50 protein-coding genes and 2 pseudogenes (1 of these 52 cut by a window edge) are annotated in these 57,007 nt (G+C 72.8%); 27 read left to right on the forward strand and 25 right to left on the reverse strand.

Annotation, left to right across the window (positions count from 1 at the left end; genetic code table 11):
• Positions 1-96: 96 nt before the first annotated feature.
• Together pepN and ACZ56V_RS25700 are read right to left on the reverse strand one after the other, a co-directional pair.
• Complete coding sequence (gene pepN / locus ACZ56V_RS25695; protein WP_468945512.1) at positions 97-2,595, reverse strand: aminopeptidase N; 2,499 nt, start codon at positions 2,593-2,595, stop codon at positions 97-99.
• Positions 2,596-2,725: 130 nt separating this feature from the next.
• Positions 2,726-3,073, reverse strand: a complete 348-nt coding sequence (locus tag ACZ56V_RS25700) for a chorismate mutase (RefSeq protein WP_468945514.1) — start codon at positions 3,071-3,073, stop codon at positions 2,726-2,728.
• A 126-nt stretch (positions 3,074-3,199) separates the two neighbouring features.
• Between ACZ56V_RS25700 and ACZ56V_RS25705 the strand changes: the two genes are divergently transcribed.
• The gene (locus tag ACZ56V_RS25705) at positions 3,200-4,099 is read left to right on the forward strand and encodes a hypothetical protein (RefSeq protein WP_398912674.1); all 900 of its coding nucleotides are present in this window, start codon (positions 3,200-3,202) and stop codon (positions 4,097-4,099) included.
• A gap of 40 nt (positions 4,100-4,139) precedes the next feature.
• Complete coding sequence (locus ACZ56V_RS25710; RefSeq protein WP_468945516.1) at positions 4,140-4,769, forward strand: SIMPL domain-containing protein; 630 nt, start codon at positions 4,140-4,142, stop codon at positions 4,767-4,769.
• Positions 4,770-4,776: 7 nt separating this feature from the next.
• Here the strand turns inward: ACZ56V_RS25710 and ACZ56V_RS25715 are convergent, their stop codons facing one another.
• Positions 4,777-5,502 carry a vWA domain-containing protein gene (locus tag ACZ56V_RS25715; protein ID WP_398912678.1) on the reverse strand — a complete coding sequence of 242 codons (726 nt, stop codon included), beginning with the start codon at positions 5,500-5,502 and terminating at the stop codon, positions 4,777-4,779.
• Between the two features lie 152 nt (positions 5,503-5,654).
• Here ACZ56V_RS25715 and ACZ56V_RS25720 point away from each other — a divergent pair, with 152 nt between their 5' ends.
• The gene (locus ACZ56V_RS25720) at positions 5,655-6,590 is read left to right on the forward strand and encodes a rhomboid family intramembrane serine protease (protein WP_468945518.1); all 936 of its coding nucleotides are present in this window, start codon (positions 5,655-5,657) and stop codon (positions 6,588-6,590) included.
• Positions 6,591-6,636: 46 nt separating this feature from the next.
• Positions 6,637-7,557 (forward strand): chitosanase, encoded by a 921-nt coding sequence (locus ACZ56V_RS25725; RefSeq protein WP_398912682.1) that lies wholly within the window; start codon positions 6,637-6,639, stop codon positions 7,555-7,557.
• 100 nt (positions 7,558-7,657) lie between these two features.
• On the opposite strand, the gene ACZ56V_RS25730 is transcribed toward ACZ56V_RS25725, so the two are convergent.
• The 3 genes from ACZ56V_RS25730 to ACZ56V_RS25740 form a co-directional block, all read right to left on the reverse strand.
• Positions 7,658-9,121 (reverse strand): glutamate synthase subunit beta, encoded by a 1,464-nt coding sequence (locus ACZ56V_RS25730; RefSeq protein WP_356362962.1) that lies wholly within the window; start codon positions 9,119-9,121, stop codon positions 7,658-7,660.
• Complete coding sequence (gltB, locus tag ACZ56V_RS25735; RefSeq protein ID WP_467383100.1) at positions 9,114-13,652, reverse strand: glutamate synthase large subunit; 4,539 nt, start codon at positions 13,650-13,652, stop codon at positions 9,114-9,116. Before gltB ends, ACZ56V_RS25730 begins: the two co-directional genes overlap by 8 nt.
• A gap of 428 nt (positions 13,653-14,080) precedes the next feature.
• On the reverse strand, positions 14,081-14,812 hold the full coding sequence (locus ACZ56V_RS25740; RefSeq protein ID WP_468945521.1) for a VIT1/CCC1 transporter family protein: 732 nt from the start codon (positions 14,810-14,812) through the stop codon (positions 14,081-14,083).
• Between the two features lie 235 nt (positions 14,813-15,047).
• Between ACZ56V_RS25740 and ACZ56V_RS25745 the strand changes: the two genes are divergently transcribed.
• Genes ACZ56V_RS25745 through ACZ56V_RS25770 form a run of 6 tightly spaced genes read left to right on the forward strand, consistent with a single transcriptional unit; the run spans position 15,048 to position 22,248 of the window.
• Positions 15,048-16,409, forward strand: coding sequence for an ADP-ribosylglycohydrolase family protein (locus ACZ56V_RS25745; protein ID WP_468945524.1), 1,362 nt, complete (start codon positions 15,048-15,050; stop codon positions 16,407-16,409).
• Positions 16,406-17,683 carry an ADP-ribosylglycohydrolase family protein gene (locus ACZ56V_RS25750; protein WP_468945527.1) on the forward strand — a complete coding sequence of 426 codons (1,278 nt, stop codon included), beginning with the start codon at positions 16,406-16,408 and terminating at the stop codon, positions 17,681-17,683. Before ACZ56V_RS25745 ends, ACZ56V_RS25750 begins: the two co-directional genes overlap by 4 nt.
• Positions 17,680-18,858, forward strand: a complete 1,179-nt coding sequence (locus tag ACZ56V_RS25755; protein WP_398912688.1) for an ADP-ribosylglycohydrolase family protein — start codon at positions 17,680-17,682, stop codon at positions 18,856-18,858. Before ACZ56V_RS25750 ends, ACZ56V_RS25755 begins: the two co-directional genes overlap by 4 nt.
• Positions 18,846-20,222 carry an ADP-ribosylglycohydrolase family protein gene (locus ACZ56V_RS25760; protein WP_468945530.1) on the forward strand — a complete coding sequence of 459 codons (1,377 nt, stop codon included), beginning with the start codon at positions 18,846-18,848 and terminating at the stop codon, positions 20,220-20,222. The genes ACZ56V_RS25755 and ACZ56V_RS25760 overlap by 13 nt, the downstream gene beginning before the upstream one ends.
• Positions 20,204-21,427 (forward strand): CaiB/BaiF CoA transferase family protein, encoded by a 1,224-nt coding sequence (locus ACZ56V_RS25765; protein ID WP_468945532.1) that lies wholly within the window; start codon positions 20,204-20,206, stop codon positions 21,425-21,427. Before ACZ56V_RS25760 ends, ACZ56V_RS25765 begins: the two co-directional genes overlap by 19 nt.
• Positions 21,424-22,248: an HpcH/HpaI aldolase/citrate lyase family protein gene (locus ACZ56V_RS25770; protein ID WP_468945534.1), complete on the forward strand. Its 825-nt coding sequence runs from the start codon at positions 21,424-21,426 to the stop codon at positions 22,246-22,248. Before ACZ56V_RS25765 ends, ACZ56V_RS25770 begins: the two co-directional genes overlap by 4 nt.
• Positions 22,249-22,320: 72 nt before the next feature.
• On the opposite strand, the gene lgt is transcribed toward ACZ56V_RS25770, so the two are convergent.
• The 11 genes from lgt to hisI form a co-directional block, all read right to left on the reverse strand.
• Entirely contained in the window at positions 22,321-23,361 is a 1,041-nt protein-coding gene (lgt, locus tag ACZ56V_RS25775) for a prolipoprotein diacylglyceryl transferase (protein WP_468945537.1), read from the reverse strand.
• 76 nt (positions 23,362-23,437) lie between these two features.
• Positions 23,438-24,211 carry a DsbA family protein gene (locus ACZ56V_RS25780; protein WP_468945540.1) on the reverse strand — a complete coding sequence of 258 codons (774 nt, stop codon included), beginning with the start codon at positions 24,209-24,211 and terminating at the stop codon, positions 23,438-23,440.
• 101 nt (positions 24,212-24,312) lie between these two features.
• Positions 24,313-25,128 (reverse strand): tryptophan synthase subunit alpha, encoded by an 816-nt coding sequence (trpA, locus tag ACZ56V_RS25785; RefSeq protein ID WP_104635841.1) that lies wholly within the window; start codon positions 25,126-25,128, stop codon positions 24,313-24,315.
• The gene (gene trpB, locus ACZ56V_RS25790) at positions 25,125-26,408 is read right to left on the reverse strand and encodes a tryptophan synthase subunit beta (RefSeq protein ID WP_356362983.1); all 1,284 of its coding nucleotides are present in this window, start codon (positions 26,406-26,408) and stop codon (positions 25,125-25,127) included. Before trpB ends, trpA begins: the two co-directional genes overlap by 4 nt.
• Positions 26,409-26,541: 133 nt before the next feature.
• The gene (gene trpM / locus ACZ56V_RS25795; RefSeq protein ID WP_356362986.1) at positions 26,542-26,715 is read right to left on the reverse strand and encodes a tryptophan biosynthesis modulator TrpM; all 174 of its coding nucleotides are present in this window, start codon (positions 26,713-26,715) and stop codon (positions 26,542-26,544) included.
• Positions 26,716-26,735: 20 nt separating this feature from the next.
• Entirely contained in the window at positions 26,736-27,545 is an 810-nt protein-coding gene (gene trpC, locus ACZ56V_RS25800; RefSeq protein WP_356362988.1) for an indole-3-glycerol phosphate synthase TrpC, read from the reverse strand.
• Positions 27,546-27,662: 117 nt separating this feature from the next.
• A complete protein-coding gene (locus tag ACZ56V_RS25805; RefSeq protein ID WP_398912890.1) occupies positions 27,663-28,085 on the reverse strand; it encodes a DUF2752 domain-containing protein in 423 nt (140 codons plus the stop codon).
• Between the two features lie 130 nt (positions 28,086-28,215).
• Positions 28,216-28,467, reverse strand: a complete 252-nt coding sequence (locus ACZ56V_RS25810; protein WP_356362990.1) for an HGxxPAAW family protein — start codon at positions 28,465-28,467, stop codon at positions 28,216-28,218.
• A gap of 119 nt (positions 28,468-28,586) precedes the next feature.
• Positions 28,587-29,228 carry a TIGR02234 family membrane protein gene (locus ACZ56V_RS25815; RefSeq protein ID WP_356362993.1) on the reverse strand — a complete coding sequence of 214 codons (642 nt, stop codon included), beginning with the start codon at positions 29,226-29,228 and terminating at the stop codon, positions 28,587-28,589.
• Between the two features lie 83 nt (positions 29,229-29,311).
• Entirely contained in the window at positions 29,312-30,811 is a 1,500-nt protein-coding gene (locus tag ACZ56V_RS25820; RefSeq protein WP_468945673.1) for an anthranilate synthase component I, read from the reverse strand.
• 20 nt (positions 30,812-30,831) lie between these two features.
• A complete protein-coding gene (hisI, locus tag ACZ56V_RS25825; RefSeq protein ID WP_398912700.1) occupies positions 30,832-31,257 on the reverse strand; it encodes a phosphoribosyl-AMP cyclohydrolase in 426 nt (141 codons plus the stop codon).
• A gap of 81 nt (positions 31,258-31,338) precedes the next feature.
• Between hisI and ACZ56V_RS25830 the strand changes: the two genes are divergently transcribed.
• Positions 31,339-31,974 (forward strand): TIGR03085 family metal-binding protein, encoded by a 636-nt coding sequence (locus ACZ56V_RS25830; RefSeq protein ID WP_356362997.1) that lies wholly within the window; start codon positions 31,339-31,341, stop codon positions 31,972-31,974.
• An 11-nt stretch (positions 31,975-31,985) separates the two neighbouring features.
• Here the strand turns inward: ACZ56V_RS25830 and ACZ56V_RS25835 are convergent, their stop codons facing one another.
• The 3 genes and pseudogenes from ACZ56V_RS25835 to ACZ56V_RS25845 all read right to left on the reverse strand — a co-directional run bounded on the left by ACZ56V_RS25835 (position 31,986) and on the right by ACZ56V_RS25845 (position 35,709).
• Positions 31,986-32,849 (reverse strand): MFS transporter, encoded by an 864-nt coding sequence (locus ACZ56V_RS25835; RefSeq protein ID WP_468945546.1) that lies wholly within the window; start codon positions 32,847-32,849, stop codon positions 31,986-31,988.
• Positions 32,831-33,748: pseudogene (locus ACZ56V_RS25840) on the reverse strand (hypothetical protein); the annotation flags it as partial. The gene ACZ56V_RS25835 and the pseudogene ACZ56V_RS25840, both read right to left, overlap by 19 nt.
• Positions 33,749-34,131: 383 nt before the next feature.
• On the reverse strand, positions 34,132-35,709 hold the full coding sequence (locus tag ACZ56V_RS25845) for an oxidoreductase (RefSeq protein ID WP_468945549.1): 1,578 nt from the start codon (positions 35,707-35,709) through the stop codon (positions 34,132-34,134).
• A 199-nt stretch (positions 35,710-35,908) separates the two neighbouring features.
• On the opposite strand from ACZ56V_RS25845, the gene hisD reads away from it, so the two are divergent.
• The 11 genes from hisD to ybaK all read left to right on the forward strand — a co-directional run bounded on the left by hisD (position 35,909) and on the right by ybaK (position 44,108).
• Positions 35,909-37,234 carry a histidinol dehydrogenase gene (hisD, locus tag ACZ56V_RS25850; RefSeq protein WP_468945551.1) on the forward strand — a complete coding sequence of 442 codons (1,326 nt, stop codon included), beginning with the start codon at positions 35,909-35,911 and terminating at the stop codon, positions 37,232-37,234.
• Positions 37,231-38,340 carry a histidinol-phosphate transaminase gene (locus ACZ56V_RS25855; protein WP_468945554.1) on the forward strand — a complete coding sequence of 370 codons (1,110 nt, stop codon included), beginning with the start codon at positions 37,231-37,233 and terminating at the stop codon, positions 38,338-38,340. Before hisD ends, ACZ56V_RS25855 begins: the two co-directional genes overlap by 4 nt.
• Positions 38,337-38,930, forward strand: coding sequence for an imidazoleglycerol-phosphate dehydratase HisB (gene hisB / locus ACZ56V_RS25860; RefSeq protein WP_030186039.1), 594 nt, complete (start codon positions 38,337-38,339; stop codon positions 38,928-38,930). Before ACZ56V_RS25855 ends, hisB begins: the two co-directional genes overlap by 4 nt.
• A gap of 3 nt (positions 38,931-38,933) precedes the next feature.
• Positions 38,934-39,098 carry a hypothetical protein gene (locus ACZ56V_RS25865; RefSeq protein WP_198601857.1) on the forward strand — a complete coding sequence of 55 codons (165 nt, stop codon included), beginning with the start codon at positions 38,934-38,936 and terminating at the stop codon, positions 39,096-39,098.
• Entirely contained in the window at positions 39,095-39,742 is a 648-nt protein-coding gene (gene hisH / locus ACZ56V_RS25870; protein ID WP_398912708.1) for an imidazole glycerol phosphate synthase subunit HisH, read from the forward strand. The genes ACZ56V_RS25865 and hisH overlap by 4 nt, the downstream gene beginning before the upstream one ends.
• 17 nt (positions 39,743-39,759) lie before the next feature.
• Positions 39,760-40,485, forward strand: a complete 726-nt coding sequence (gene priA, locus ACZ56V_RS25875; RefSeq protein WP_059299098.1) for a bifunctional 1-(5-phosphoribosyl)-5-((5-phosphoribosylamino)methylideneamino)imidazole-4-carboxamide isomerase/phosphoribosylanthranilate isomerase PriA — start codon at positions 39,760-39,762, stop codon at positions 40,483-40,485.
• Positions 40,482-40,886 carry a RidA family protein gene (locus ACZ56V_RS25880; protein ID WP_356363007.1) on the forward strand — a complete coding sequence of 135 codons (405 nt, stop codon included), beginning with the start codon at positions 40,482-40,484 and terminating at the stop codon, positions 40,884-40,886. The genes priA and ACZ56V_RS25880 overlap by 4 nt, the downstream gene beginning before the upstream one ends.
• The gene (hisF, locus tag ACZ56V_RS25885) at positions 40,883-41,638 is read left to right on the forward strand and encodes an imidazole glycerol phosphate synthase subunit HisF (protein ID WP_398912706.1); all 756 of its coding nucleotides are present in this window, start codon (positions 40,883-40,885) and stop codon (positions 41,636-41,638) included. Before ACZ56V_RS25880 ends, hisF begins: the two co-directional genes overlap by 4 nt.
• 74 nt (positions 41,639-41,712) lie before the next feature.
• Positions 41,713-42,300: an ArsR/SmtB family transcription factor gene (locus ACZ56V_RS25890; RefSeq protein WP_468945559.1), complete on the forward strand. Its 588-nt coding sequence runs from the start codon at positions 41,713-41,715 to the stop codon at positions 42,298-42,300.
• A 535-nt stretch (positions 42,301-42,835) separates the two neighbouring features.
• Positions 42,836-43,576 (forward strand): LON peptidase substrate-binding domain-containing protein, encoded by a 741-nt coding sequence (locus tag ACZ56V_RS25895; protein ID WP_356363019.1) that lies wholly within the window; start codon positions 42,836-42,838, stop codon positions 43,574-43,576.
• 13 nt (positions 43,577-43,589) lie between these two features.
• Positions 43,590-44,108: a Cys-tRNA(Pro) deacylase gene (gene ybaK, locus ACZ56V_RS25900; RefSeq protein ID WP_398912715.1), complete on the forward strand. Its 519-nt coding sequence runs from the start codon at positions 43,590-43,592 to the stop codon at positions 44,106-44,108.
• 100 nt (positions 44,109-44,208) lie between these two features.
• Here ybaK and ACZ56V_RS25905 read toward each other — a convergent pair whose 3' ends face one another.
• The 4 genes from ACZ56V_RS25905 to ACZ56V_RS25920 all read right to left on the reverse strand — a co-directional run bounded on the left by ACZ56V_RS25905 (position 44,209) and on the right by ACZ56V_RS25920 (position 48,244).
• A complete protein-coding gene (locus ACZ56V_RS25905) occupies positions 44,209-44,925 on the reverse strand; it encodes an AAA family ATPase (RefSeq protein ID WP_468945563.1) in 717 nt (238 codons plus the stop codon).
• 34 nt (positions 44,926-44,959) lie between these two features.
• The gene (locus ACZ56V_RS25910) at positions 44,960-45,784 is read right to left on the reverse strand and encodes an ABC transporter permease (protein WP_104636037.1); all 825 of its coding nucleotides are present in this window, start codon (positions 45,782-45,784) and stop codon (positions 44,960-44,962) included.
• A gap of 107 nt (positions 45,785-45,891) precedes the next feature.
• Positions 45,892-46,866 carry an ABC transporter ATP-binding protein gene (locus ACZ56V_RS25915; RefSeq protein WP_467383105.1) on the reverse strand — a complete coding sequence of 325 codons (975 nt, stop codon included), beginning with the start codon at positions 46,864-46,866 and terminating at the stop codon, positions 45,892-45,894.
• 157 nt (positions 46,867-47,023) lie between these two features.
• Positions 47,024-48,244, reverse strand: coding sequence for an NYN domain-containing protein (locus tag ACZ56V_RS25920; RefSeq protein WP_356363030.1), 1,221 nt, complete (start codon positions 48,242-48,244; stop codon positions 47,024-47,026).
• 224 nt (positions 48,245-48,468) lie between these two features.
• Here ACZ56V_RS25920 and ACZ56V_RS25925 point away from each other — a divergent pair, with 224 nt between their 5' ends.
• Positions 48,469-48,636 (forward strand): hypothetical protein, encoded by a 168-nt coding sequence (locus ACZ56V_RS25925; protein WP_052841490.1) that lies wholly within the window; start codon positions 48,469-48,471, stop codon positions 48,634-48,636.
• 83 nt (positions 48,637-48,719) lie between these two features.
• Here the strand turns inward: ACZ56V_RS25925 and dnaE are convergent, their stop codons facing one another.
• Positions 48,720-52,259: a DNA polymerase III subunit alpha gene (gene dnaE / locus ACZ56V_RS25930; RefSeq protein ID WP_398912722.1), complete on the reverse strand. Its 3,540-nt coding sequence runs from the start codon at positions 52,257-52,259 to the stop codon at positions 48,720-48,722.
• 202 nt (positions 52,260-52,461) lie between these two features.
• Here dnaE and ACZ56V_RS25935 point away from each other — a divergent pair, with 202 nt between their 5' ends.
• From ACZ56V_RS25935 to ACZ56V_RS25950, 4 genes and pseudogenes are all read left to right on the forward strand, one after another.
• Positions 52,462-53,802 carry a DUF2252 domain-containing protein gene (locus tag ACZ56V_RS25935; RefSeq protein WP_398912724.1) on the forward strand — a complete coding sequence of 447 codons (1,341 nt, stop codon included), beginning with the start codon at positions 52,462-52,464 and terminating at the stop codon, positions 53,800-53,802.
• An 80-nt stretch (positions 53,803-53,882) separates the two neighbouring features.
• On the forward strand, positions 53,883-54,593 hold the full coding sequence (locus ACZ56V_RS25940; RefSeq protein ID WP_398912726.1) for a hypothetical protein: 711 nt from the start codon (positions 53,883-53,885) through the stop codon (positions 54,591-54,593).
• 96 nt (positions 54,594-54,689) lie between these two features.
• Positions 54,690-55,490: a DsbA family protein gene (locus ACZ56V_RS25945; protein WP_467383018.1), complete on the forward strand. Its 801-nt coding sequence runs from the start codon at positions 54,690-54,692 to the stop codon at positions 55,488-55,490.
• Between the two features lie 83 nt (positions 55,491-55,573).
• Positions 55,574-57,007: pseudogene (locus ACZ56V_RS25950) on the forward strand (alkaline phosphatase D family protein); its annotated part runs 255 nt beyond the window's last position; the annotation flags it as partial.

Genomic DNA, 57,007 nt, shown 5'->3' on the forward strand with positions numbered 1-57,007 from the left:
GTGTTTAGCCAGGACAACCGAGAAGGCCAAGAACCCCCCACGCCCATCACCAACCCCCCCTACGGGGGGGGTCGCTTGCCGCCCGCGGCCGGTGCGTCAGTCCGTGTTCGCCTCCCGCACCCGCAGTGCGCGCGCCAGGTCGTCGAGCTGGTCGGTGAGCTTGCGGCGCAGGGCGGGGATCGGGTCGGCGTCGGCGAGGCACTCCCGGCCGAGTCGGAGGGTGTCGGCGTCGACGGCGTGGGCGGGGAAGGCCCAGCGGCCGGCGGCGTCGGCGATGGCGGGGCCGCGGCGGGCGGCGAGCGCGACGGCCTCGGTGTAGTAGCGCGGTACGTACTCCCGTACGAGGTCGGCCTGTTCGGCCTGCCAGAAGCCCTGGGCGGTGGCGGTGAACAGGTAGTTGGAGAGGTCGTCGGAGGCGAACATGGCCTCCCAGGAACGGGCCTTGGCCTCGGCGTCGGGCAGCGCGGCGCGGCAGCGGGCGGCGCCCTCCTGGCCGGTGGCGCTCGGGTCGCCGGCCAGCTCGGCGGCGATGGCGGCCTCGTCGGTGGCGCCGAGGACGGCGAGCCGGGTGAGGATGCGCCAGCGCAGCTCGGGGTCGAGTTCGGGGCCGCCGGGGACGATGCCGTCGGCGAGCCAGGCGGCGATGGTGTCGGGGTGGGCGGCCGTCGCGATGCGGTGGCGCACGGCGATCAGGCGCAGTCCGGGGTGGTCGCCGTCCTCGGTGCGGCGGATGAGGTCGCGGCACAGCTCGGCGAGGGTGTGCAGGGCGGCGGGCCGCTGCTCGGGGACGACGTAGCGGTCGGCGACCTGTCCGGCGGCGAAGGCGAGGACGCCGTCGACGAGCGCGAGGTCCGTCTCGTGCGGGAGGTGGGCCCGCGCGATGTCCAGGTAGGTGGCGGCGGGGAGTTCGCCGTCGCGGACGGCGTCCCTGAGGGCGTTCCAGACGACGGCCCGGGTGAGCGGGTCGGGCAGTCCGGACAGGCTCTCGCGGACGGTCCGGAAGGAGTCGGCGTCGAAGCGGATCTTGGCGTAGCTCAGGTCGCCGTCGTTGAGCACGACCAGGGCGGGGAGCTTGCCGATGGGCCGGGGCTCCGCCTGGGGGACGTCGATGTCGAGGCGTTCGCGCGGGGTGAGGCGGCCCTCGTCGCCCGGGTCCTGGTCGTAGAGGCCGACGGCGATGCGGTGGGGGCGCTCGCCGGTGCGCCGGACGGCGAGGGTGCGGCTGCCGTTGTCGCCGGTGACGCTCGGGACGAGGGTGTCGACGCCGGTGGTGCGCAGCCAGGCGTCGGCCCAGGCGTGGACGTCGCGGTCGGTGGCGGCGGCCAGCGAGTCGATGAAGTCGGCGAGGGAGGCGTTGGCGAACTTGTGCCGCTCGAAGTGGGTGTTGATGCCGGCCAGGAAGTCCTTCTCGCCGAGCCAGGCGACGAGCTGGCGCAGGGCGGAGGCGCCCTTGGCGTAGGAGATGCCGTCGAAGTTGAGCAGCGCGGAGGCGGTGTCCTGGACGTCCTCGGGGGCGACGGGGTGGGTGGAGGGGCGCTGGTCCGCGTCGTAGCCCCAGGCCTTGCGGGTGACGCCGAAGTCGGTCCAGGTGTCGGTGAAGCGGGTGGCCTCGGCGGTGGTCTGGTAGCCCATGTACTCGGCGAAGGACTCGTTCAGCCAGATGTCGTCCCACCAGCGCAGGGTGACGAGGTCGCCGAACCACATGTGGGCCATCTCGTGGGCGATGACCATGGCGCGGGTCTGCCGCTGGGTGTCGGTGACGGCGGACCGGAAGACGAACTCGTCGCGGAAGGTGACAAGGCCGGGGTTCTCCATCGCGCCGGCGTTGAACTCGGGGACGAACGCCTGGTCGTAGGAGTCGAAGGGGTAGGGCTCGTCGAACTTCTCGTGGTAGCGGTCGAAGCAGGCCCGGGTGACCTCGAAGAGTTCGTCTGCGTCCGCGTCCAGGTGCGGGGCGAGCGAGCGGCGGCAGTGGATGCCGAAGGGCAGGCCGCGGTGTTCGGTGCGCACGGAGTGCCAGGGGCCGGCGGCGACGGCGACGAGGTAGGTGGAGATCAGCGGGGTGGTGGCCGCCTTCCAGCGGCCGTCGCCGGTGTGCTCGGTGACGCCGTTGGCGAGGACGGTCCAGCCCTCGGGGGCGGTCACGGTGAGGTCGAAGACGGCCTTGAGGTCGGGCTGGTCGAAGGCGGCGTAGACCCGCTGGACGTCGTCGAGGAAGAGCTGGGTGTAGACGTAGGTCTCGCCGTCGGCGGGGTCGGTGAAGCGGTGCATGCCCTCGCCGGTGCGGGAATAGCGCATGGCGGCCTCGACGCGCAGCTCGTGCTCGCCGGGCGCGAGGTTCTCCAGCGCCAGCCGGTTCTCGTCCAGGGCGGCCGGGTCCAGGGGGTGTCCGTCCAGGGTGGCGGTGCGCAGCTCCGCGGGCTTGACCTCGACGAACGTGTCCGTGCTGTCCGTGTCGCCGCGGACGGTGAACCGGATGACGGTCCGGGAGCCGAAGGTCTCGTCCCCACGGGTCAGATCGAGGTCGATCGCGTAGTGGTGGACGTCGAGGAGCCGGGCACGGGTCTGCGCTTCGTCGCGCGTCAGTACGGACATGCACGACATGCTGCCTGATGCGGTGGGCAGGGCACAGAGGCGGTTCGGTACGCGCCGTATGTCCGGCCCGTCGCGGCGACCGTCGCGCTCCCCGGGTGTGCGCCCCCATCGCCGGGGGCGCACACCCGTCTCAGTCGGAGGCCCGCGCGCCGCCGCCGTTGCTCTCCGCGATGCGCTCGTGGTGGTGGATCACCTCGGCGACGATGAAGTTCAGGAACTTCTCGGCGAACGCCGGGTCCAGCTTGGCGCTTTCGGCGAGGGTGCGCAGCCGGGCGATCTGCTGGGCCTCACGGGCCGGGTCGGCGGGCGGCAGCCGGTGGCGGGCCTTGAGGTGGCCGACCTGCTGGGTGCACTTGAAGCGCTCGGCGAGCATGTGGACGACGGCCGCGTCGATGTTGTCGATGCTGTCCCGCAGCCGGGCCAGCTCCTCGCGGACGGCGGATTCGACGGCACCGGTACCGGTGTTGCTGGTGGTCATGGGCGCACACCCTACGGGCGCCGGCCCGGCTGTCGCAGACCGTCTCAGGCGCTGAACGCCGTACGGTCCTCGTACAGTGGGAGCAGGGTTTCCGGAGGCAGGGTTCAGGCGTCTTGGGGGTCGGGCGTGGCGAACGGCGGACCGGTCGAGCACGGGTTCCCGCACCTGGAGACGGTGCGGGAGGCGGTCACGGCGCTGTACCGGCGGCTGTCGTACGACACCGTCCGGACGTTCTCGGCCAGTGTGGCCCCGGTGGACGTGGCGTTCTGCGACACGGACGACCTGTACCTGGGCACGCAGCGGGTGGCGCACGAGCTGGTGCGGCACTACCGGCTGCCCGACGCCCGCATGATCGTCTCGTTCCGCGAGATGACCCACGCGGCCCACGTGGAGCTGACGGCGGGCCCGGAGTACTTCATCGAGCTGAACGACCGCTTCCGCACCCATCGCCGGGACATCGGCGCGGCCCTCGCGCACGAGGTGATGCACGTGTACCTGCACCGCCTCGACCTGTCCTTCCCCTCCACCCGGGACAACGAGATCCTCACCGACACGGCGACGACGTACCTCGGCGCCGGCTGGCTGCTGCTCGACGCCTACCGGGAGGACGCGGCGACCTCGCAGAAGCTGGGGTACCTGACGCCGGAGGAGTTCGGTTACGTGCTGGCCAAGCGGGCGCTGCTGTTCGGCGAGGACCCGTCGGTGTGGTTCACGAGTCCGCAGGCCTACACGGCGTACGGCAAGGGCCTGGCCCGGGCGCGCCGGGACGAGCAGCAGCCGCCGCTGACCGCGGCCGGCTGGGCGGGCCGCCGCCGCTACGCCCGGGACCGCCGGCACGCGCAGGACCCGCACGCCGCCGGGTCGGCGGCGGACGGCGACCCCTACTCCTTCACCGCCGAGCCGCCCGGCCGGCTCCGGGTGTCGTTCCCCTGCCCGACCTGCCACCAGCGGATCAGGGTGCCGGTGCGCGGGCGGGTCCGGGCACGCTGCGGGCTGTGCCGGACGGTGCTGGAGTGCGACACGTGATCCGACGCGCGGGGAGGGGGCGCGCTGCTTCAATGCCCCTATGACACAGGCCATCGAAGAACCCTGGGGCATCAGCGTGTTCGGCTCGGGCACGGTGCGGGCCGAGCCGTCACTCGCGCGGGTCCGGCCGGCGGTGGACGTGCTGGAACCGTCGCCGGAGCAGGCCTTCCAGCGGGCCGGGGAGGCCGTGGCCCGGCTGCGGGAGGTACTGCGCCGGCACGGCGTGCCGGACGCCTCGGTCTCGGGCTCCCGGCTGGGCCTCAGCTCGGAGTACGACGGTCACGGCGGTGGCCGGACGCTGCTCGGATACCGGTGCCAGGCCTCGTACGCGGTGGAGACCGGGGCGCTGGACGATCTCGAGCGGCTGATCGCGGACGTGGTCGAGGCGGGCGCGCACCGGATCGACGGCGTGGAGTTCGCGGTGCGCGACAGGCAGGCGCTGCTCGACGAGGCACGGCGGCGGGCCGTGGCCGCGGCCCGCCGCAAGGCCCAGGTGTACGCGGAGGCGGCGGACGCGCGGCTGGGCCCGGTGCTGCACATCCAGGACGCGGAGTCGGAGCCCGTCGCCGCGTTCCGTGCCTCCGCGGGCGGCGGCCCGCCCGGCACGCTGGCCCCGGGGGCGGTGGAGGTGTCGGCCCGGGTGGTGCTGGGCTTCTCCCTGCGGCACTGACCGCCGCTCAGGAGGGCCGGACGATTCCCTGGGCGCGTGCGGCCGCCAGCCACTGGGGGAACTCGCCCACGAGCCGGTCGTACAGGTCGGCGTCGGTCACCTTGCGCGGGTCGCGGCCCGCGTGGAAGAACCCGGCGTTGTCGATCACCCGCTTGCCGGGCACCGCCAGTTCGTCGAGCTTGCGCAGGTACTCGAACTGGCGGCTGTCGGGATCGCCGAAGCCGACGAACTGCCAGAACAGCGGCAGCGGCGCCGCCTTGCACAGGTAGCGCTCGGCGGCGAGCCGGTTGATCGGGCCGCCGTCGGTCTGGAAGACGACCAGGGCGGGGTGGCGGGCGCCGCTGTCCAGGTAGTGGTCGATGACGGCGTCCATGGCCAGGTGGTAGCTGGTCTTGCCCATGTGTCCGAGGCCGGCCACGATCCGCTCGATGCGGCCCCGGTGGTCGGCGAGCGCGATCTCGGTGACGGCGTCGACGTCGGTGGAGAAGAACACCACGGGCACGGTGCCGTCGTCGTCGAGGTGGGCGGACAGACTCAGCACCCGGTCGGCGAGCGCCTGCACGCTGCCGTCCTTGTAGTACGGCTTCATGGAACCGGAGTAGTCGACGACGAGGTAGACCGCCGCCCGGGTCCCCTCCATGCCGTGCTTGGTGAGCGACACCCCGGCGGTCTGGTACAGATCGACCAGCGCGGGCGCCGTCTCCCGCACCTTGGTGAGACTGATCGCGGCCATGCGGACTCCCCCGTCACCCCTGCCCTGCGGCATCCGGGTGCCGAGGTTACGGCACGGCGCACCCCGCCGCTGCGCCGGTCCCCGGGCATTCGCTATTTTGTTCGCCGCCGTCCCCACCGGCTCACCGTCCGCCCGTCCCGAGGAGCCGGCCCGTGGATTCCGAGTCCACCGCCACCACCTGCTACCGCCATCCCGCGGTGGAGTGCCAGGTCCGTTGCACCCGCTGCGAGCGGTACATCTGCCCCGACTGCATGCGTGCGGCGCCCGTCGGCCACCAGTGCCCCGCGTGCGTGAAGGAGGGGGCGCGGTCGGTCCGGCAGGCCCGGACCATCGCCGGCGGCCGGGTGTCGACGACGCCGGTGGTGACGTACGGGCTGTTCGCGCTCACCGTGCTCGCGTACCTGGCGGAGGTGGTGCGGCCGGAGATCGTGGACCGGTTCGCCATGCTCGGCTCGCGGCTGGTCGCTCCGGACGGCACCCCCCTTGTCGGCGACGGCCTGGTCCTGAGCTCCGGGCCCCTGCGGGTGGAAGGGGTCGCCGGGGGCGAGTGGGAGCGGATGCTCACCAGCGCCTTCCTCCACCAGTCGCCCTTCGAGGGCACGTTCGGCATCCTGCACGTCACGCTGAACATGGTCGCGCTGTGGCAGTTGGGGCGGGTGGTGGAGCTGATGCTCGGCCGGGTCCGGTTCGCCGCCCTGTACCTGCTGTCGGCGCTCGGCGGTTCCGTCCTGGAGCTGGTCCTCACCGACCCCGGTCAGGCCACGGTCGGCGCGTCCGGCGCCGTCTTCGGCGTGGGGGCCGCGTACTACGTGCTGCACCGCCGGCTGGGCGCCGACATGGCCCGGGTCAACCGCTTCATGGCCGGGCTGCTGCTGTGGCTGGTGGTCTCCGCCTGGTTCACCTCGTGGCAGGGGCACCTCGGCGGCCTGCTGGTGGGCGGCGCGCTGGCCCTGGCGTTCGCGTACGCGCCCCGGGACGGGCGCCGGGTGGCGGTGCAGGCCGGTACGGGTGCCGCGCTGGTGGTGCTGCTGGCGGTGACGGCGGCGGTCAAGGTGTCCGAGCTGACGGGCGGGGGGCTTTCCCTGTGAGAGTCCCCCGCTGTGCGAGCTGTCCCCCCATGAGAGGTGTCCCCCTGTGAAACGTGCCGGAGTGCTGCTCCTCGGGGCCCTGCCCGTGATCGCCGCGGGCGTGTACCTCGCCGTGCCGGACGGCTCGGCGGAGCCGGCGGACACCGCGGCCGCCGCGTCCTCGTCGTCCCCGGCCACCGCCGGGTCGGCCCGCGACGACGCCAAGGACCGGGCGGAGGAGGAGCGGGAGGCGGACGACGCGCTCATCGCCGACCTGCCGCCGGGCCTCGCCGCACCGGCGAAGAAGGAGCTGGCCCAGCAGCTCGTGTCCAGCGCCGAGAACTCGACCACGAAGTGGCGCACGGCCTACGGCGGCATCGAGGACCTCGGGGACGGCGACGGGTACACCGCGGGCATCATCGGCTTCTGCACCGGCACCCACGACCTGCTCACCCTGGTCGAGCGCTACACCGAGGCCCACCCCGGCAACGGCCTGGCCGCGTACCTTCCCGCCCTGCGCGAGGTCGACGGCAGCGACTCCCACGAGGGCCTGGACCCGGGCTTCACCGCGGCCTGGAAGGCGGAGGCGGAGGTCCCGGCGTTCCGCGCGGCCCAGGAGGAGGAGCGCGACCGGGTCTACTTCGAACCGGCGGTGCGCCTGGCCAAGCTGGACGGCCTGGGCACGCTCGGCCAGTTCGTCTACTACGACGCGATGGTCTTCCACGGCCCCGACACGGACGCCGAGGGCTTCTACGGGCTGCGCGAGCGGGCCATGGCCGAGGCGAGGACGCCGGGGCAGGGCGGCGACGAGAAGACCTACCTGGGCACCTTCCTGGACGTCCGCGAGCAGGCCATGCGGGCCAAGCGCCCGGGCATCGACACCTCCCGCGTCGGCACGGCCCAGCGCCGGTTCCTCGCCGCCGGGAACATGAAGCTGGCGACGCCGCTGGAGTGGGAGATGTACGGGGACGCCTACCGGGTGCCCTGAGCATGCGACAGCGCCTGCCCTTGGTCCGGTCGGGGACGGGGCAGGCGCCATCAGTGTTCCGCACGCCTTTGTGCGGGACGTTCTTCGGTTGTTCCGTCCGTCAGACCGCGAGGGCGCGGTCGGTCGGGCGGATCGGGGCCGGCAGGTCGCTGGCCCCGGTCAGGAAGCGGTCGGCGCCGCGCGCGGCCGAGCGGCCCTCGGCGATCGCCCAGACGATGAGTGACTGGCCGCGGCCGGCGTCACCGGCGACGAACACACCCGGCACATTGGTCTGGAAGTCGGCGTCCCGGGCGATGTTACCCCGTTCGTCGAGCGCCAGGCCGAACTGGTCGACGAGACCGTTGTCCTTGTCGGTGCCGGTGAAGCCCATGGCGAGGGTGACCAGCTGGGCCGGGATCTTGCGCTCGGTGCCCGGCTTCGGGGTCAGCCTGCCCTCGATGAACTCGACCTCGCTCATGTGCAGCCACTGGACGTTGCCGTCCTCGTCGCCCTCGAAGTGGGTGGTGGAGACGGCGTAGACCCGCTCGCCGCCCTCCTCGTGGGCGCTGGTGACCTTGTAGAGCATGGGGAAGGTGGGCCACGGCTGGCGCACCGCGTCCCGCTCCTCGCCCGGCCGGGGCATGATCTCCAGCTGGGTGACGGAGGCCGCGCCCTGGCGGTGGGCGGTGCCCACGCAGTCGGCGCCGGTGTCGCCGCCGCCGATGACGACGACGTGCTTGCCCTCGGCCGTGATCGGGGGCGCCACGTAGTCGCCCTCCTGGACCTTGTTGGCCAGCGGCAGGTACTCCATCGCCTGGTGGATGCCGTTCAGCTCGCGGCCGGGGACCGGCAGGTCGCGGGCGGTGGTGGAACCGGCGGCGATGACGACGGCGTCGTAGCGCTTCTTCAGGTCGGTCGCCTTGAGGTCGCGGCCGATCTCGACGCCGGTGCGGAAGCGGGTGCCTTCGGCGCGCATCTGCTCTATGCGGCGGTTGATGTGCCGCTTCTCCATCTTGAACTCGGGGATGCCGTAGCGGAGGAGACCTCCGATGCGGTCCGCGCGCTCGTAGACGGCGACGGTGTGGCCGGCCCGGGTGAGCTGCTGGGCGGCGGCCAGGCCCGCCGGGCCCGAGCCGATGACGGCGACGGTCTTGCCGGACAGGCGCTCCGGGACCTGCGGGGCGACGTCCCCGGTCTCCCACGCCTTGTCGATGATCGAGACCTCGACGTTCTTGATGGTGACCGGCGGCTGGTTGATGCCGAGCACGCACGCCGACTCGCACGGGGCCGGGCACAGACGGCCGGTGAACTCCGGGAAGTTGTTGGTGGCGTGCAGGCGCTCGGACGCCGCCGACCAGTCCTCGCGGTAGGCGTAGTCGTTCCACTCGGGGATCAGGTTCCCGAGGGGGCAGCCGTTGTGGCAGAACGGGATGCCGCAGTCCATGCAGCGGCTGGCCTGCTTGCTGATGATCGGCAGCAGGGAGCCGGGGACGTAGACCTCGTTCCAGTCCTTGACGCGCTCCTCGACGGGGCGGGTCCTGGCGACCTCGCGTCCGTGGTTCAGGAAGCCCTTGGGATCAGCCATTGGTCGCCGCCTCCATCATCTTCTCGGTGGTCTCGGTCTCGGAGAGACCGGCTCGCTCGGCGGCGTCCTTGGCGGCGAGCACTGCCTGGTACGTGCTGGGGATGATCTTGCTGAAGCGCTCCACGGCGACGGTCCAGTCGGCGAGCAGCTTCTGGGCGACCGTGGACCCGGTCTCCTCGGCGTGGCGGCGCACCACGTCGTGCAGCCAGTCCTTGTCGGCGTCGTCCAGGGCCTGGATCGCGTCGACGTTGCCGACGTTGACGTTGTCGCGGTCGAGGTCGACGACGTAGGCGATGCCGCCGGACATGCCGGCCGCGAAGTTGCGCCCGGTCTCGCCGAGGACGACCGCGTGGCCGCCGGTCATGTACTCGCAGCCGTGGTCGCCGACGCCCTCGGAGACGACCAGCGCGCCGGAGTTGCGGACGCAGAAGCGCTCGCCGACCTTGCCGCGCAGGAACATCTCGCCGCCGGTGGCGCCGTATCCGATGGTGTTGCCGGCGATGGTGGAGTACTCGGCGAGGTGGTCGGCGCCCCGGTCGGGGCGGACGACGATCCGGCCGCCGGACAGGCCCTTGCCGACGTAGTCGTTGGCGTCGCCCTCCAGGCGCAGCGTGATGCCGCGCGGGACGAAGGCGCCGAAGGACTGGCCGGCGGAGCCGGTGAAGGTGATGTCGACGGTGTCGTCGGGCAGACCGCCGCCGCCGAACTTCTTGGTCACCTCGTGGCCGAGCATGGTGCCGACGGTGCGGTTGATGTTGCGGATCGCGACCTGGGCGCGCACCGGGGCGGCCTGGGTGGCGTCCGGGGCGGCCAGCGCGTCCGAGGCGAGCTTGATCAGCTGGTTGTCGAGCGCCTTCTCCAGGCCGTGGTCCTGGCCGACGGCCTGGTGGCGCACCGCGCCCTCGGCCAGCGCGGGCACGTGGAACAGCGGCTCCAGGTTCAGGCCCTGCGCCTTCCAGTGGTCGACCGCGCGGGTCACGTCGAGGGTCTCGGCGTGGCCGACGGCCTCCTCGATGGAGCGGAAGCCCAGCTCGGCGAGGATCTCGCGGACCTCCTCGGCGATGAACTTGAAGAAGTTCACGATGTACTCGGCCTTGCCGGAGAACCGCTCGCGCAGCACCGGGTTCTGGGTGGCGATGCCGACCGGGCAGGTGTCCAGGTGGCAGACGCGCATCATGACGCAGCCGGAGACGACGAGCGGCGCGGTCGCGAAACCGAACTCCTCGGCGCCCAGCAGCGCGGCGATGACGACGTCGCGGCCGGTCTTGAGCTGGCCGTCGGTCTGTACGACGATCCGGTCGCGCAGCCCGTTGAGCAGCAGGGTCTGCTGGGTCTCGGCGAGGCCGAGTTCCCAGGGGCCGCCCGCGTGCTTGAGGCTCGTCAGGGGCGAAGCACCCGTGCCGCCGTCGTGACCGGAGATGAGCACGACGTCCGCGTGCGCCTTGGACACACCCGCCGCGACCGTGCCGACGCCGACCTCGGAGACCAGCTTGACGTGAATCCGCGCCTGCGGGTTCGCGTTCTTCAGGTCGTGGATCAGCTGGGCCAGGTCCTCGATGGAGTAGATGTCGTGGTGCGGCGGCGGGGAGATCAGGCCGACGCCCGGGGTGGAGTGCCGGGTCTTGGCGACCCAGGGGTAGACCTTGTGGCCGGGCAGCTGGCCGCCCTCGCCGGGCTTGGCGCCCTGGGCCATCTTGATCTGGATGTCGTCGGCGTTGACCAGGTACTCGGAGGTGACGCCGAACCGGCCGGAGGCGACCTGCTTGATGCTGGACCGGCGCGCCGGGTCGTACAGGCGCTCCGGGTCCTCGCCGCCCTCACCGGTGTTGGACTTGCCGCCCAGCTGGTTCATGGCGATGGCGAGGGTCTCGTGCGCCTCCTGGGAGATGGAGCCGTACGACATGGCGCCGGTGGAGAAGCGCTTGACGATCTCGGAGACGGGCTCGACCTCGTCGACGGGGATCGGCTGCCGGTCCGACTTGAAGCCGAACAGGCCGCGCAGCGTCATCAGCCGCTCGGACTGCTCGTTCACGCGCTCGGTGTACTTCTTGAAGATCTCGTACGTGCCGGAACGCGTGGAGTGCTGGAGGCGGAAGACCGTCTCCGGGTCGAACAGGTGCGGCTCGCCCTCGCGGCGCCACTGGTACTCGCCGCCGATGTCCAGGGCGCGGTGGGCCGGCGCGATGCCGCTGGCCGGGTACGCCTTGGCGTGGCGGGCGGCGACCTCCTTGGCGACGACGTCGATGCCGACGCCGCCGATCTTGGTGGTGGTGCCGTTGAAGTACTTGGCGACGAAGGCCTCGTCCAGGCCGACGGCCTCGAAGACCTGGGCGCCGCGGTAGGAGGCGACGGTGGAGATGCCCATCTTGGACATGACCTTGAGGACGCCCTTGCCGAGGGCGTAGATCAGGTTGCGGATGGCCTGCTCGGCCTCGATGCCGGGCAGGAAGGTGCCCGCGCGGACCAGGTCCTCGACGGACTCCATCGCGAGGTACGGGTTGACCGCGGCGGCGCCGAAGCCGATGAGCAGGGCGACGTGGTGGACCTCGCGGACGTCGCCGGCCTCGACCAGCAGGCCCACCTGGGTGCGCTGCTTGGTGCCGATGAGGTGGTGGTGGACGGCCGCGGTGAGCAGCAGCGAGGGGATCGGCGCGTGCTCGGCGTCCGAGTGGCGGTCGGACAGGACGATCAGCCGGGCGCCGTTCTCGATGGCGGCGTCGGCCTCGGCACAGATCTCCTCTATGCGCGCGGCCAGCGCGTCGCCGCCGCCGTGCACCCGGTAGAGACCGGAGAGGGTCGCGGCCTTGAAGCCGGGCATGTCGCCGTCGGCGTTGACGTGGATGAGCTTGGCCAGCTCGTCGTTGTCGATCACCGGGAAGGGCAGCAGGACGCTGCGGCACGAGGCGGCCGTCGGGTCCAGCAGGTTGCCCTGGGGGCCGAGCGAGGAGCGCAGGGAGGTGACCAGTTCCTCGCGGATGGCGTCCAGCGGCGGGTTGGTGACCTGGGCGAAGAGCTGGGTGAAGTAGTCGAAGAGCAGCCGGGGACGCTCGGAGAGCGCGGCGATCGGCGAGTCGGTGCCCATGGAGCCGATCGGCTCGGCACCGGCCTTGGCCATCGGCGCGAGGATGACGCGCAGCTCCTCCTCGGTGTACCCGAAGGTCTGCTGGCGACGGGTGACCGAGGCGTGGGTGTGCACGATGTGCTCGCGCTCGGGCAGGTCGGACAGCTCGATCTCGCCGGCTTCCATCCACTCGCCGTACGGCTGCTCGGCGGCGAGCTGGGCCTTGATCTCGTCGTCCTCGATGATGCGGTGCTCGGCGGTGTCCACGAGGAACATCCGGCCGGGCTGGAGGCGGCCCTTGCGGACGACCTTGGCGGGGTCGATGTCGAGGACACCGACCTCGGAGCCGAGGACGACGAGGCCGTCGTCGGTGACCCAGTAGCGGCCGGGGCGCAGACCGTTGCGGTCGAGCACGGCGCCGACCTGGGTGCCGTCGGTGAAGGTGACGCAGGCCGGGCCGTCCCAGGGCTCCATCATCGTGGAGTGGAACTGGTAGAAGGCGCGCCGGTCCGGCTGCATGGAGTCGTGGTTCTCCCACGCCTCCGGGATCATCATCAGCACGGAGTGCGGCAGCGAGCGCCCGCCCAGGTGGAGCAGCTCCAGGACCTCGTCGAAGGAGGCGGAGTCCGAGGCGTCCGGCGTACAGATCGGGAAGATCCGCTCCAGGTCCGCGGAGGAACCGAAGAGGTCCGAGGCCAGCTGGGACTCGCGGGCGCGCATCCAGTTGCGGTTGCCCTTGACCGTGTTGATCTCGCCGTTGTGCGCGACGAAGCGGTACGGGTGGGCGAGCGGCCAGCTCGGGAAGGTGTTGGTGGAGAACCGGGAGTGCACGAGCGCGATCGCGGAGGCGAAGCGGCGGTCGGACAGGTCCGGGAAGAACGGCTCCAGCTGGCCGGTGGTCAGCATGCCCTTGTAGACGATGGTCCGCGCGGACAGCGACGGGAAGTAGACGCCGGCCTCGCGCTCGGCGCGCTTGCGCAGCGCGAAGGCGTTGCGGTCCAGGGCGATGCCCTGCGAGGCGCCATCGCTCACGAAGATCTGGCGGAAGACCGGCATGGTGGAGCGGGCGGTGGCACCCAGCATCTGCGGGGCGACCGGGACCTCGCGCCAGCCGAGGACGGTGAGGCCCTCCTCCTCGGCGATCGTCTCGATGCGCGAGACGGCGTCCTGGGTGCCGTCGACCGGCAGGAAGGCGATGCCGACGGCGTACGCCCCGGCCTCGGGCAGCTCGAATCCGGCCACCTCGCGGAAGAACGCGTCGGGCACCTGGGAGAGGATGCCCGCGCCGTCGCCCGAGTCGGGCTCGGAGCCGGTGGCGCCGCGGTGTTCCAGGTTGCGCAGCACGGTGAGTGCCTGGTCGACCAGGGTGTGGGATGCCTCGCCGGTCAGGGTGGCGACGAAACCGACGCCGCACGCGTCGTGTTCGTTGCGGGGGTCGTACATACCCTGGGCAGCAGGGCGAGCATCCATGAAGGACCAGTTCTGGCCACTCTCGGAGTGCTGGGACGGCTGGCGCGGCGTACGCATCGGCTCTCCCGTCGTCGTCATCTGGCATGTGCAGGTGCCGAGGGACGACGTTGGCCCTCTGCGGTGGGTGCAAAATTTGGTGCAGGTTACATGATGGATTGGTTCTCGGTAAACGGGACAATCCGTTCCATCATGCGGACACCGAAGGGTGGCGGTGGGGGTGCCGCACCCGCGGTGGAAGTATGGAGACCGAGGCGAACAGATCGATGTCCGTCGGTCCGAGGGGGCCGAGGGGGCGTCGTCGCCCACTCCACGAGGTGCACGGCAGGCTTCATTGCCCACAGCGCTTACGGCTCATGCCCGGAGATTACGTACTCGAAACCAGCGAGTAACGGCCATTTATACGGCCCGCCGCATAAGTTCGAGCCGGGCTATCCTACGGCCGTTCCGAACAGGCTGCCCAGGAGATACGTCACACCGGCCGCCGCGCCACCGAGGGCGAGCTGCCGCAGGCCGCTGTACCACCAGCTGCGGGCCGTGACCTTGGCGACCACCGCGCCGCACAGGAACAGTCCGGCCAGCGCGAGCAGCACGGCGGGCCACAGCGCACTGGCGCCGAGCAGGAACGGCAGGACGGGGAGCAGGGCGCCCAGCGCGAAGGACCCGAACGAGGACACGGCCGCGACCGTCGGCGAGGGCAGGTCGGAGGGGTCGATGCCCAGCTCCTCGCGGGCGTGGATCTCCAGCGCCTGCTCGGGGTCGCTGGACAGCTGGCGGGCCACCTCGCGCGCCAGCTCCGCCTCGACGCCGCGCGCCTCGTAGAGCGCGGCCAGCTCGGCCTCCTCGTCCGCCGGGTGCTTGCGCAGCTCGCGGCGCTCCACGTCCAGCTCGGCCTCGACCAGCTCGCGCTGGGAGGCGACGGAGGTGTACTCGCCGGCGGCCATGGAGAAGGCGCCGGCGGCCAGACCGGCGAGGCCGCTGATCACCACGGTCTGCTGACTCGCCGTACCGCCGGCGACACCGGTCATCAGGGCGAGGTTGGAGACCAGTCCGTCCATCGCGCCGAAGACGGCGGGGCGCAGCCAGCCGCCGTTCACGTCACGGTGGGTGTGGTTGTCGCGGTGCGCCTCGTGCAGTGGCGCCTCGGTTTCGATGATGGCCATCAGGGTTCCCCCGGGAAAGCTAGTTTGGACTCATTCCACTTTTTAACAACACACAATCTACGCCGATCATTTCCGTCCCGCCAGCAAGGAAAGGCTGCGCTTACCTGCGGCTTTGCTGCTTCGCACTCATTCGTGATCTTGCCCGCTCATATGTCGACCGGGTGACGCTGCGCCCGGTTCGGCTGCGGTGCGCACCGCACCGGGGACAGATACGCGGAGGGAGAGGAGAGGCCGCATGGCATCCACCGCCTGCATTCCCCCGGTCCCCGCGCCGCAGGACGCCGTGGGGCTCCACGACCGGGCCCGGGGCGCGCTGCTCGGACTGGCCGTCGGGGACGCCCTCGGGGCGCCGGCCGAGAACATGAAGCCCTCGGAGATCCGCGCCCGCTGGGGCCGCATCACGGGGTACGTGGCCGACCGGCCCGCCGGCACGGACGACACGGAGTACGCGATCTTCTCGGGCCTGCTGCTGGCCCGCCACGGCGCCGGGCTCACCCAGGCCCATGTGGAGGCGGCCTGGCACGAGTGGATCGCGGACCGGGAGGAGGGTCCGTTCCGGGGCGCGGGCTTCAGCGAACGCGGCACTCTGGAGAACCTGCGCCGGGGACTCGCCGCCCCGATCTCCGCCCAGCACCGGCACGCCTGGAGCGACGGACTGGCCATGCGGGCCGCGCCGCACGGCGTGTTCGCGGCCGGGAGACCCGCCGAGGCGGCCCGGCTGGCGGCGATCGACGGCTCGGTCAGCCACGAGGGCGAGGGCATCTACGGCGGCCAGGCGGTGGCGGCGGGCGTCGCGGCGGCGATGGCCGGGGCGTCGACCGTCGCGGTGGTGGCCTCCGCGCTGGCCGTCGTCCCGGACGACTCCTGGACGGCGCGGTGTCTGCGCCGCGCGCTGACTGCGGCCCACCGGGGCGAGCGCGCGGTGCGCTCCGCGGTGGTCATCGGCGGCTACCCGTGGACCGACTTGGCCCCCGAGGCCGTCGCCCTCGCCTTCGGCGCGTACGCGGCGGCCGACGGCGACTTCACGGACTCCGTGCTGACGGCGGTCAACATGGGCCGGGACGCCGACACCACGGCCGCGGTGGCCGGCGCCCTGGCCGGCGCGACCCGCGGCGTCCACGCCATCCCGGTCGACTGGGCCACCGCCATCGCCCCGGCCCGCGGCACCTGCCTCCCGACGATGGCCGGCCACCACGTACTGGAGGTGGCGGACCTGCTGATCCGGGCGGCGCGGGGTGCCCCACCGGGCCGGGGGGCACCACCGGACGCGGAGCACGTGCCGGGGGCCACGGAACGCGTGCCGGAAGTCGCGGACCGAGCACCCGGGTGCTCGGAGCAGGTACCGCCGAGCATCGCACGCGTACCTCGCGGCACGGGGCGGGTGTCCCTGGATGCCGGGCGAGTGATGCGGGAAGGGGCGCTGCCCGAGGAGTCGGAGGGGGTGACGCGCGGACTCGGGGCGGCTTCCGCTCCCCCGTGGGGCGAACCGCCCGACGGCACGTTCCCGTCCGGCGACGCCGACACCCGGCCCGTGCCCGGCCCCGGGACGCATACCCCGGTGCCGGACGCCGCCGCCGCGGCGGAGGCGGGGTCGTGAGCAGGGCGCGGGCCGGTGTGGGCGCGACGGGCGTCACGGCCTACGTCGAAGGGCCCGGCGTGCCCGAGGGGGCCGTGACCAGTGGGAGCGGGCACCGGTCGGGAGCCGAGGCGGCGGCGGCCGTGGCGTCCCACGGGGTGCCGCTCTGCGACCGCATCGAGGGGCTGCTGCTCGGGCTCGCCGCGGGAGACGCCGCCGGCTGGCCGGCCGCCCGGCACCGGGCCGCCCGGATGCCGGAGTGGACGCGCCGGCTCACCCGCGAGCTGGACACCTTCGCCGAGCAGAACGCGACCACCACCCTCCCCGTCCCCATCGCCCTGAACCAGCCCCCGGAACCGCTGCGCCTCGGCCCCTCGGACGACGCCGAGTGGGCGGCGTTCGCGGCGGAGGCCGTGCTGCGGGCGGGGGACGACAGCGTGCTCGGTGACCTGAGCCGGGACCGCCGGATGCGGGCCGCGATCGACCTGACCTGGAACGCCGTCGCCAGCGAGGTCGCCGCGGCGGCCGACCGCGCCCCCGAGGTGGAGTCCGCGGTGCTCCCGCTGCGCGCCCGCATCTCGGTGCGGGCCGGGCTCGGCAACCTCGCCACCGGCCTGCGTCCCCCCGCCACCGGCCACGACAACCCGCACTACTTCGACGACGCCGCCTGCGTACGGGCCTGCGTCCTCGCCGTCGCCCACCCCGGCGCCCCGCGCCCCGCCGCCGACCTCGCCGAGTTCGACGCCCGTTACACCCAGGACGGCGACGGCGTGCACGGCGCGCGGGCCATGGCGGCGGCGCTGGCGTGCGCCCTCGACGGCACCGACGTGGACGCCTGCGTGACGGCCGCGCTCGCCGAACTCCCCGAGGCGACGGAGATCGGCCGCAACGCCCGCCACGCCCTGGCCCTCGCGGCGGACGCCGGAAGCACCTTCGCCCTCGTCCCGCTCCTGGAGCACCGCATCGTCGACCACGTCTACAGCTACGGCATCGCCGCCGCCGAGACCGTCCCGGTCGCCCTCGCCCTGGCCACCGCCGCCCGGGGCCGCATCGCGGAGGCGGTACCGGCGGCGGCCTGTCTGTCCAGGGTCGCGGACTCCGCCCCCGCGCTGGCCGGCGCCCTCACCGGCGCGCTCGGCGGCGGCTCGTCGCTCCCCGCGTCCTGGCGGGACGCCTGCCGCACCCTGCCCGGCTGCGTACTGCCCCGGCTCACCGGCACCGACCTGGTCGAACTCGCCGGTCTCCTGCACGCCACGCGACCCTCCCCACCGGAAGGACGAGGCACCACCCCATGACCTCCCTGACCCCGGACCACAGCACCACCGCACCCCTCGACGAGCGGATCACCGGCGCCCTCGTGGGCGCGGCCGTCGGCGACGCGCTCGGCGGCCCGGTCGAGGGCTACTCCCCCGAGCAGATCCTCGAACGCCACGGCGGCCGCGTCCACGGCGTCGTCGGCCCCTGGAACGGCGACGCCTGGCGCACCGCCCGCCCCCTCGCCCCGTACCACAAGGGCGACGGCCACGTCACCGACGACACCCTGATGACCCATGCGCTGGTCCGGGTCTACGGCACGGTCCGCGACCACCTGGACGCGTACGCGATCGCCGAGCACCTGGTCCCGGACCTGATCACGCAGCCGCGCTGGATCCCGGAACTGGAGGCCGAGGCGCTCCCGCTCCAGCGGGTCTTCCTCGCCGAGAAGTGGCTGGTCGCCCGGATCCACTACGGCCACGTGGACCCGCGCGAGGCCGGTACCGGCAACATCGTCAACTGCGGTGCCGCGATGTACATGGCCCCGGTCGGCCTGGTCAACGCGGCGAACCCGGCGGCCGCCTACGCCGAGGCCCTGGACGTCGCGGGCGCGCACCAGTCGTCGTACGGCCGGGAGGCGGCCGGTGTCTTCGCGGCGGCGGTGGCCGCGGCCTGCGTGCCGGGCGCGACCCCTCGGTCGGTGGTGGCGGCCGCGCTGTCCCTGGCCAAGGACGGCACCCGGGCGGCCATCGAAGCCGTGTGCGACGTGGCGTCACGCCACTCGGAGTTCGAGTCGGCGCTCGCGCCGCTGCGCGCGGCGGTGGCCCCGTACGACACGGTGGGCCCCGACTACCGCGCGCCCTCGCTCGGCGCCCGCCGCCCCTCCCGCCTGCACGCCATCGAGGAACTGCCGGTCGCCCTCGGCATGCTGCTCGTCTCCGGCGGCGACTTCCGGCACGCGGTGCTCGGCGCGGTCAACTACGGCCGCGACTGCGACTCCATCGCCACGATGGCGGGCGCCCTGGCCGGGGCGCTGGGATCACCGGTGCCGGAGGACTGGGCGAAGACCGTCGCGGAGGCGAGCCGCCTGGACCTGTGGGAGCCGGCGGCGACGCTCACCGCGGTCGCGCGGGAGGTCTTCGAGCGTGACGTACGGCGCCGCCGCGCCCACGAGGAGGCGTTCGCCGCGATCGGGGGCGCGGGATGCTCCGGCTGACCTGGGTCCAGCCCGAGGACCTGGTCGGCCACGAGCTGCGCCAGGCACGGCTGGACGGCCGCGACGCGTCGGCGGTGGCGGCCCGCTGGCGCGCGGCGGGCGGCGGCGCGGCCCCGCCCCGGGCGGGCGCCTCGGAACGGCCGGCCTCCCCCGGCCTCCGTGTCCTGGCCGAAGAGCTCCTGGACGAGCTGGCCCGCCTGCCCGCTCCCCGGGCGGACGCCGAGCCGACGGACCTCGACCGGATCAGGGCGCTGTGCCCCGACTGGCCGTCCCCGCGTCCCGCCGCATCGGTGTCGCCCTCGCGTCTGGAGGCCGCCTGGCTCGGCCGCGCCGTCGGGTGCCTCCTGGGCAAGCCCGTCGAGAAGCTGCCCCTGACCGGCATCCGCCTCCTCGGCCGGGCCGCCGGCAACTGGCCCCCGACCGCGTACTTCACCGCCCGGGGCGTCCCCCGCGACCTGCTCGCCGCGTATCCCTGGAACCGCCGCTCCGCGCCCACCTCCCTCGCCGAGAACATCGACGGCATGCCGGAGGACGACGACCTCAACTACCCGCTCCTGGGCCTGCAGCTCCTCCGGCGCCACGGCCGGGGCTTCGAGACGGCCGACGTGGCCCGGGTCTGGCTCGACGAACTCCCGGCCGGCCGTACCTTCACCGCCGAGCGCCTCGCCCTGCGCAACCTCCTCACCGGCCTCGAACCCTCGGACACCGCCCGTCACCGCAACCCGTTCCGCGAGTGGATCGGCGCCCTGATCCGCGCCGACGTGCACGGCTGGACCAACCCCGGCGACCCGGCCGCCGCCGCCGAGCAGGCGCACCGGGACGCGACCCTCACCCACACCGCGGCCGGCGTCCACGCGGCGATGTTCGCGGCGGCCGTCATCGCCACCGCCGCCGGCGGCACGCAGGACGTCCACGCCTGTCTGCGCTCCGGCCTCGCGGTCGTGCCGCCCGGCTCCCGCCTCGCCGGGGCCGTCCGCCACGCCGTACGGCTCGCGGGCGCGCACACCGACTTCGACACGGTCGTGGACGAGCTGCACGCCGTCCACTCCCCCGCCCACCACTGGGTGCACGCCGTGCCCAACACCGCCCTGATCGCCGCCGCGCTCACCCACGCGGACGGCGACTTCACCGGCTCGGTCTCGCGCGTCGTGTCGGGCGGCTGGGACACCGACTCCAACGGCGCCACCGTCGGGAGCGTCGCCGGACTGCTCGCCGGTTCCCCCGCCGCGCTGCCCGGGCACTGGACGGCCCCGCTGAAGAACCGCCTGGCCACCTCCGTCGGCGACTTCGACGGCACCGGCTTCGACACCCTCGCCCACCTCACCCACCGGGAGGCCACCCGCCCATGCCCGAGCCCGCCGTGACCTCTGCGCTCTCCGCCCCCGCCGCCCCGCTCACCGGCCTGCGCGTCCTCGACCTCGCCACCCTCTTCGCGGGACCGCTCGCCGCCACCATGCTCGGTGACTTCGGCGCCGAGGTGATCAAGGTCGAGCACCCCACCCGGCCCGACCCCTCCCGGGGGCACGGCCCGTCGAAGGACGGCGTGGGTCTGTGGTGGAAGCTGCTGGGCCGCAACAAGCACACGATCACCCTGGACCTGTCGAAGCCCGCCGGGCGCACCACCCTGCTCCGGCTCGCCGCCACCGCGGACGTCGTCGTCGAGAACTTCCGGCCGGGCACCCTGGAGAAGTGGGACCTGGGCTGGGACGAGCTGTCCGCCGTCAACCCGCGCCTGGTCCTGACCCGGGTCACCGGCTTCGGCCAGTTCGGCCCCTACGCGCGCCGCCCCGGCTTCGGCACCCTGGCCGAGGCCATGAGCGGCTTCGCCGCGATGACCGGCGAGCCCGACGCGCCGCCGACGCTGCCGCCGTTCGGGCTCGCGGACTCCATCGCGGCGCTGGCGACGGCGTACGCCGTGATGACGGCGCTGGCCGCCCGGGAGCGCACCGGGGAGGGCCAGGTCGTCGACATGGCGATCATCGAGCCGATCCTGACCGTGCTGGGCCCGCAGCCCCTCTGGTACGACCAGCTCGGCCACGTCCAGCCGCGCACCGGCAACCGCTCGCAGAACAACGCCCCGCGCAACACCTACCGCACCGCCGACGGCACCTGGGTCGCCGTCTCCACCTCGGCGCAGTCGGTCGCCGAGCGGGTGATGCGGCTGGTGGGCCGCCCGGAGCTGATCGACGAGCCCTGGTTCGCGACGGGCGCCGAGCGGGCCCGGCACGCCGACGTGCTGGACGCCGCGGTCGGCGACTGGATCGCCCGGCACTCCCGCGCGGACGTGCTCGCCGCGTTCGAGAAGGCCGAGGCGGCCGTCGCGCCGGTCCAGGACGTGCGGGACGTGATGACCGACCCGCAGTACCAGGCCCTCGACACCCTCACCACGGTCGACGATCCCGAACTGGGCCCGCTGCGCATGCAGAACGTCCTCTTCCGGCTCTCCGCCACCCCGGGCGCGATCCGCTGGGCGGGCCGCCCGCACGGCGCCGACACCGAGGAGGTGCTGACCGGGCTGGGGCTCACCCCGGCGGACGTGAAGGAGCTGCGTGAGGAGGGCGTCGTATGACCGCACCCCCGCTGACCTGGCTGTACGCCCCCGGGGACCGGCCCCGGGTGGTGGCCAAGGCGCTGGCCGCCGGTGCCGACGTGGTGGTGGTCGACCTGGAGGACGCGGTCGCCGCCGACCGCAAGGAGTACGCCCGTGACGCCACCGCCGAGCTGCTCGGCGAGCCGCAGCCGGTGCCGGTGCACGTCCGCGTCAACGCCCTGGACGGTCCGCTGGCCGCCGGCGACCTGGCGGCGCTGGCCGCGCTGCCGGGCCTGTCCGGGCTGCGGCTGCCCAAGGTGACGACGCCCGGGCAGGTCAGCGAGGTCGCCGAGGCCACCGGCGGCCCGCCGCTGTACGCCCTGCTGGAGACGGCCCTGGGGGTGGAGCGGGCGTACCGGATCGCCACCGCCCACCCGGCGCTGCGCGGCATCGCGCTCGGGGAGGCGGACCTGAGGGCCGACCTGGGGGTGCGCGGGGACGCCGGCCTGGACTGGTCGCGCTCGCGCGTGGTGGTGGCCGCGCGGGCGGCGGGTCTGGCGCCGCCGTCCCAGACGGTGCATCCGGACACCCGGGACCTGGAGGGTCTGGCGGCGTCCTGCGCCCACGGCCGCGCCCTGGGCTTCCTGGGGCGGGCCGCGATCCACCCCCGCCAGCTGCCGATCATCGAGCGGGCGTACCTGCCGACCGAGCGGGAGCTGGAGGAGGCGGAGACGATCGTCAAGGCGGCCACGGTCCAGCCGGGCGCGCAGGCGCTGCCGGACGGCCGGTTCATCGACGCCGCGGTGGTGGCGACGGCCCGGCGCACCCTGTCGCTGGCCCGGCGGCCGACCCTGTCCTGAGCCCGGCCCGGCATACGCCGAGGGCGCCCGGAGAGTCCCGGGCGCCCTCGGCGGCGTACGTGGTGGGCGGGGTCAGCCCTTCTTCGCGGAGTCGGCGCCGTCCTTCACGGCCTCGGCGTCCTTCGCGTCGTCCGTGTCCTCGGCGGTCCCGGTGGCCTTGGTGAGGTCGGGGGCACCGGCCTTCCCGGCGGTGTCCGCGTCGTCCGCGTCGTCGGTTCCGGCGTCCGCGGAGGCGGCCCCCGTGTCCTGCTTCGCGTCCTTCTCCCCGTCGGGCCCGGCGTCACCGGCGGCGGTCTCCGCGCCCGGCTCCACCACGGCCTCGCGGCCCGGCCGCTTCCGCGCCGAGAGCACCATGTACAGCACGGCGAGCAGGAACACGAAGAGCGCGGTCCAGTTGTTCAGGCGCAGGCCGAGGATGTGGTGGGCGTCGTCGACGCGCATGTACTCGATCCAGAACCGGCCCGCGCAGTACGCGGCGACGTACAGGGCGAAGGCGCGCCCGTGACCGAGCGTGAAGCGGCGGTCGGCCCAGATGACGAGCAGCGCGACACCGATGCACCACAGCGACTCGTACAGGAAGGTCGGGTGGTAGGTGCCCGGCAGCCGTCCGTCGGCCGTCGAGGTGATCTCCACGGCCCACGGCAGGTCGGTCGCCTTGCCGTACAGCTCCTGGTTGAACCAGTTGCCCCAGCGGCCGATGGCCTGCGCGAGGGCGATGCCGGGGGCGACGGCGTCGGCATACGCGGGCATCGGGACGCCCCGGCGCCGGGCACCGATCCAGGCGCCCACCGCGCCGAACGCGATCGCGCCCCAGATGCCGAGTCCGCCCTCCCAGATCTTGAAGGCGTCGACCCAGTCACGGCCCTCGCTGAAGTACAGCTGGTAGTCCGTGATCACGTGGTAGAGGCGTCCGCCGATCAGGCCGAAGGGAACGGCCCAGACCGCGATGTCGGCCACCGTGCCGGGCCGCCCGCCCCGGGCGATCCAGCGCTTGTTGCCGAGCCAGACGGCAACGAAGACGCCGATGATGATGCAGAACGCGTAGCCGCGCAGCGGGATGGGACCGAGGTGCAGCACCCCGCGCGACGGGCTGGGAATGAAGGCAAGTTCCATGGCAGGGTCGACGCTACCGTGTCGGACGGGGGGCGCGGTGGGCAGCCCGGCTACGGGTCCGTAACGAGCGGGCGCGCTACTTGTTGGCGTCCTCCACCATCTGCTTGAGCTTGGCGGGGGTCATGGAGCGGTCCTGGTAGATGTTCTTGCCGTCCAGGAGGACCGTCGGGGTGCCGCTGAAGCCGCCGTTCTGGAAGGCCTTGTTGGACTTCTCCACCCAGCTGTTGTGCTTGCCGTTCTTCACGCACTCCTGGAACAGGGTGGTGTCGAGGCCGTCGACCTTGCCGGCCAGGTCGAGCAGCTTGTCCTCGTCGGCGAAGGCGTCGTCGGTCTCCGGCGGCTGGTTGTCGTACAGCACGTCGTGGTACAGGGGGAACTTTCCGGCGTCCTGGGCGCAGGCCGCTGCGTTGGCCGCCTTGCGCGAGCCGGTGCCGCCCATGTTGCCGTCGATGATGGTCGCGAGGTGGTACTCGACCTTGAGCTGTCCGGCGTCGGTCAGCTCGTGGATGGTGTTGCGGTACGCCAGCTCGAAGGCCTTGCAGGCCGGGCAGCGGAAGTCCTCCCAGACGGTGAGCGTCGACTTGGCGCTCTCCTTGCCGACGGGGATCGCCAGGCCGTCCTTGCCCTGTGCTCCCGAGGGTGCCACGACCGGGCCGGCCGACTCGCTGCCGTCGTCCTTGCCCGCGTTCGCGGCGACCACGCCGATCACCGCCGCGAGTCCCAGCACGCAGACCACGCTCGCGCCGACGATCAGCGCACGGCGGCGCTTGTCCCTGGACTTCTGCTTCTCGCGCTCGGCCGCCAGCTTCTCGCGGGCGCCGCGCTTTCCCTGTCGGTTCTTCTCGCTCACACCCCGCAGAACGAACCGGGGAGGCGCAGCGCGCCTCCCCGGTCCCAGGTCCACTCGTACGAGGGACCTCTGTCCTGTGCCCGTCCGTCACGGGCCCGTGGTCACGCTTGTCCGCGCACGCCCTTCGCCAGGTCGGCGGCGAGCGCGCGGACGCCCTCGAGACCGGCCGCGTCGTCGGGCGCGTCCAGCATCCGCTTGACGAACGCCGAGCCGACGATCACGCCGTCGGCGAACCGCGCGACCTCGGCGGCCTGCACGGCGTTGGAGACGCCGAGGCCGACGCAGACCGGGGTGTCGGTGGTGGTGCGGGTGCGCCGCACCAGGTCCTCGGCCTGCGCCCCGACCGACTCGCGGGTGCCGGTGACACCCATGAGGGAGGCCGCGTAGACGAAGCCGCTGCCGGCCGCGGTGATCTCGGCGAGGCGCGCGTCCCTGCTGCTGGGCGCGACCACGAAGACCGTGGCCAGACCGTGCTTGTCGGCGTGCTCCCGCCACAGCGCGGACTCCTGGACGGGCAGGTCGGGCAGGATGCACCCGGCGCCGCCCGCCTCGGCCAGCTCGGCGGTGAAGCGCTCCACGCCGTAGCGGTCGATCGGGTTCCAGTACGTCATGACGAGGATCGGCTTGCCGGTGGCCTCGTGCGCCTCGCGGACCGTGCGCATCACGTCGGCGATCTTGACGCCGCCGCGCAGGGCGATGTCGTCGGCGGTCTGGATCACCGGGCCGTCGAGCACCGGGTCGCTGTGCGGCAGGCCCACCTCGACGATGTCGGCGCCGCCGTCGAGCGCGGCCTTGACCGCCTCGATGCCGCCCGTGACGGTCGGGAACCCGGCCGGGAGGTAGGCGATCAGGGCGGCGCGGCCCTCGGACCTGGCGGCCGCGAGGGTGTCGTCCAGCAGCTGTACGTTCCCGCTCACTTGGCGTCTCCCTCGATCTCCGCGGCGCCGGTCTCGTCGGCGGCGACCTCGGCGTCGGTGTCGTACAGCCCGAAGTAGCGGGCGGCGGTGTCCATGTCCTTGTCGCCGCGGCCGGACAGGTTGACCACGATCAGCCCGTCCTTGCCCAGTTCCTTGCCGACCTCCAGGGCACCGGCCAGCGCGTGGGCGCTCTCGATGGCCGGGATGATGCCCTCGGTGCGCGACAGCAGGCGCAGGGCCTGCATGGCGGCGTCGTCGGTGACCGCGCGGTACTCGCCGCGGCCGGAGTCCTTGAGGTAGGAGTGCTCCGGGCCGATGCCCGGGTAGTCCAGGCCGGCCGAGATCGAGTACGGCTCGGTGATCTGGCCCTCGTCGTCCTGGAGGACGTAGGACCGGGAGCCGTGCAGGATGCCGGGCTCGCCCGCGGTCAGGGTGGCCGCGTGCTCGCCGGTCTCGACGCCGTGCCCGGCGGGCTCGCAGCCGATGAGGCGGACGTCCGCGTCGGGGATGAAGGCGTGGAAGAGGCCGATGGCGTTGGAGCCGCCGCCGACGCAGGCGATCGCGGCGTCGGGGAGGCGTCCGGCCTGCTCCAGGAGCTGGCGGCGGGCCTCGACGCCGATGACCCGGTGGAAGTCGCGGACCATCGCCGGGAAGGGGTGGGGCCCGGCGACGGTGCCGAACAGGTAGTGGGTGCGGTCGACGTTGGCGACCCAGTCGCGGAACGCCTCGTTGATCGCGTCCTTCAGCGTGCGGCTGCCGGACTTCACGGCGACGACCTCGGCGCCGAGCATGCGCATGCGGGCCACGTTGAGGGCCTGGCGCCGGGTGTCGATCTCGCCCATGTAGATGGTGCAGTCGAGGCCGAAGAGGGCGCAGGCGGTGGCCGTGGCCACGCCGTGCTGGCCGGCGCCGGTCTCGGCGATGACGCGGGTCTTGCCCATGCGCTTGGTGAGCAGGGCCTGGCCGAGCACGTTGTTGATCTTGTGCGAACCGGTGTGGTTCAGATCCTCGCGCTTGAGGAAGACCCGGGCGCCGCCGGCGTGCTCGGCGAAGCGCGGGACCTCGGTGAGGGAGGACGGGCGGCCCGTGTAGTGGGCGAGCAGGTCGTCCAGTTCGCGGGCGAACTCCGGGTCGGACTTGGCCTTGTCGTACTCGACGGCGACCTCGTCGACCGCCGCGACGAGGGCCTCGGGGATGAACTTGCCCCCGAAGGCGCCGAAGTAGCCCTCGGCGGAGGGGACTTGACCCTCCGGGTCGGGGATGAAGAAGGTGCTGGGCATGCGGGTACCTCACGGTGAGTGTCTGGTAGGGACTAATCGCCGTGGGGGCGCGGACTGTGTTGTCGGCCGCGGACCGGCGGTGGCCGGTCGCGCCCGCGCGACGGAGTCGCACATTCGGTACAGCCCCGCGCCCCTACGCGGGCTGGTGCCATCGCATGCCGTTGACCTGGCCCGGTTCGTCGCCGATGACGTACCGCACCCGGCGGCCGTGGACCCGGCGGGCGGGCGCTCGGCAGCCGCGGGGGCGGCAGCCGCGCGCCAGGCGCGCGTAGGGGTCCCGGGGCACCGGGACGAGCGGGAGCGTCATGGGGGTCAGCCTACCGGGGGTCAGCCCCGGCCGTGGCGAAGTGCGGGATGTTCGCCCGCCGCCACCAGGTCGGAGACCGCCGTCTTGGGGTCGCGGCCGGTGACCAGGGACTCGCCGACCAGGACGGCGTCGGCGCCCTCGTTGGCGTAGGCGATGAGGTCGTGCGGGCCGCGGACGCCGGACTCGGCGACCTTGACGATGTGCGCGGGGATCTCCGGGGCGACCCGTTCGAAGGTGCCGCGGTCGACCTCGAGCGTCTTCAGGTTGCGCGCGTTGACGCCGATGACCTTGGCGCCCGCGTCCACCGCGCGCTCGACCTCGTCCTCGTCGTGCACCTCGACCAGCGGGGTGAGTCCGATGGACTCGGCGCGCTCGATCAGCGACTCCAGGGCCGGCTGTTCGAGGGCCGCGACGATCAGCAGCACGAGGTCGGCACCGTGGGCGCGGGCCTCCCACAGCTGGTACGAGGTGACGACGAAGTCCTTGCGCAGCACGGGGATGTCCACGCGCGCGCGGACCGAGTCCAGGTCGGCCAGCGAGCCGCCGAAGCGGCGCTCCTCGGTGAGGACGGAGATGACGGCGGCGCCGCCCGCCTCGTAGTCGGCGGCGAGCCCGGCCGGGTCGGCGATGGCCGCGAGCGCGCCCTTGGAGGGGCTGGAGCGCTTGACCTCGCAGATGACCTTGACGCCGTCGCCGCGCAGCGCGGACACGCCGTCCTTGGCGGGGCGAGCCTTGGCCGCGCGCTCCTTGAGCTCGTCGAGGCCGACGCGCGCCTGCCGCTCCGCGAGGTCGGCACGGACTCCGTCGATGATCTCGTCGAGCACACTCACGCGAGCGGCCCCCTTTCAGACGGCGAAACGTGTGGTCACTGTGATGGTATCCGGAGCCGGGCACCGCCCCCGCATCCGGCCGTTCCGGGTCCCACTACGTGGACGTTCCGTGGATGATCAAGGGAGGAGCCAGCCACCGAACGGCAGGTTCCGGACAACGGTGAAGACCAGCAGCAACGTCCCCAGCGTCCACAGGTGGACCGGTCCGAGGTCGATGCGCACCGGACGGCCCCGGGCCGCGCGGATCACCCAGACGGTCCACAGGACGGCGAACCCCAGGTAGGCGAGGACGGCGGGGGCGTTGGCGTGCAGCGCGGCGGTCAGGTCGCCGTGGACGAAGGCGTGGGCGCTGCGCAGACCTCCGCAGCCGGGGCAGTAGAGGCCCGTGAGACGCAGCAGGGGGCAGACGGGGTAGTGGCCGGGCTCATAGGGGTCCACGCGGCCCACGTAGGCGAAGGCCCCGGCGACGGCCGCGAGCACTCCGGCCGGGACGGCCAGGCGCAGGGCCGCGGCGCGGGGCTGGAGGGTGCCGGTGCGCATGGGTTTCCCGCTCTCGACGTCCACGCCCGCATTCTGCCCCCGGCGGCCCCCGCGCGCACGTGAGGGGCGGTCCCCGGCACCCTTGTGCCGGTCCGCCCCTCAGGAGGTCCGTGACCGTCGTGCCCGGTGGTCAGCCCTTGGCGCCGGCCTGCGCGCGCTCGCCGCTGACCTGGTGCACGGGGTGGTTCTGCTTCGGCTGGCCGAGGCCCATCATCTTCATGATGTAGCCGACGACACCACCGAGGAGCACGACCGCCAGGCCGGCCCAGAAGCCCCACGGCTGGGCGGCCACCATGAACATGCCCGCGATGCAGAAACCGATGAAGGAGATGATGACACCGGTCCAGGCGGCCGGGGTGTGACCGTGGCTGCTGCCCGCCATTGCTTGCTCCTCGTTGCTGTGTGCCATGTCTGAGCAGGACGCTCGCACCCATTGTCCCGCACGGGGGCACGCGCCGTGAGCGGGGGTGCTCCGGCGGGTGAACCCGGGTCCGGAGGCGGTCAGGCGCTGGTGGGGTCCTCGCCGCGGTCGATGGCCTTCCACAGGTCCTCGGGGCGGTCCGGGTCGACGGTCTGCGGCCTGCGGCTCGGGCGCGGGGTGCCGTCGCGCTCGTAGCGGCCGGACATCGCGGGCCACTGGCGGCCGTAGCGCAGCGCGAGCAGTCCGGCCAGCAGGAGCAGCGCGCCGCCCACGGCCGCGACGTACGGCCACGCGGTGTGGGAGAGCGCGTCGACGGTGGCCGAGGTGTCACCGGCCGCCTTCGCGGCCTGGTCGTCCAGGGCCGAGCTGTCGGAGGCGCCCGTCAGGGCGGCGGCGACGGTGCCCGCGCCGCTGAGCGCGAGCACGGCGGCGACGGCGAAGCGGCCGGCGCGGCGGACGGCGAAGACGGCGACCAGCGCGGCGAGGCCGACTATGGCGAGCGCCGCGGGTACGCCCGTGACGTCGCTGCCCTTGGCGGTCAGCGAGAACGCGCCGCCGGCCACCGTCGCGGTGCCCTCCGCCCACTCCTGCCGGGTGGCGAGCAGGGCGACGGCGGCGCCGAGCGCGCCGCACATCAGGGCGACGGCGAGGCTCCGGCGGCCGGCCCGGGCGGGTCCTGCGGCTGGGGTGCGGGGGTGAGGAACGGCTGTCACGTACCCCACTATCACCCGAACCCCGGGCGAACCGTCACCCGGGGTTCGGATTGGGGGCGTGAGAATCGCCCCACCGGTCCGGCCGGTTGGCCCTATTGCGCCAGCCGGTTGGCCGTGTGTACGGCCCGCAGCACGGCCGCCGCCTTGTTGCGGCACTCGGTGTCCTCGGCGACCGGGTCGGAGTCCGCGACGACGCCGGCGCCCGCCTGGACGTAGGCGGTGCCGTCGCGCAGCAGCGCCGTGCGGATGGCGATGGCGGTGTCGGAGTCGCCCGCGAAGTCGAGATAGCCGACGCAGCCGCCGTACAGGCCGCGCCGGGAGGGTTCGAGTTCGTCGATGATCTGCAGGGCGCGCGGCTTGGGCGCGCCGGAGAGGGTGCCGGCCGGGAAGCAGGCGGTGAGGACGTCGAAGGCGGTGCGGCCGGGGGCGACCCGTCCGGTGACCGTCGAGACGATGTGCATGACGTGCGAGTACCGCTCGACGGACATGAAGTCGACGACCTCGACCGAGCCGGGCTCGCAGACCCGCCCGAGGTCGTTGCGGCCGAGGTCGACGAGCATCAGGTGCTCGGCGCGCTCCTTGGGGTCGGCGAGCAGTTCGTCGGCGAGGGCCTGGTCCTCCTGCGGGGTGGCGCCGCGCGGGCGGGTGCCGGCGATGGGGTGCACCATGGCGCGCCCGTCCTCGACCTTGACCAGGGCCTCGGGGGACGAGCCGACGACGTCGAAGCCGTCGAGGCGGAGCAGGTACATGTACGGGGAGGGGTTGGTGGCCCGCAGGACCCGGTACACGTCGAGCGCGCTCGCCGTGCAGGGCGTCTCGAAGCGCTGGGAGGGGACGACCTGGAAGGCCTCGCCCGCGCGGATGCGCTCCTTGATGTCCTCGACGGCGTCCTGGAAGTCGGGGCCGCCCCACAGCGCGGTGTACTCGGGCAGCTTGGAGGGCGGCAGCGCGGCCGGGGGCTGGGCCACCGCGCGCGTGAGGTCGGCCTCCATGGCGTCCAGGCGGGCGATCGCGTCGGCGTAGGCCTCGTCGACGCCGGTCTCCAGGTCGTTGTGGTTGATCGCGTTGGCGATCAGCAGGACCGAGCCCTCCCAGTGGTCCATGACGGCGAGGTCGCTGGTGAGCAGCATGGTCAGCTCGGGCAGCCTCAGGTCGTCGCGCTCCCCCGGGCCGACCTTCTCCAGGCGGCGCACGATGTCGTAGCCGAGGTAGCCGACCAGGCCGCCGGTGAAGGGCGGCAGGCCCAGGTCGTGGGCGAGGTCGCGCGGGGTGTGCAGGGCCTCGACGGTGGCCCGCAGGGCGGCGAGCGGGTCGCCGTCGGTGGGGACGCCGACGGGCGGGGTGCCCTGCCAGTGCGCCTGCCCGTCCTTCTCGGTGAGGGTGGCGGCGCTGCGGACGCCGACGAAGGAGTACCTGGACCATCGGAACGCCGCCCTGCCGTTCTCCGCCGACTCCAGCAGGAAGGTGCCGGGGCGCTCGGCGGCGAGCTTGCGGTACAGGGCCACGGGGGTGTCGCCGTCGGCGAGGAGCTTGCGGCCGACCGGGATCACCCGGCGGTCGGCGGCGAGCTTGCGGAAGGTCTCGAGGTCCATGTCGTCCATGGCGGCAGACCCTACTGACCCGCGCCGCGTACGTCAGTGCCCGCAGCGTCCTCGGTGCCTTCGGCGAGGAGCACGTCGGCGTCGAAGCAGGTGCGCGTGCCGGTGTGGCAGGCGGCACCCACCTGGTCGACCTTGACGAGCACGGTGTCGGCGTCGCAGTCCAGGGCGACGGACTTGACCCACTGGACGTGGCCGGAGGTGTCGCCCTTGACCCAGTACTCCCGGCGGCTGCGCGACCAGTAGGTGCAGCGGCCGGTCGTCAGCGTGCGGTGCAGTGCCTCGTCGTCCATCCAGCCGAGCATCAGCACCTCTCCGGTGTCGTACTGCTGGGCGATGGCGGGCAGGAGGCCGTCGGCGCTGCGCTTGAGCCGGTCGGCGATCTCCGGGGCGAGCGGGCTGGGGCGCCGGGGGCTGCCGGTGGGGGAGCTGCTGGTCATGCGCCCATTGTGCCGCGCGGGACCGACACGCCCCGGGGATGTCCATTGGGCGGACCCGGCCGGCCGCCGTAGGCTGACTCCATGTCGACTTTCGCCAAGCGTGAACGACTTCTGCTCGCGGACCTGTTGGAGACGGCGGGTCCGGACGCCCCGACGCTGTGCGAGGGCTGGCGGACCCGTGACCTGGCCGCGCACGTGGTGGTGCGCGAGCGGCGTCCGGACGCGGCCGGGGGCGCCCTGATCAAGCCGCTGGCGTCCCGCCTCCACCGGGTGAGGGAGGAGTACGGCGCGAAGCCGTACGAGGAGCTGCTCCAGCTGATCCGCACGGGCCCGCCGCGCTTCTCCCCCTTCCAGCTCAAGCAGGTCGACGAGGCGGCGAACACGGTGGAGTTCTACGTGCACGCCGAGGACGTCCGCCGCGCCCAGCCCGACTGGTCGCCGCGCGAACTGGACCCGGTCTTCCAGGACGCCCTGTGGTCGCGCCTGGAGCGCGCCGCCCGCCTGATGGGCCGGGGCATCCCGACGGGTCTGGTGCTGCGCCGTCCCAACGGCCAGACGACGGTCGCCCACCGGGGCACGCCGGTGGTGACGGCGACGGGCGAGCCGTCCGAGCTGCTGCTGTTCGCGTACGGCCGGCAGAGCGCCGCGAAGGTGGAGCTGGAGGGCGAGGAGGACGCCATCGCCAAGCTGCGGGAGACCAAGCAGCTCGGGATCTGATCCCCCGCGTCTCACTTCGGCAGCTCGGCCCGCCGTACGCCCGGCGCGCAGAGGGCGACGACCCCGCCGAGGCCGCAGACCACGGCGCTGACGGCGAAGACGGGGCCGGTGCCCCAGACGCCGATGGCGGCGGCCGACAGGGGCATGCTCAGCGGCGCGATCCCCAGGCTGACGATGCCGCCGACGGCGGTGACGCGGCCCAGGTAGGCGGGGTCGGACTGGGTCTGGAGCAGGGCTCCGCACATGGCGCCGCTGAGGCCGGTGAGCAGGCCGATGAGCAGCGCCGTGCCGACGGCCGCGGGGAGGCCGGGCGCGTGGGCCAGGGCGGCGATCGCGGCCGCGCCGGGGATGATGGCGCCGGCGGCGACGCACCCGGCGCGCGGCAGGCGTCCCCGCACGGTCAGCAGCAGGGCGGCGACTCCGGCGCCCGTGCCGAATCCGGCGAGCACCCAGCCCATCCCGGAGGCGCCCCAGCCGCGCTCGTCCGCGAGCAGGGTGAGGCCCACGTTGAGGGGGCCGACGAAACCGAGGTCGCCCAGCGCGATGGTCACCATGAGCGGGCCGAGGACGCGGTGCCGGCGGACGTAGCGGAGCCCGCCCACCAGGTCCCGCCAGGCGGTGGTCCGCCGGGCGGGACTCGCGTCGTCGGCCGGCAGTTCACGCATCCGTACGGAGACCAGCAGCGGCACGGACACGGCGATCAGCAGCCCGGCGCACGCGAAGGCCGCCGCCGCGCCGCCGACCGCCACGCCCAGCCCGCCGAGCGGTGCGCCCACGACGGCGGCGAAGCGTATGGCGAGGCCGCGCATGCCCTGGACGCGGGCGAGTTGGTCCTGGGCGGTGATCCGCGCCGGGAGCGCCCCCACGGCGGGCATGAACACCGCGTCGACGGTGCCGAAGACGACGGCGACGTGACGTACGGGCCGGTCAGCCGCAGCTGCTCCGCCGCGTCCCGGTGGCGTTCCAGGCGTACGAGGACCTGGACGAGCAGGTTCCGCAGCTCCGCCGCCCAGGGGTCGGCCGCCGGGTGGGCCGCGGAGAGGGCGATCGCGCGGTCCGCGGCGGCGTCCAGGCGGCGGCGGTGGCCGCGTACGGCGGTGGGCGTCGGGCAGGTGAGCGCCGCGTGCAGCGGCAGTGCCCGGACGAGCGCGTCCTCGGGCGCGTCCTGAGCGGCCGTCTCCGCGAAGTCCAGGCACTCGCCGTGGGCGTCGGGCGAGGCGGCGGCCAGGTACTCCAGGGCGGCGACATGGCTGCCGTAGTGGTGCGGGCAGCGCCGGACCGCCTGCTCCCACAGGTGCTCGAACTCGGCGTGTCCGGCGCGGGCGCCCCGGGCGGCGTCCAGCGCGGTCCGCCACGGCACCGGGTCGTCGGGGCCGGCGGACTCGGCGGCGGCGACGACGGCGGGGATCACCTGGCGCAGCAGTTCGGCGCGGGCCGGCGAGTCCCAGTGACGGTGGACCGTCAGCCGGGCCGCGACCAGCAGGGCGTCGGGGTCGTCCGGGGCGGCGGCGCGCCAGGTGTCGAGCCACTCGGAACGGGAGCGGGCGAAGGCGGCGAGCCGGGTCGCGTAACGGTCGCGGTGGTCCCATTCGGCGTTCTCGCGGGTACCGGCGAGGAGGCCGGCCGCGGGGCCGTGCTCGCCCCGGGCCGCGGCGACGAGGGCGGGGGCGAGGCGGTCGTCGGGGGCGTCGAGGAGCACGTCGTCGTCTTGGGCGGGTCGTGGTGACCGGGAGCGGGCCCGGGCAGCCGCGGTCCGCAGGAACGCGCGCAGCATGGCCAGTACGACGGCCGAGGGTTCGGGATGGTTGTGCGGCCTCGGCTCCGCCTTCGGCCGATCGTGTGTACCCACCCGCACCACCTGTGCGGCATGCGTCGCCGGGGGCGGGTGGCCCCCGCGGGGCCTCCCGCCGTCGGCGGCTTCCGGATGGTCCCGAGCCCGTCGGTGCCGGGGGCTGAACCGTTCCGGGCGGGCGCCGGGGCTCGCCGGCTGCGGAGCCTGCGCCCTGGGTGGCCCGGGGCGGTCCCACGGCGGCAGGGGGAGCCCTCACCGGGCCCGGTACCGGGGGGCGGAGCCGGGGGGGGGGGAGTCCTCACCGGGAGACGGGTGTCCGGGGCCCGTCCTGCCGCCGGGGTGGGCCGGGGCCGTCCTCGGCGGGGTCAGTTGCGGCGGAGCAGGCGGGTGGCGCCCGCTGCCACCGTGGTCGCCAGGACCCAGCCCAGCAGGACCAGGGCCGTCGACAGCCACTGCCAGCCGTCGTGGAGCTGCCAGGAGCCCGCCTGGCCCAGGTCGATCACCGGGAGGAGGAGGTCGAGGGCGAAGAGGGCGGGATTCCAGTCCGGGTGCTCGCCGCTCTTCAGCGGAGGCGGCTCCGCGCGGGCGAAGGCGAGGGAACCGGTCGCCCACAGCACCGCCATCCAGACCGCGGCCCGGCCCGGCCGGTAGCCGTAGGCGACCGTCCAGTCCTGCGCGTAGCCCACCAGCTTCGCGGCGATGGGCAGGCTCTCGCGGCGCCTGCGGTGCTTGGCGAGCAGCACCTCGCGGGCGTCCTCGTCCTCGCCGCCCGCCCGCAGCACGGCGGCGAGGCGCTCGTACGGCTCCGGGTGGTACTCGGCGGTCGCGGCGCCCACCCAGCGCAGCCGCTTCTCCAGCGGGAACGGCCCGCGTGGCACCAGGTTCTCGTAGGTGAAGCCGCCCATGTGCAGCCGGCCGGGGCCCGGCCAGCTGTCCGCCCGGTCCATCAGGTTGACCACCCGCGCCCCCGACAGCACCACCCGCCCGCGCGCCGGACGCTCGCCCAGGAAACGCAGCTCGGGCGTCTGCACCCGGCGCAGCGACAGCTCCTGGTCGTCGGTGAAGGTGAACCGGGCGTGCTCCAGGTCCAGGGCGTCGCCGAACCGCCCGTCGTCGAGGCGCACCCCGCCCACGCACTCGAAGCGCTGGATGCGGGTGCCCTGCGCGGGGGTGGTGCCGCGCAGCAGCGGGCTGCCCAGGCCCGCCGGGGTCAGGTACAGGGTGCGCTCCACCGTCAGCTGCGGGGCGTTCAGCGCGTGCCGCGTGTACGGGTTCAGCAGCCGGGCGCCGCGCAGGCTCAGCGACACGCCGACCTGGGCGCTGCGCAGGCTCACCTCGCCGTGCGACTCCAGCATCTCGGCCTGGAGGTCCTGCCCGACCGTCATGCCGTCCGCGGCGATGGAACGCCCGCTGCGGTCCCGGTGCACGATCGCCTGGTTGAGCAGCAGGTCGGTGCCTATCCGCGCGTCCGTGAGCCGGATGCCGCCCGGGAAGCGGGAGCGCGGCAGGTGCAGGTCGCCCTCGGTGTGCAGCCGGGCCGCCTCCAGGCGCGGCACCGCGCAGTCCACCAGCCGCACCGTCGTGAACCGGGTCTCCGGGAGCAGCACCTCGCGCTCGAAGCGGCAGCGCCGCAGCTCGACGTAGGGCACCACCGTGCCGCCCGCCAGATCCATCGTGTCGCTGATCCGCACGCCCACCAGTTGCAGCGAGGACACCCGGCCCGCGAGCGCCGGCGGACCGTCGAGGAGCAGCCAGCACACGACGCGGGCCCGCACGGTCCGCTCCGGTCCCCAGGGACGCCCGCCGTGCGGATCGTCGACGAGCGGGTCGCCGCTGCTCAGGTCGTACACGCTGCCGTTGCGGAACGCCTGCCACATGCCGGCCTCGGCGACGGTCAGGTCGTCCGGCAGCTCTCCGTCACGATGGCCGGCCCCCTCGGTCACGGTGCTTCACTCCCTCCCCAGCTACTCGTCGGTCGCTCACCCTTCGTACAACCGTTCATGCCCAATGCGTGACCTTACGAACACTCAAAGTGAGCATGGATCGCGTGAGTTCACCGTGGGCCGTGAGGTCCGTCGCGTTCTGTATCAGCCATTGATACGCGCGGACCGTGCCGGACGCGGGTCTGAGAGAATTGGTTCCGTGATCTCCCGAATCGATCTGCGCGGCGACGCCCTCCCCGAGGGCCCCGCCCTGCGCGACCTGCTGCCCCGAGCCGACTTCGACGTCTCGGTCGCCCTGGAGAAGGTGCGGCCGATCTGCGAGGCCGTGCATCATCGCGGAGACGCGGCGCTGATCGACTTCACCGAGCAGTTCGACGGTGTCCGGCTGGAACAGGTGCGTGTCCCGGCGGCCGCGCTCACGCGCGCGCTGGAGGAGCTGGACCCGGCCGTCCGCGCGGCCCTGGAGGAGTCCATCCGCCGCGCCCGCCTCGTCCACCGCGAGCAGCGCCGCAGCACGCACACCACGCAGGTGGTGCCCGGCGGGTCGGTCACCGAGAAGTGGGTGCCGGTCGAGCGGGTCGGGCTCTACGTGCCCGGCGGCCGGTCGGTCTACCCGTCGTCCGTGGTCATGAACGCGGTGCCCGCGCAGGAGGCCGGCGTCGGCTCGATCGCGCTCGCCTCGCCCGCCCAGGCCGAGTTCGGCGGCCTCCCGCACCCCACCATCCTCGCCGCCTGCGCCCTGCTCGGCATCGACGAGGTGTACGCGGCCGGCGGCGCCACCGCCGTCGCGATGTTCGCCTACGGCACCGAGTCCTGCCCGCCCGCCAACATGGTCACCGGCCCCGGCAACATCTGGGTCGCCGCCGCCAAGCGCTTCTTCACCGGGAAGATCGGCATCGACGCCGAGGCCGGCCCGACCGAGATCGCCGTCCTGGCGGACTCGACCGCCGACCCGGTGCACGTCGCCGCCGACCTGATCAGCCAGGCCGAGCACGACCCGCTGGCCGCCGCCGTCCTGGTCACCGACTCCGTGGAGCTGGCGGACGCGGTGGAGAAGGAGCTGCGGCCGCAGGTCGAGGCCACCAGGCACATCGAGGACCGGATCCGCCCGGCCCTGGCCGGCCGCCAGTCCGCGATCGTCCTCGTCGACGGCCTGGACGAGGGGCTGCGCGTGGTCGACGCCTACGGCGCCGAACACCTGGAGATCCAGACCGCCGACGCCGCCGCCGTCGCCGACCGGGTCAAGAACGCCGGCGCGATCTTCGTCGGCCCCTGGGCGCCCGTCTCCCTCGGCGACTACGCGGCCGGGTCCAACCACGTCCTGCCCACCGGCGGCTGCGCCTGCCACTCCTCCGGCCTGTCCGTGCAGTCCTTCCTGCGCGGCATCCACATCGTCGACTACACGCGCGACGCGCTCGCCGAGGTCGCGCGGCACGTGGTGACGCTGGCGGAGGCGGAGGACCTGCCCGCGCACGGCGCGGCGGTCAAGGCGAGGTTCGAGTGGAAGGTCCCGGAGAGCAAGTGACGTTCGGCATCGACGATCTCCCCGTACGGGACGAGCTGCGCGGCAAGTCCCCCTACGGCGCGCCCCAGCTGGACGTGCCGGTACGGCTGAACACCAACGAGAACCCCTACCCGCTGCCCGACGCGCTGGTCGAGCGGATCGCCGAGCGGGTCCGCGAGGCCGCCCGCGACCTCAACCGCTACCCCGACCGGGACGCGGTCGAGCTGCGCACGAAGCTCGCCGAGTACCTGACGAAGACCTCCGGGCATCCCCTCGACGTGAGCAGCGTCTGGGCGGCCAACGGCTCCAACGAGGTCATCCAGCAGCTGCTGCAGACCTTCGGCGGACCGGGCCGCACCGCGATCGGCTTCGAGCCGTCGTACTCGATGCACGGCCTCATCGCACGCGGCACCGGCACCGGCTGGATCTCCGGGCCGCGCCACGAGGACTTCACCATCGACGTGCCCGCCGCCGAGAAGGCGATCGCCGAGCACCGCCCGGACGTCGTCTTCGTCACCACCCCCAACAACCCCACCGGCAACGCGGTCCCGGCCGAGACGGTCCTCGCCCTGTACGAGGCGGCCCAGGCGGCGAAGCCGTCCATGGTCGTGGTCGACGAGGCCTACATCGAGTTCAGCCACGGCGCCTCCCTGCTGCCGCTGCTCGACGGCCGGCCGAACCTGGTCGTCTCCCGCACCATGTCGAAGGCGTTCGGCGCGGCGGGCCTGCGTCTGGGCTACCTCGCCGCGCACCCGGCCGTCGTCGACGCCGTCCAGCTCGTACGGCTGCCGTACCACCTGTCGGCCGTCACCCAGGCGACCGCGCTGGCCGCGCTGGAGCACACGGACACGCTGCTGAAGTACGTCGAGCAGCTGAAGACCGAGCGGGACCGGCTGGTCGCCGAACTGCGGGCCATCGGCTACGAGGTGACCGAGTCCGACGCGAACTTCGTCCAGTTCGGGCGGTTCGCGGACTCCCACGCGACCTGGCGGAAGATCCTCGACCGGGGCGTCCTGGTCCGGGACAACGGCGTGCCGGGGTGGCTGCGGGTCACCGCCGGCACCCCGGAGGAGAACGACGCGTTCCTCGACGCGGTACGTGAAGTCAAGAAGGAGCAGCACACATGAGCCGCGTAGGGCGCGTGGAGCGCACCACCAAGGAGACCTCGGTCCTCGTCGAGATCGACCTCGACGGCACCGGCAAGACCGACATCGCCACCGGCGTCGGCTTCTACGACCACATGCTCGACCAGCTCGGCCGGCACGGTCTGTTCGACCTGACCGTGAAGACCGACGGCGACCTGCACATCGACTCCCACCACACCATCGAGGACACCGCCCTCGCGCTGGGCGCCGCCTTCAAGCAGGCGCTCGGCGACAAGGTGGGCATCTACCGCTTCGGCAACTGCACGGTCCCGCTGGACGAGTCCCTCGCCCAGGTCACCGTCGACCTCTCCGGCCGCCCCTACCTCGTGCACACCGAGCCCGAGAACATGGCGCCGATGATCGGCGAGTACGACGTGACGATGACCCGGCACATCCTGGAGTCCTTCGTCGCGCAGGCCCAGGTCGCCCTGCACGTGCACGTGCCCTACGGGCGCAACGCGCACCACATCGTGGAGTGCCAGTTCAAGGCGCTGGCCCGGGCCCTGCGCTACGCCTCGGAGCGCGACCCCCGCGCGGCCGGCATCCTGCCTTCCACGAAGGGCGCGCTGTAACCGATGAACGGTACGTCCACCGCACTGATCGTCGTCGGGCTCTTCCTCCTCGGCGGCATCTACTCCTTCGCCAAGCAGCAGATGCCCAAGGGCCTGATCGTGCTGCTCTCCATCGGGGCCGGCATGTGTCTGCTCGCGGGCGTCCTGAGGCTGGAGGTGTGGAGTTGACCGCCGCCGCTGCCAAGAAGGTCGTCGTCTTCGACTACGGCTTCGGAAACGTCCGTTCCGCCGAGCGCGCCCTCGCGCGCGCGGGAGCCGACGTCGAGATCACCCGTGACTACGACAGGGCCATGAACGCCGACGGGCTGCTGGTCCCCGGCGTCGGCGCCTTCGCCGCCTGCATGGACGGTCTCAAGGCCGCCCGCGGTGACTGGATCGTCGACCGACGGCTGTCGGGCGGACGCCCCGTCATGGGCATCTGCGTCGGCATGCAGATCCTCTTCACCCGCGGCATCGAGCACGACGTGGAGGCCGAGGGCCTGGACGAGTGGCCCGGCACGGTCGGACCGCTCCAGGCCGACGTCGTGCCCCACATGGGCTGGAACACGGTGGAGGCACCGGCCGACTCCCAGCTCTTCGCCGGCCTGGACAAGGACGCCCGCTTCTACTTCGTGCACTCCTACGCCGTCCACGAGTGGACCCAGGAGGCGCACAACCCGCTGATCGCCGCGCCCAGGGTCACCTGGTCCACGCACGGCGAGCCGTTCGTGGCCGCCGTGGAGAACGGCGCGCTGTGGGCCACCCAGTTCCACCCCGAGAAGTCCGGTGACGCCGGAGCCCAGCTCCTCACCAACTGGATCGAGACCCTCTAGAGATGAGCCCGGTAGAGATGAGCAAGCTCGAACTCCTCCCCGCCGTCGACGTCCGGGACGGCCAGGCCGTCCGCCTCGTGCACGGCGAGTCCGGCACCGAGACCTCCTACGGCTCCCCGCTGGAGGCCGCCCTCGCCTGGCAGCGCTCCGGCGCCGAGTGGCTGCACCTGGTGGACCTGGACGCGGCGTTCGGCACCGGGGACAACCGCGCGCTGATCGCGGAGGTCGCCAAGGCGATGGACATCAAGGTGGAGCTGTCCGGCGGCATCCGCGACGACGACACCCTCGCCGCCGCCCTCGCCACCGGCTGCACCCGGGTGAACCTGGGCACCGCCGCCTTGGAGACCCCCGAGTGGGTCGCCAAGGTCATCGCGGAGCACGGGGACAAGATCGCGGTCGGCCTGGACGTACGGGGCACCACGCTCCGGGGCCGGGGCTGGACCCGCGACGGCGGCGACCTCTACGAGACGCTGGACCGCCTGAACAAGGAGGGCTGCGCCCGGTACGTCGTCACCGACATCGCCAAGGACGGCACCCTCCAGGGCCCCAACCTGGAACTCCTGAAGAACGTCTGCGCCGCGACCGACCGCCCGGTCGTGGCCTCGGGCGGCGTGTCCTCCCTGGACGACCTGCGCGCGATCGCCGGGCTCGTCCCGGACGGTGTCGAGGGGGCCATCGTCGGGAAAGCCCTCTACGCGAAGGCGTTCACCCTGGAAGAGGCCCTGGAGGCTGTGTCCACATGACATCCGAAGCCGTACGGCGCGTGCAGAGCGGAAGTCCCTGGGAAGAGTCCTTCGGTTTCGCACGGGCCGTGGCGGCGGGTGACCGTGTCATCGTGGCGGGCACCACCGCCTTCAAGGGCGACATGCTCTACGGCGAGGGCGACCCGTACGAGCAGACGAACGTGGCCTTCGGCACCGCCGTCGAGGCCCTCGCCGAGTTCGGGCTCGGCATCGAGTCCGTGATCCGGACCCGTGTGTGCCTGGCACATTCCCGCGACGTCGATGCGGTGGGCCGCGCCCACAAGGAGCTGTTCGACTCCGTGCGCCCGGTCACGACCCTGCTGGTCGTGCAGGGCTTCATCGACTCGCGGGTCCTGGTGTCGGTCGAAGTGGAAGCGTATAGAGGAGCCGTGGATTCATGACCCTGGCGGTCCGAGTCATCCCCTGCCTGGACGTGGACAACGGTCGGGTCGTCAAGGGCGTCAACTTCCAGAACCTGCGCGACGCGGGCGACCCCGTCGAGATGGCCAAGGTGTACGACGCCGAGGGCGCCGACGAGCTGACGTTCCTGGACATCACCGCCTCGTCGGGCGACCGCGAGACGACCTACGACGTGGTGCGCCGCACCGCCGAGCAGGTGTTCATCCCGCTGACCGTCGGCGGTGGGGTGCGCACCGCCGAGGACGTCGACAAGCTGCTGCGGGCCGGCGCGGACAAGGTGGGCGTGAACACGGCCGCCATCGCCCGTCCCGACCTGATCCGTGAGATCGCCGAGCGGTTCGGACGGCAGGTCCTCGTGCTGTCGGTCGACGCCCGCCGCACCGAGGCCGGCACCTTCGAGGTGACCACCCACGGCGGCCGGCGCGGCACCGGCATCGACGCGGTCGAGTGGGCACACCGGGCCGCCGAGCTGGGCGCGGGGGAGATCCTGCTCAACTCGATGGACGCGGACGGCACGAAGGATGGCTACGACCTGGAGATGCTGGCGGCGGTCCGCAAGCACGTGACCGTCCCGGTCATCGCCTCGGGCGGCGCGGGCAGCCTCGCCCACTTCGCCCCGGCGGTCGAGGCGGGCGCGGACGCGGTCCTGGCGGCGTCGGTCTTCCACTTCGGCGACCTGCGGATCGGCGAGGTGAAGACCGCCCTGCGCGAGGCCGGCCACCCCGTCCGGTAGAGAGAACGCGATGAGAAAGAAAAATTGCGCAACGCCTATTGCGCAATTTTTCTTTCGTAACCTAGCCTGGCCGCATGCCGAGCCAGGAGAACCACGCCATCACCGACCTGGGCACTCTCAAAGCCCTCGCCCATCCGCTGCGCATGCAGCTCTACCGCGGCCTCTGCGTCGCGCGCACGGCGACCGCCTCGCAGCTGGCCGAGCAGGTGGACGAGGCCGTCTCGCTGGTCAGCTACCACCTGCGCAAGCTGGCCGAGCACGGGCTGGTCGAAGAGGCCGACCCGCAGAGCGCGGACGGCCGGGAGCGCTGGTGGCAGCCCTCCTCGGACGGGGTGAGCATCCGCGACGAGAACTTCCGCGACGCCCCCGAGCGGGCCGCCGCGCACCTCGCGGCCACCCGGCTCTTCCACGAGCAGCGCGCCGACATGTACCGCCGCTACCTCGACGAACGCCCCACCTGGGGCCCCGAGTGGAACTCCGCCGCCCCCGACAACGAGTCGCTGCTGCGACTGACCCCCGCCGACCTGAAGGAACTCGGCGACGAACTGCTCGCCCTGGCGAAGAAGTACGACGAGCGGGGCCGGGCCGCGGAGGCCGCCGGCGACACCGAGGGGCGTGAGAACGTCGCGCTGCACGTCTACGGATTCCCGTTCCGTGTCTGAGGCGATCACGTCCGTGACGGACGAACGGATACCCGCCGGCGCCTCCGTCCCCGCCCACCGCGACCCCAACGTCCTGCGCTGGGTCGGCGCCTACACCGCGTCCATGGTCGGCGACATGGTGTTCTTCCTCGCGCTGTCCTGGGCCGCCGTGCAGAACGGCACCCCCGCGCAGGCCGGCATCGTCACCGCCGTCAGCGCGGTGCCCCGGGCGCTGCTCATGCTCGGCGGGGGAGTGGTCGCCGACCGGCTCGGTCCGCGCCGGGTGGTCATCGGCAGCGACGCCGTACGGTGCGTCACCGTGCTGGCGGTCGCCGCCGTGCTGTTCGCGACCGACCCCGGGCTGTGGCTCCTCGCCCTGCTCCTTCCCCTGGGACCGGGACACGGACGATCCGCTGGGCGGCTTCCTCCGGGTGCGCGCGGACGTCCGTGCGCGCGTGGCGCAAGCGGACTCCACGACCGGTACGGCGGGTTCCGGACGGCCACGAAGTGGGCACGGCGGACGCGTCCGCCCCGGCGACCATTAGGCTTCTGCGTCGTGACCACCGTCCGGCTCCCCCTCTTCCCCCTGAACTCGGTCCTGTTCCCGGGGCTGGTGCTCCCGCTCAACATCTTCGAGGAGCGCTATCGCGCCATGATGCGCGAGTTGCTGAAGACTCCCGAGGACGAACCACGCCGGTTCGCCGTCGTGGCGATCCGCGACGGCTACGAGGTGGCCCAGACCGCCCCCGGCCTGCCCGACCCGACGGCCACCCTCGAACGCGGACCGGGTGCCGGGTTCGGGACCGACCCGCTCAAGGCGTTCCACAAGGTGGGCTGCGTCGCGGACGCGGCGACGATCCGCGAGCGGGCCGACGGCACCTTCGAGGTGCTGGCGACCGGCACCACCCGGATGCGGCTGCTGTCGGTGGAGGCCTCGGGGCCGTTCCTGACGGCCGAGCTGGACCCGCTGCCCGAGGAGCCCGGCGACGAGGCGGGCGCCCTGGCGGAGGGCGTGCTGCGGTCCTTCCGGCAGTACCAGAAGCGGCTGGCGGGGGCACGCGAGCGGTCGCTGGCGACCGGCGCCGACCTGCCGGACGAACCGGGGGTGGTCTCCTACCTGGTCGCCGCCGCGATGATGCTGGACACGCCGACGAAGCAGCGCCTGCTCCAGGCCCCGGACACCGCCTCGCGGCTGCGGGACGAGCTGAAACTCCTTCGCTCGGAGACCTCCATCATCCGTACGCTGCCGTCCCTGCCGGCGTCGGAGCTGACGCGCGGCCCGACGAGTCTCAACTGAGGTACTGGCCCGCATGGCGAAGAAGCCGAACAAGCCCAGCAGGGCGAAGAAGCAGCAGCCGGGCGGCACGCCCGCGACGGTGGCGCTCACGGCGGCCGGGGTGGATTACACGGTCCACGCCTACGAGCACGACCCGGCCCACCCGTCCTACGGCGAGGAGGCGGCCGAGGCGATGGGCGTCCCGCCGGAGCGGGTGTTCAAGACGCTGGTGGCGGACGTCGACGGCACCCTGACGGTCGCGGTGGTCCCGGTGGCGGGCCAGCTGGACCTCAAGGCGCTGGCGGCCGCGGTGGGCGGCAAGCGCGCGGCGATGGCCGACCCGGCCCTGGCCGAGCGCACCACGGGCTATGTGCGCGGCGGCATCTCCCCGCTGGGCCAGCGCAAGCGGCTGGCGACGGTCCTGGACGCGTCGGCCTCGGAGCACGCCACGATCTGCGTCTCGGCGGGCCGCCGCGGCCTGGAGGTCGAGCTGTCACCCGACGACCTGGCCCAGCTCACGGACGCGGTCCTGGCGCCGGTCGGGCGCGTCTGACCCCCTGTCGTCGGCTGCTCGGACAGGACCTGGCGAAGCGAAGGCGCGCACGCCGCCGGCGCAGCATGAAGGGCAGGGCGAACCACGGCCGCCGCCCGGCCTAGGCCGGCTTGTCCCCGTACGGCGCCGACGGGTACTGCCCGGGTGCCGGCCAGGGGTCGGGCTCCGGGTCCCGGGGCCCGAACAGGCCGGTCAGCCCCAGGTGGACCACCAGCGCCGCGAGCGACCAGGCCAGCAGCGCACCCTTCGCACCCAGCTTGAGCGGGGCGGGGAAGGTCACCCCTTTGCCCACGTCCTTGGCGTGCGCGATCACGTCCTGCGTCGGCCCGAGCCACACGCCGAGCCGCCAGGCCAGCAGCGACCCGAGCAGCCCGCCGACGCTGAGGGCCACCACCAGCGGCACGCCCCCGCGCCGCCGCAGCAGGAAGACCACGACCGCGCTGAGCGCCCCGAACGCCAGCGCTAGCAGCGTGAACGTTCCGTCGACGCCGATCGCCTGTTCGCCCTCGGAGTCCTTGAGGTAGACGATCCACCGGTCGTTGAGCACTTCGCCCACCAGCGGCACGCTCGGTGCCAGCTTCCACCACAGCACGCCCAGCAGCGCACCGGAGACCGCGAGCGCCACCACGGTCACGGCGGCCTGTCGCACTTCGGTCAGCATCCCGGGGCCGTCCTGTTCGCCGTACCTGCCGTAAAGGTCGTGGGAACCGCCGGGCGCGGCTCCCACCGCGTGTGCGCCGACGGGCTGCGGCACCGGCCCGCCCTGGTACGACGGGCGTTCGTTCGGCGGCGGTGGCGGAGTCAAGGGTGCGGTCACCGTGCCATCGTGCCAAACCCGCCTGTGCGGCGCGTCACCGGACGGCGGCCCGGCGGTACGCCCAGGTCGCCACGGCCAGCGAGATCACCCCGACCGCGGCGCACACCGCGAGGTCGCCGAGGACGAAGCCCCAGTCGGGCCGCTCGCCGAACGTGCGCGCGAAGGCCTCCACGCCGTACGTGGAGGGCAGCAGATCCCGGGCCAGGCGGACCACCTGCGGCAGCCGTTCGGGCGGCAGCACGCCGAGCAGCAGGGCCGCCGACATGCCGAGCTGGCCGAGGAGGGTGGCGAACTCGGGCCGGGGGGCGAGCAGGCCCAGCGCCGCACCCAGTCCGGCGAGGGCGGCGCCCGCCAGCGGGATCACGGCCACCAGCACCCACAGATGGGTCATCGGCAGCCCGAACAGCAGGCACCCGAACACCGCCGTCACCACGGTCCCGGGCACGGTGAAGGACGCGTAGGCGCCCGCCGCGCCCAGCACCACCGCGGCGGGCGGCACCGGCAGCGTCGCGTAGTGGTCGAGGCCCCCGCTGGCGCGCAGCTGGCCGAAGTACTGGGCGAGGAGGTTCAGCGCGACGAAGGCCACGACGAGCACCGCGGACCCGGCGACCACGGCCCGTGCCTCGCCGCCGCCGTCCACGACGCCGCGCATCAGGATCATGATGCCGACGGACTGGAAGGTCGCCACGAACAGCAGCGGGATGCGCGCGACCCGCGCCCGGGACAGCTGCGCCCGGTACACGGCCACCAGGGAGGGCCACAGCCGCGCCCTGGGGCCCAGCTCGGCCGGGCCGGCCACGCGCTGCCCCTCGGCTGCCCGGGCGGCACCTCGCAGGGCATCGGCGGGTACGACACTCACGTCGCGCAGCTCCCCTTCGCTCGGGTCGTTCGAAGCGGTCGCCCCGGCGGGGACTGTCGCCCCGACGGGTACGGATGCGGCGGCCGGTGTTCTCACCGCTCGCGTGCTCACGCCCTCACCAGCCCCTGTCGCGCGGCGCCGCCCAGCGCCAGGTACACGTCCTCCAGGCTGGGCGTGGCCAGGGTGAAGTCGTCCAGGGCGGCGAAGGCGGCGCCGCCGGTGACGGTGGCGACGACCGCGCGGGCCTCCTCGGGGACGAGCCGCAGGGTCCAGCGGCGCCCCGACTCGACGACGCGGTCGCGCAGGGCGGCGACCTCCGGCACGTGCAGCGGCGCGCTCTCGCGCCACACCAGGTCGACGCGGACCTCTCCGGCGACCTTCTCCTTGAGCCCGGAGGGCGTGTCGCAGGCGATCACGCGGCCCCGGTCGAGGACGGCGACCCGGTCGAGCACGGTCTCGGCCTCGATGACGTTGTGGGTGACGAGCAGCACGGTGGCGCCGTGTTCGGCGCGCCGCCGGTCGACGGCCGACCACACCGCGCGCCGGGCCACCGGGTCCATGCCGGTGGTCGGCTCGTCCAGAACGAGCAGCGGCCGCTCCCCCACCAGTGCGGCGGCGAAGCAGGCCAGGCGGCGCTGGCCGCCGGAGAGCTTCTTGATCGGGCGGGCGGCGAGCCCGGTCAGGCCCAGCTCCTCCAGCACGGCGTCCCGCTCGGCGCGCGCCCGGCGCGCCTCCAGGCCGCGCAGCCGCCCGGTGGTCTCGGCGGCGAGCGACACGGTCAGCTCGTCCAGGGCGCTGGACTCCTGTCCCAGGTAGGCGAGGAGCCGCGCGGCCCGCTCCGGGTGGCGCACGATGTCGTGGCCGAGGATCTCCACGCTGCCGCCGTCTGGCCGCATCAGCCCGGTGAGCTGGCGCACGAGGGTGGACTTGCCGGCGCCGTTGGGTCCGAGCAGTCCGAAGATCTCACCGCGGCGGATGTCCAGGGTGACGTCGTCGGTGGCCCGCACCTCGGGAGTGCCGGGCACGCCGCGCCGGCCGCGCACGGCCGGATAGGTCTTGGTCAGCGCGCGCACCACGCACACGGCATCGCCACCGGGTCCAGGTGCCTGTGGCGCGCGCGTACTCACAAGGGAGGAGACTACGGGGTCGGTCCCCCCGGCCCGCTCCCGGGTCCGCCCATAAGTGTCGATTCAGCAGGTGTCGGTCCGGCCGCGGCGCGCCGGGGACCGCCGGCTCGTCTCACTCCGCGGCGGGCGTGCGTTCGGTCGCCGTGCGCACGTCGATCTCCCGCCAGAACCCGGCCCGGATCGCGTACCGGTCGTGCTCGTCGATCTGGTCGTCCTTGTGCGCGAGCAGTCCGAAACGGGCCGCGTAGCGCAGCAGCTCCCCGTCGACGCGGTGCGGGATGCGCGGGTACATCCCGGAGAGTTTCTGCAGGTGGCCGTGGTCGCCGAGGCGTTCGAGCCAGCGCCGGGCGAAGACCTGCCCCACCTCGTACGGGTCGCCGCCGACCGTGGTGATGTCCTCCTCGCGGTCGGCCCAGCGCTGCTCGGCCGTGGTGAGCTGGGCCAGCGTCGGCAGCGAGGCGGCCTCGGAGGGCTCGGCGGCGGGCCGGTCCACCCAGCCCTTGTCGGAGGACCAGCGCAGGGTGGCGTTGGCCGGCTGCGGGGCGGGGTGGGCGCCGGGGGCGCGCAGGGCGGCGAGGTCCTTGGGGGTGGGGACGCCCTTGGCGGGCGGTACCCGCTCGTCGGTGCCGCCCTGCCCCGGGGCCCCCGCGGCGGACGTGGTGGGGTGCTCGGGTGCCTCGGCGGGCCGCTGGGCTGCGGAGAGGGCGGACTCGGGCAGCGGCGCGGAGAGGATCGCGGCGATCTCGGGGCGGGGCACGGGCGGCGGCGCGCAGATGCCGCCGAGTTCCTTGGCGCGTACGGCCTTCGTGATCCACGTACGGTCGAGGACGCGGCGTTCGTCGGCCTCGGCGACCAGGTCCTCGGACTGGTTGTAGTCGCCGTCGGCGGCCTGTACGGCCCACAGGTGGACGGCGACGCCGTGTTCCTTGGCGGCCATCATGCCGGGCAGCAGGTCGCCGTCGCCGGTCACCAGGACGACGTCGGAGCAGGCGCGGTTGCGGGCCAGCTCGGTCAGCTCGGCGTGCATGGCGGCGTCCACGCCCTTCTGCGCCCAGCGGCCGTCACTGCGGGTGAGGGCGCCCAGCCGGACGGTGACCCGGGGCATCACGCGCAGCCGCCGGTGTTCGGGCTGCGGGACGCGGTCGGGGGCGCCGTCGAACCAGTAGATGCGCAGCAGGGGCTGCTGCGTGTCGGACTCGGCGCGGTCGCGCAACCCCTGGATGAGGGCGGCGTGGTCGACGGTGATGCGCGAACGCGAGGGCTCTCCCGCGAGGAGACTCGCGGCGGCCCCCAGCAGATACCCGGCGTCCACCAGGACGATGCAGCGGTCCACGCGATCCACCCTCTTTCCGGGAGGTTTGCTTCGGGCTTCCTTCGAGTCTGCCCGACCGCGCGGAGGTTAACGGCCCGAACTCGATCTTCGGCGTGGCGTTTCGGCGCCCCGTGCCCCGGCGAGCCGCGTCACGGACGGTAATTGCCCGATATGCGTTCTTTGTTGGGCTATGTGAATCTGGTGCAGGACCTGGCCCCCAGATCCCCCTCAGGAGGTAGATCACCATGGCCAAGAACAAGAACAACCGTGATCGTAAGCAGCCCCAGGCCGAGCGTTCCCCGCAGGCCGCCGAGTCGGCCGTGCTGGACCGCGAGGAGCAGCACTCCCCGCAGCTGACGACCCCCGGCGACGCGGCCTCCCGCAAGCGGCAGAAGCGCTTCGGCCACAACTGACATCCGCGGTACGGGCCGTCGCGGCCCCCGCACGAGGAGGGGCGCACCCGGCTACCGGGAGGCGCCCCTCGCTCGTTCCCCGCTCAGCCCGCCAGGCAGGACGGCCCGAGCAGCACCTTCAGGTCGCCGAACAGCGCCGGATCGGGCTTCACCCGGTGCCGGTCCAGGCGCAGCACCGTCGTCTTCGTGGGCCCCTGGAGCTTGATCCGCACCTCGCTGTCGCCCCGGTGGTGGGTGAGGATCTCCCCGAGCCTGCTGACCATCGGCGGGGTGATCCGGGTCGCCGGGATGGTGAGGACGACGGGCGCGTTGGTGCCCGCGTTGGACAGGTCGGGAACCATCAGCTCCATCGCGACCAGCCGGGGCACGTCCTCCCGCTTGTCGAGGCGTCCCTTGACGAACACCACGGCGTCCTCGACCAGTTGCGTGGACACCAGCTGGTACGTCGCCGGGAAGAACATGCACTCCAGCGAACCGGCGAGGTCCTCGACGGTGGCGATGGCCCAGGCGTTGCCCTGCTTGGTCATCTTGCGCTGGAGGCCGGAGATGATGCCGCCGATGGTGACGACCGCGCCGTCGCCGAAGTCCCCGCCGGTGAGCTGGGAGATGCCGGCGTCGGCCTTGTCGGACAGCACGTGCTCCAGGCCGAAGAGCGGGTGGTCGGAGACGTAGAGGCCGAGCATCTCCCGCTCCTGGGCGAGGAGGTAGGTCTTGTCCCACTCGTCCTCGCCGAAGACCACGTCGAGTCCGAAGCCGGGCTCGTCGTTCTGCTCGTCGCCCATGCCGCCGAAGAGGTCGAACTGCCCCTCGGCCTCCTTGCGCTTGACCGCGACCACGTTGTCGATCATCGGTTCGTACTGCGCGGTGAGGCCCTTGCGGGTGTGCCCCATCTCGTCGAAGGCGCCGGCCTTGATCAGCGACTCCGTCGTCCGCTTGTTGCAGACCACCGCCTCCACCTTGTCCAGGTAGTCGGGGAAGGACGCGTACTTCCCCTTGGCCTTGCGGCACTTGATGATCGACTCGACCACGTTGGTGCCGACGTTGCGCACGGCGGAGAGGCCGAAGAGGATCACGTCGTCGCCCTGCGCGGCGAAGTTCGACATGGACTCGTTGACGTTGGGCGGCAGCACCTTGATGCCCATGCGCCGGCACTCGTTCAGGTAGACGGCCGACTTGTCCTTGTCGTCCTTGACCGAGGTGAGCAGGGCGGCCATGTACTCGGCCGGGTAGTTCGCCTTGAGGTAGCCGGTCCAGTAGGAGACCAGGCCGTAGGCGGCCGAGTGCGCCTTGTTGAAGGCGTAGCCGGCGAAGGGGACCAGCACGTCCCACAGGGCCTGGATGGCCTCGTCGCTGTAGCCGTTCTTCCTGGCTCCGGCCTGGAAGAGGACGAAGTTCTTCGCCAGTTCGTCGGGCTTCTTCTTGCCCATCACGCGGCGCAGGATGTCGGCCTCGCCGAGCGAGTAGCCCGCGATGATCTGGGCGGCCTTCTGCACCTGCTCCTGGTAGACGATCAGGCCGTAGGTGACCGCGAGGACCTCCTGCAGGGGCTCCTCCAGCTCCTTGTGGATCGGCGTGATCTCCTGGAGGCCGTTCTTGCGCAGCGCGTAGTTGGTGTGCGAGTCCATGCCCATGGGGCCGGGACGGTAGAGCGCGGAGACGGCGGAGATGTCCTCGAAGTTGTCGGGCTTCATCAGGCGCAGCAGGGAGCGCATCGGACCGCCGTCGAACTGGAAGACGCCGAGCGTGTCGCCGCGCTGGAGCAGTTCGAAGGTCTTGGGGTCGTCCAGCGGCAGCGACAGCAGGTCGAGGTCGATGCCCTTGTTGGACTTCACCATCTTGACGGCGTCGTCCATGATCGTGAGGTTGCGCAGGCCGAGGAAGTCCATCTTCAGCAGGCCGAGCGACTCGCACTGCGGGTAGTCCCACTGCGTGATGGTCACGCCGTCGGTGTGCCGCACCCAGATCGGGGCGTGGTCGACGATCGGCTCGCTGGACATGATCACGCCGGCCGCGTGCACGCCCATCTGCCGGACCAGGCCCTCGACGCCCTTGGCGGTGTCGATGACCTTCTTCACGTCCGGCTCGTTCTCGTACATCGAGCGGATCTCGCCGGCCTCGCTGTAGCGCGGGTGCGTCGGGTCCGTGATGCCGTTGAGGTCGATGCCCTTGCCGAGGACGTCGGCGGGCATGGCCTTGGTGAGCCGGTCGCCCATCGCGTACGGGTAACCGAGGACGCGCGCGGAGTCCTTGATGGCGTTCTTCGCCTTGATCTTGCCGTACGTGCCGATCATGGCGACCTTGTCGGCGCCGTACTTCTCGGTCACGTACCTGATCACCTCGACGCGCCTGCGCTCGTCGAAGTCGATGTCGACGTCGGGCATGGAGACGCGCTCGGGGTTGAGGAACCGCTCGAAGATCAGGCCGTGCGGGATCGGGTCGAGGTCGGTGATGCCCATCGCGTACGCCACGATCGAACCGGCCGCGGAACCCCGGCCGGGGCCGACCGCGATGCCCTGGTTCTTGGCCCACATGATGAAGTCGGCGACCACGAGGAAGTAGCCCGGGAACCCCATCTGGATGATGACGTCCATCTCGTACTCGGCCTGCTTCTGGCGGTCCTCGGGGACGCCGCCGGGGAAGCGGCGCTCCATGCCGCGGCGGACCTCCTCCTGGAACCAGGTGATCTCGGTGTAGCCCTCGGGGATGTCGAACTTCGGCATGAGGTCGCGCTTCTCGAACATGCCGGTGGTGTCGACCATCTCCGCGACCAGGAGCGTGTTGGCGCAGCCCTCCTGCCAGGCGTCCGAGGAGTCGATGGCGTACATCTCGTCCGTGGACTTCAGGTAGTAGCCGGTGCCGTCGAAGCGGAAGCGGTCCGGGTCGGAGAGGTTCTTGCCGGTCTGGATGCACAGCAGGGCGTCGTGGGCGGTCGCCTCGTGCGCGTAGGTGTAGTGCGAGTCGTTGGTGACCAGCGGCGGGATGCCGAGCTTCTTGCCGATCTCGAGGAGTCCGTCGCGGACCCGGTGCTCGATCTCGATGCCGTGGTCCATCAGCTCCAGGAAGTAGCGGTCCTTGCCGAAGATGTCCTGGTAGTCGGCGGCGGCCTTGAGGGCCTCGTCGAAGTGGCCGAGGCGCAGCCGGGTCTGCACCTCGCCGGAGGGGCAGCCGGTGGAGGCGACGATGCCCTCGGACCACTGGCTGATGGTCTCCTTGTCCATCCGGGGCCACTTCTGCAGCCAGCCCTCGGCGTACGCGTCGGAGGAGAGGCGGAAGAGGTTGTGCAGGCCGGTGCTGTTCGTCGCCCACATGGTCTTGTGGGTGTAACCACCCGAACCGGACACGTCGTCCCGCTTCTGGTGCGGCTGGCCCCACTGGATCTTGCGTTTGTTGCGCCGGGACTCGGGGGCGACGTACGCCTCGATCCCGATGATCGGGGTGACTCCGGCCTTCTTCGCGGAGTGGAAGAAGTCGTAGGCCCCGTGCAGGTTGCCGTGGTCGGACATGGCGATGTGCGTCATGCCCATCTCGTTGCAGGCGTTGAACATGTCCTTGAGCCGCGCGGCACCGTCCAGCAGCGAGTACTGGGTGTGGACGTGCAGGTGCGTGAACGGCGGCTTGGACACGTGCGGCCTCCTGGGAAAACTGGGGACGACTGACGGCGGTCGATCCGGGGGGTCAGCGTCGAAGTCTATGCCTCGCCACTGACACTCCGAGGGCTACCACGCGTACCTTCTGGGGCGGGCACTCCCGCACCCTTTCGAACGTTGGCCCGAGTGGAGATCCGCTCCACTCGTCAGGCACCACCCGCACCAGGAGGCACCAGGCATGTCGGTCCCGCAGCTCAACGAGGAGCACCGCGGCGAGGAGATCCTCGCCGTCTTCGACGCCGCCTTCGGCCAGCTGCTGGCTGCGGATCCCGCGGCGTTCCGCGTGAAGTTCCGCAAGATGGCCGCCTCCGCCTTCGCGTTCTACCGCGGCACCGCCGGTCTCTTTTACCGTGATTTGACCGAGGATCCGGAGTTCGGTGATCAGCCCGGCGGCGCCTACCTGGACGAGCGGACCTCCCGGGTGTGGATCCACGGCGACCTCCACGCGGAGAACTTCGGCACGTACATGGACTCCACCGGCCGGCTGATCTTCAACGTCAACGACTTCGACGAGGCCTACGTCGGCCCCTTCACCTGGGACCTCAAGCGCTTCGCCGCCTCCGTCGCGCTGATCGGGTACGCGAAGGCGCTCAGTGACGAGCAGATCACCGAGCTGGTGCGGGTGTACGCGGGCGCGTACCGCGAGCGGATCCACGCCCTGGCCACCGGGGCCAAGAGCGACGAGGTGCCGCCCTTCACGCTGGACACCGCGGAGGGCCCGCTGCTGGGCGCGCTGCGGGTGGCCCGCTCGCTGACCCGCTTCGGGCTGCTGGACTCGATGACCGAGATCCGTGACTTCGAGCGCCGCTTCGCCCCCGGCGGCGGTTCCATCGAGCTGGACGCCGCCACGCGCTACAAGGTGCTCGCGGCCTTCGACGGCTACCTGGAGACGCTCCCCGAGTCCTCCCTGGCGCGCCCGGACTCCTACCGCGTGAAGGACGTCGTCGGCCGCCGGGGCATCGGCATCGGCTCGGCCGGCCTGCCCTCGTACAACATCCTGCTGGAGGGCAACAGCGACGCCCTGGAGAACGACGTCGTGATCTACATCAAGCAGGCCCAGACCCCGGCCGTCTCCCGGCACATCACCGACCAGGCCATCCGGGACTACTTCCAGCACGAGGGCCACCGCACGGTGATCTCCCAGCGCGCCCTCCAGGCGCACGCCGACCCGTGGCTGGGCTGGACCGAGCTGGACGGCGCCGGCCAGCTGGTCGCCGAGGTCTCGCCGTACGCCGTCGACCTGGACTGGGGTGACATCGACGACCCGGAGGAGATCGCCGAGGTCGTCGCCGACCTGGGCCGGGCCACCGCGACCATGCACGCGGCGGCCGACGACCAGTCCGGGGAGTCCCTGGTGCCGTTCTCCACCGAGCGGGCCATCGACGCGGCGATCGCGGCCGACGAGGAGGGCTTCGCGCCCCTGCTGGTCGACTTCGCGCACCGCTACGGCGCACGCGCGCGTGCCGACCACCAGACCTTCGTCGACCTGTTCCGCAACGGCCGGATCCCGGGCCTGTAGCGGGCCGCCCTCCGTCGGTACGCTCACAGGAACCCTTTAGGGGTCCCTTACCGGACCCCGTGACACACTCTTCTACTGCTATGGACATATCCGGAACCCCGCTCAGAGCCGTACGCGCGGCGCTGTTCACGGCACTCGCCGTGACCCTCAGCACCGCGTCGCACGTGCTGCTGTCCGGAGTTCCGCTGCCGCTGCCCACGGTGGCAGCGGTCGCCGCCGCGGTGTTCCTGATCGCGTACGCCCTGGCCGGGCGGCGCGAGCGCGGCTTCGGGCGGATCGCCGCCCTGCTGATCCCGCTGGAGCTGGCCGCCGACACGGTCTTCACCACCGGCCAGCACGTCTGCTACGGCCGGGCGGGCGGCCCGGTCGCGGGCCCGCTGCGCTCGGTCGGCTTCGACGTGCTGTGCGGCGACGGGACCGGCGTCCACGCCGGGGTGACCGCGCCGCTGACCCGGGTGACCGGGGCCGAGAGCGACCGGATGGCGTCGGTGCTGGCGCAGGCCGCTCCCGGCACCGCCTGGCTGCTGCTTGCCGCGCACGTCGGGGTCGGGCTGCTCGCGGCGGCCTGGCTGCGGCGCGGCGAGCGGGCGCTGGCCCAGCTGCTCGGCGCGGTGGCCGCGACCACCTTCCGGCCGCTGCTGCTCGCCGTCGCGGCCGTGGGCGTACGCCGGACTCCTGCGGTGCGCCGCCCGGCTCCCCCGGCCCGCCGCACCGCAGGCGCCCGCGAGCGGATCCTCACGCACTCCCTGGGACGTCGCGGACCGCCGGACCCGGTGACCGCCCTCGTGTGACCCGGCACCCGGGCCGCACGAGCAGCACCGAGCACGGCAGTCCCCCATACGTACTTCCGCACACCCCGTGTGCGCGTCCCCGGAGAGATCACCATCATGAGCAAGCGGAACAGCCAGGCGGCGAAGACGGCGGCCCGTGAGCGCCTGCGCCAGGAGCGCGAGCGTCAGGCCAAGCGCGACAAGGTCAGGCGGCAGGTCATCGTGGCCGCCTCCATCGTCGGCGTGCTGGCGATAGCCGGCGGCATCAGCTACGCCGTCGTGCAGGGCAACAAGCCGAGCGGCTGGGACAAGGCCGCCGAGGCGAAGGTGGTGGCCCCGGCCAACACCTCCGGCAAGGACGGCACCACCGTCGTCATGGGCGAGTCCAAGTCCGACAACCTCATCCACCTCTACGAGGACCCGCGCTGCCCGGGCTGCGCGGCCATGGAGCAGAGCATCGGCGAGACCGTCAACAAGGGCATGGAGGACGGCGACTACAAGCTGTCCTTCACCATCGGCACCTTCCTCGACGGCAACCTGGGCGGCGAGGGCTCGAAGAACGCGCTGAGCGCGCTCGGCGCCGCGCTGAACGTCAGCCCCGAGGCGTTCGTCGACTACAAGACCGCGCTGTACTCCACCAAGTACCACCCGGAGGAGTCCTCCGACGAGTTCGCCAAGGACGACTACCTGATCAAGGTGGCGAACACGGTCGACGCCCTGAAGAACAACAAGAAGTTCCAGGACGCCGTGGAGAAGGGCACCTACGACGCCTGGGCGATGCGGATGAGCAAGTCCTTCGACAAGGCCGAGGGCGTCCAGTCGACCCCGACCATCAAGATCAACGACAAGGTGATCGAGACCCCGAGCACGCCCGACGCGTGGCAGAAGGCGCTGAAGGACGCGGGCGTCACCAAGTGACCCGGTGATCGTCGTCTGACGAGTGGGCGAACTTTCGGGAGTTCGCCCACTCGCGCGTGTACCGGCCAGTAACCTGATCGGCCGTGACCAGCCGACACAGAGCCTCCCCGCACGACGACGCCCCCGAGACCGCCGAGACCGCCGGGAACCTCCGTACCCCGAGCCGCCGTACGGTCGTCAAGGCCGCGGCGGCCGGTGCGGTCCTGGCCGCCCCGCTCGCGGCGGCGCTGCCCGCCGGCGCGGCCGACGCGGCCCCCGCCTTCCTGCACGGCGTCGCCTCCGGCGATCCCCTGCCCGACGGCGTCCTGCTGTGGACCCGGGTGACCCCGGCGCCCGAGGCCGTACCCGGCTCCGGTGCCGGTCCGGACACCGAGGTGGGCTGGGTCGTCGCCCGGGACAAGGCCCTCACCAACGTGGTCGCCAAGGGCTCCGTCACCGCGACGGCCGCCTCCGACCACACCGTGAAGGCGGACGTCCGCGGCCTCGCGCCCGCCACGGACTACTGGTTCCGCTTCTCCGCGGGTCCCACCGACTCCCCCGTCGCCCGCACCCGCACCGCCCCCGCGCACGACGCGGCCGTCACCGGCCTGCGCTTCGGCGTGGTGTCCTGCGCCAACTGGGAGGCGGGGTACTTCTCCTCGTACCGCCATCTCGCCGCCCGCGGCGACCTGGACGCCTGGCTGCACCTGGGCGACTACATCTACGAGTACGGCACCGGCGAGTACGGCACCCGCGACTCCGTCGTGCGCCCGCACGCACCGGCCCACGAGATCCTCACCCTCGCCGACTACCGGATCCGCCACGGCCGCTACAAGACCGACCCCGACCTCCAGGCCCTGCACGCCACGGCGCCGGTGGTGGCGATCTGGGACGACCACGAGTTCGCCGACGACGCCTGGTCGGGCGGCGCCGAGAACCACACCGAGGGCGCCGAGGGGAGCTGGTCGGAGCGGCAGAGTGCCGCCAAACGGGCCTACTTCGAGTGGATGCCGGTGCGCCCGGCGATCACCGGCACCACCTACCGGCGGCTGCGCTTCGGCAGGCTCGTCGACCTCTCGCTGCTCGACCTGCGCTCCTTCCGTTCACAGCAGGTGGCGCTCGGCGACGGCGAGGTCGACGACCCGGACCGCACCCTCACCGGCCGCGCCCAGCTCGACTGGCTCAAGGCCCGGCTCGCGTCTTCCGACGCCACCTGGCGGCTGGTCGGCAACCCGGTGATGATCTCGCCGTTCGCGATCGGCTCGCTCCCCGCCTCGCTGCTCGGGCCGCTCGCCGAACTGCTCGGGCTGCCGAAGGAGGGCATCACCCTCAACACCGACCAGTGGGACGGCTACACCGACGACCGCCGCGAGCTGCTGGCCCACCTGCGCGCGCACGCGATCCGCAACACCGTGTTCCTGACCGGCGACATCCACATGGCGTGGGCCAACGACGTGCCGTACCACGCCGGGACGTATCCGCTGTCCGCCTCGGCGGCCACCGAGTTCGTGGTCACGTCGGTGACCTCGGACAACCTC

It is taken from the genome of Streptomyces sp. NPDC034099 (assembly GCF_055575415.1).

Coding starts and splice junctions, on each gene's coding strand:
- pepN (WP_468945512.1), bottom strand. CDS start 2,595: ATGTCCGTACTGACGCGCGACGAAGCGCAGACCCGTGCCCGGCTCCTC.
- ACZ56V_RS25700 (WP_468945514.1), bottom strand. CDS start 3,073: ATGACCACCAGCAACACCGGTACCGGTGCCGTCGAATCCGCCGTCCGC.
- ACZ56V_RS25710 (WP_468945516.1), top strand. CDS start 4,140: ATGACACAGGCCATCGAAGAACCCTGGGGCATCAGCGTGTTCGGCTCG.
- ACZ56V_RS25715 (WP_398912678.1), bottom strand. CDS start 5,502: ATGGCCGCGATCAGTCTCACCAAGGTGCGGGAGACGGCGCCCGCGCTG.
- ACZ56V_RS25730 (WP_356362962.1), bottom strand. CDS start 9,121: ATGGCTGATCCCAAGGGCTTCCTGAACCACGGACGCGAGGTCGCCAGG.
- gltB (WP_467383100.1), bottom strand. CDS start 13,652: ATGGATGCTCGCCCTGCTGCCCAGGGTATGTACGACCCCCGCAACGAA.
- ACZ56V_RS25740 (WP_468945521.1), bottom strand. CDS start 14,812: ATGGCCATCATCGAAACCGAGGCGCCACTGCACGAGGCGCACCGCGAC.
- ACZ56V_RS25745 (WP_468945524.1), top strand. CDS start 15,048: ATGGCATCCACCGCCTGCATTCCCCCGGTCCCCGCGCCGCAGGACGCC.
- ACZ56V_RS25755 (WP_398912688.1), top strand. CDS start 17,680: ATGACCTCCCTGACCCCGGACCACAGCACCACCGCACCCCTCGACGAG.
- ACZ56V_RS25760 (WP_468945530.1), top strand. CDS start 18,846: ATGCTCCGGCTGACCTGGGTCCAGCCCGAGGACCTGGTCGGCCACGAG.
- ACZ56V_RS25765 (WP_468945532.1), top strand. CDS start 20,204: ATGCCCGAGCCCGCCGTGACCTCTGCGCTCTCCGCCCCCGCCGCCCCG.
- ACZ56V_RS25770 (WP_468945534.1), top strand. CDS start 21,424: ATGACCGCACCCCCGCTGACCTGGCTGTACGCCCCCGGGGACCGGCCC.
- lgt (WP_468945537.1), bottom strand. CDS start 23,361: ATGGAACTTGCCTTCATTCCCAGCCCGTCGCGCGGGGTGCTGCACCTC.
- trpB (WP_356362983.1), bottom strand. CDS start 26,408: ATGCCCAGCACCTTCTTCATCCCCGACCCGGAGGGTCAAGTCCCCTCC.
- trpM (WP_356362986.1), bottom strand. CDS start 26,715: ATGACGCTCCCGCTCGTCCCGGTGCCCCGGGACCCCTACGCGCGCCTG.
- ACZ56V_RS25805 (WP_398912890.1), bottom strand. CDS start 28,085: ATGCGCACCGGCACCCTCCAGCCCCGCGCCGCGGCCCTGCGCCTGGCC.
- ACZ56V_RS25810 (WP_356362990.1), bottom strand. CDS start 28,467: ATGGCGGGCAGCAGCCACGGTCACACCCCGGCCGCCTGGACCGGTGTC.
- ACZ56V_RS25820 (WP_468945673.1), bottom strand. CDS start 30,811: ATGGACCTCGAGACCTTCCGCAAGCTCGCCGCCGACCGCCGGGTGATC.
- hisI (WP_398912700.1), bottom strand. CDS start 31,257: ATGACCAGCAGCTCCCCCACCGGCAGCCCCCGGCGCCCCAGCCCGCTC.
- ACZ56V_RS25830 (WP_356362997.1), top strand. CDS start 31,339: ATGTCGACTTTCGCCAAGCGTGAACGACTTCTGCTCGCGGACCTGTTG.
- ACZ56V_RS25835 (WP_468945546.1), bottom strand. CDS start 32,849: ATGCCCGCCGTGGGGGCGCTCCCGGCGCGGATCACCGCCCAGGACCAA.
- hisB (WP_030186039.1), top strand. CDS start 38,337: ATGAGCCGCGTAGGGCGCGTGGAGCGCACCACCAAGGAGACCTCGGTC.
- ACZ56V_RS25865 (WP_198601857.1), top strand. CDS start 38,934: ATGAACGGTACGTCCACCGCACTGATCGTCGTCGGGCTCTTCCTCCTC.
- priA (WP_059299098.1), top strand. CDS start 39,760: ATGAGCAAGCTCGAACTCCTCCCCGCCGTCGACGTCCGGGACGGCCAG.
- ACZ56V_RS25880 (WP_356363007.1), top strand. CDS start 40,482: ATGACATCCGAAGCCGTACGGCGCGTGCAGAGCGGAAGTCCCTGGGAA.
- hisF (WP_398912706.1), top strand. CDS start 40,883: ATGACCCTGGCGGTCCGAGTCATCCCCTGCCTGGACGTGGACAACGGT.
- ACZ56V_RS25890 (WP_468945559.1), top strand. CDS start 41,713: ATGCCGAGCCAGGAGAACCACGCCATCACCGACCTGGGCACTCTCAAA.
- ybaK (WP_398912715.1), top strand. CDS start 43,590: ATGGCGAAGAAGCCGAACAAGCCCAGCAGGGCGAAGAAGCAGCAGCCG.
- ACZ56V_RS25925 (WP_052841490.1), top strand. CDS start 48,469: ATGGCCAAGAACAAGAACAACCGTGATCGTAAGCAGCCCCAGGCCGAG.
- ACZ56V_RS25935 (WP_398912724.1), top strand. CDS start 52,462: ATGTCGGTCCCGCAGCTCAACGAGGAGCACCGCGGCGAGGAGATCCTC.
- ACZ56V_RS25940 (WP_398912726.1), top strand. CDS start 53,883: ATGGACATATCCGGAACCCCGCTCAGAGCCGTACGCGCGGCGCTGTTC.
- ACZ56V_RS25945 (WP_467383018.1), top strand. CDS start 54,690: ATGAGCAAGCGGAACAGCCAGGCGGCGAAGACGGCGGCCCGTGAGCGC.